At 69.6% G+C, this 55,484-nt stretch carries 53 protein-coding genes and 1 tRNA gene (1 of these 54 running past the window's edge); 12 read left to right on the top strand and 42 right to left on the bottom strand.

Going from position 1 to position 55,484, the window contains the following annotated elements:
- Positions 1-509: 509 nt before the first annotated feature.
- The 8 genes from MRBLMX7_RS15050 to MRBLMX7_RS15015 all read right to left on the bottom strand — a co-directional run bounded on the left by MRBLMX7_RS15050 (position 510) and on the right by MRBLMX7_RS15015 (position 9,462).
- Entirely contained in the window at positions 510-1,109 is a 600-nt protein-coding gene (locus MRBLMX7_RS15050) for a GNAT family N-acetyltransferase (protein ID WP_363369692.1), read from the bottom strand.
- Positions 1,110-1,137: 28 nt separating this feature from the next.
- Positions 1,138-1,785, bottom strand: coding sequence for a phosphatase PAP2 family protein (locus MRBLMX7_RS15045; RefSeq protein ID WP_363369690.1), 648 nt, complete (start codon positions 1,783-1,785; stop codon positions 1,138-1,140).
- Between the two features lie 30 nt (positions 1,786-1,815).
- Positions 1,816-3,195: a multidrug effflux MFS transporter gene (locus MRBLMX7_RS15040; protein ID WP_363369688.1), complete on the bottom strand. Its 1,380-nt coding sequence runs from the start codon at positions 3,193-3,195 to the stop codon at positions 1,816-1,818.
- A 78-nt stretch (positions 3,196-3,273) separates the two neighbouring features.
- Entirely contained in the window at positions 3,274-4,428 is a 1,155-nt protein-coding gene (locus tag MRBLMX7_RS15035; protein ID WP_363369686.1) for a cystathionine gamma-synthase, read from the bottom strand.
- 53 nt (positions 4,429-4,481) lie between these two features.
- Positions 4,482-5,858 carry a cystathionine beta-synthase gene (locus tag MRBLMX7_RS15030; RefSeq protein ID WP_363369684.1) on the bottom strand — a complete coding sequence of 459 codons (1,377 nt, stop codon included), beginning with the start codon at positions 5,856-5,858 and terminating at the stop codon, positions 4,482-4,484.
- Between the two features lie 81 nt (positions 5,859-5,939).
- Positions 5,940-6,902 (bottom strand): carbohydrate ABC transporter permease, encoded by a 963-nt coding sequence (locus MRBLMX7_RS15025; protein ID WP_050722571.1) that lies wholly within the window; start codon positions 6,900-6,902, stop codon positions 5,940-5,942.
- Complete coding sequence (locus MRBLMX7_RS15020) at positions 6,902-8,041, bottom strand: carbohydrate ABC transporter permease (RefSeq protein ID WP_363369682.1); 1,140 nt, start codon at positions 8,039-8,041, stop codon at positions 6,902-6,904. Before MRBLMX7_RS15020 ends, MRBLMX7_RS15025 begins: the two co-directional genes overlap by 1 nt.
- Positions 8,042-8,145: 104 nt before the next feature.
- Positions 8,146-9,462 (bottom strand): ABC transporter substrate-binding protein, encoded by a 1,317-nt coding sequence (locus tag MRBLMX7_RS15015; protein ID WP_050722569.1) that lies wholly within the window; start codon positions 9,460-9,462, stop codon positions 8,146-8,148.
- A gap of 276 nt (positions 9,463-9,738) precedes the next feature.
- On the opposite strand from MRBLMX7_RS15015, the gene MRBLMX7_RS15010 reads away from it, so the two are divergent.
- Positions 9,739-10,743 carry a LacI family DNA-binding transcriptional regulator gene (locus MRBLMX7_RS15010; RefSeq protein ID WP_363369680.1) on the top strand — a complete coding sequence of 335 codons (1,005 nt, stop codon included), beginning with the start codon at positions 9,739-9,741 and terminating at the stop codon, positions 10,741-10,743.
- 174 nt (positions 10,744-10,917) lie between these two features.
- Here MRBLMX7_RS15010 and rplL read toward each other — a convergent pair whose 3' ends face one another.
- The 3 genes from rplL to MRBLMX7_RS14995 all read right to left on the bottom strand — a co-directional run bounded on the left by rplL (position 10,918) and on the right by MRBLMX7_RS14995 (position 13,144).
- Complete coding sequence (rplL, locus tag MRBLMX7_RS15005) at positions 10,918-11,298, bottom strand: 50S ribosomal protein L7/L12 (protein ID WP_050722567.1); 381 nt, start codon at positions 11,296-11,298, stop codon at positions 10,918-10,920.
- Between the two features lie 48 nt (positions 11,299-11,346).
- Positions 11,347-11,835, bottom strand: a complete 489-nt coding sequence (gene rplJ / locus MRBLMX7_RS15000; RefSeq protein ID WP_050722566.1) for a 50S ribosomal protein L10 — start codon at positions 11,833-11,835, stop codon at positions 11,347-11,349.
- A gap of 325 nt (positions 11,836-12,160) precedes the next feature.
- Entirely contained in the window at positions 12,161-13,144 is a 984-nt protein-coding gene (locus tag MRBLMX7_RS14995; RefSeq protein ID WP_363369677.1) for a hypothetical protein, read from the bottom strand.
- A gap of 316 nt (positions 13,145-13,460) precedes the next feature.
- Between MRBLMX7_RS14995 and MRBLMX7_RS14990 the strand changes: the two genes are divergently transcribed.
- Positions 13,461-14,141, top strand: a complete 681-nt coding sequence (locus MRBLMX7_RS14990) for a YqaJ viral recombinase family protein (protein ID WP_363369675.1) — start codon at positions 13,461-13,463, stop codon at positions 14,139-14,141.
- Between the two features lie 49 nt (positions 14,142-14,190).
- Here the strand turns inward: MRBLMX7_RS14990 and MRBLMX7_RS14985 are convergent, their stop codons facing one another.
- From MRBLMX7_RS14985 to MRBLMX7_RS14965, 5 genes are read right to left on the bottom strand one after another with little or no spacing between them, the layout of a single operon-like run.
- Positions 14,191-14,721 carry a hypothetical protein gene (locus MRBLMX7_RS14985; RefSeq protein ID WP_363369674.1) on the bottom strand — a complete coding sequence of 177 codons (531 nt, stop codon included), beginning with the start codon at positions 14,719-14,721 and terminating at the stop codon, positions 14,191-14,193.
- Positions 14,718-15,404 (bottom strand): LPXTG cell wall anchor domain-containing protein, encoded by a 687-nt coding sequence (locus tag MRBLMX7_RS14980; protein WP_363369672.1) that lies wholly within the window; start codon positions 15,402-15,404, stop codon positions 14,718-14,720. The genes MRBLMX7_RS14985 and MRBLMX7_RS14980 overlap by 4 nt, the downstream gene beginning before the upstream one ends.
- Complete coding sequence (locus tag MRBLMX7_RS14975) at positions 15,401-16,000, bottom strand: signal peptidase I (protein WP_363369670.1); 600 nt, start codon at positions 15,998-16,000, stop codon at positions 15,401-15,403. Before MRBLMX7_RS14975 ends, MRBLMX7_RS14980 begins: the two co-directional genes overlap by 4 nt.
- A gap of 29 nt (positions 16,001-16,029) precedes the next feature.
- Entirely contained in the window at positions 16,030-16,686 is a 657-nt protein-coding gene (locus MRBLMX7_RS14970; RefSeq protein ID WP_363369668.1) for a SipW-dependent-type signal peptide-containing protein, read from the bottom strand.
- 7 nt (positions 16,687-16,693) lie between these two features.
- Positions 16,694-17,329: a SipW-dependent-type signal peptide-containing protein gene (locus tag MRBLMX7_RS14965; RefSeq protein WP_363369666.1), complete on the bottom strand. Its 636-nt coding sequence runs from the start codon at positions 17,327-17,329 to the stop codon at positions 16,694-16,696.
- Between the two features lie 296 nt (positions 17,330-17,625).
- Here MRBLMX7_RS14965 and MRBLMX7_RS14960 point away from each other — a divergent pair, with 296 nt between their 5' ends.
- Both MRBLMX7_RS14960 and MRBLMX7_RS14955 read left to right on the top strand, forming a co-directional pair.
- Positions 17,626-19,323: an MDR family MFS transporter gene (locus tag MRBLMX7_RS14960; RefSeq protein ID WP_363369664.1), complete on the top strand. Its 1,698-nt coding sequence runs from the start codon at positions 17,626-17,628 to the stop codon at positions 19,321-19,323.
- Positions 19,313-19,789, top strand: a complete 477-nt coding sequence (locus tag MRBLMX7_RS14955) for a MarR family winged helix-turn-helix transcriptional regulator (RefSeq protein ID WP_363369662.1) — start codon at positions 19,313-19,315, stop codon at positions 19,787-19,789. The genes MRBLMX7_RS14960 and MRBLMX7_RS14955 overlap by 11 nt, the downstream gene beginning before the upstream one ends.
- Here MRBLMX7_RS14955 and MRBLMX7_RS14950 read toward each other — a convergent pair.
- Positions 19,786-20,658 carry a LysR family transcriptional regulator ArgP gene (locus MRBLMX7_RS14950; RefSeq protein WP_363369660.1) on the bottom strand — a complete coding sequence of 291 codons (873 nt, stop codon included), beginning with the start codon at positions 20,656-20,658 and terminating at the stop codon, positions 19,786-19,788. The genes MRBLMX7_RS14955 and MRBLMX7_RS14950 overlap by 4 nt on opposite strands.
- Before the next feature lie 70 nt (positions 20,659-20,728).
- Here MRBLMX7_RS14950 and lysE point away from each other — a divergent pair, with 70 nt between their 5' ends.
- Positions 20,729-21,388, top strand: a complete 660-nt coding sequence (gene lysE / locus MRBLMX7_RS14945; protein ID WP_363369658.1) for an L-lysine exporter — start codon at positions 20,729-20,731, stop codon at positions 21,386-21,388.
- Positions 21,389-21,401: 13 nt separating this feature from the next.
- Here the strand turns inward: lysE and MRBLMX7_RS14940 are convergent, their stop codons facing one another.
- The 8 genes from MRBLMX7_RS14940 to MRBLMX7_RS14905 all read right to left on the bottom strand — a co-directional run bounded on the left by MRBLMX7_RS14940 (position 21,402) and on the right by MRBLMX7_RS14905 (position 26,724).
- A complete protein-coding gene (locus MRBLMX7_RS14940) occupies positions 21,402-22,211 on the bottom strand; it encodes an amino acid ABC transporter ATP-binding protein (protein WP_363369656.1) in 810 nt (269 codons plus the stop codon).
- The gene (locus tag MRBLMX7_RS14935) at positions 22,198-22,863 is read right to left on the bottom strand and encodes an amino acid ABC transporter permease (RefSeq protein WP_363369654.1); all 666 of its coding nucleotides are present in this window, start codon (positions 22,861-22,863) and stop codon (positions 22,198-22,200) included. The genes MRBLMX7_RS14940 and MRBLMX7_RS14935 overlap by 14 nt, the downstream gene beginning before the upstream one ends.
- A gap of 19 nt (positions 22,864-22,882) precedes the next feature.
- Positions 22,883-23,698 carry an amino acid ABC transporter substrate-binding protein gene (locus MRBLMX7_RS14930; protein ID WP_363369652.1) on the bottom strand — a complete coding sequence of 272 codons (816 nt, stop codon included), beginning with the start codon at positions 23,696-23,698 and terminating at the stop codon, positions 22,883-22,885.
- A 175-nt stretch (positions 23,699-23,873) separates the two neighbouring features.
- Positions 23,874-24,563 (bottom strand): 50S ribosomal protein L1, encoded by a 690-nt coding sequence (rplA, locus tag MRBLMX7_RS14925; protein WP_050722551.1) that lies wholly within the window; start codon positions 24,561-24,563, stop codon positions 23,874-23,876.
- Between the two features lie 11 nt (positions 24,564-24,574).
- Positions 24,575-25,006, bottom strand: coding sequence for a 50S ribosomal protein L11 (gene rplK, locus MRBLMX7_RS14920; protein WP_050722550.1), 432 nt, complete (start codon positions 25,004-25,006; stop codon positions 24,575-24,577).
- Positions 25,007-25,251: 245 nt separating this feature from the next.
- Positions 25,252-26,295 (bottom strand): transcription termination/antitermination protein NusG, encoded by a 1,044-nt coding sequence (gene nusG / locus MRBLMX7_RS14915; RefSeq protein WP_050722549.1) that lies wholly within the window; start codon positions 26,293-26,295, stop codon positions 25,252-25,254.
- A 40-nt stretch (positions 26,296-26,335) separates the two neighbouring features.
- Positions 26,336-26,611 carry a preprotein translocase subunit SecE gene (gene secE / locus MRBLMX7_RS14910; RefSeq protein ID WP_050722548.1) on the bottom strand — a complete coding sequence of 92 codons (276 nt, stop codon included), beginning with the start codon at positions 26,609-26,611 and terminating at the stop codon, positions 26,336-26,338.
- A gap of 40 nt (positions 26,612-26,651) precedes the next feature.
- Positions 26,652-26,724: transfer RNA gene (locus MRBLMX7_RS14905), tRNA-Trp, on the bottom strand.
- A 184-nt stretch (positions 26,725-26,908) separates the two neighbouring features.
- Between MRBLMX7_RS14905 and MRBLMX7_RS14900 the strand changes: the two genes are divergently transcribed.
- Together MRBLMX7_RS14900 and MRBLMX7_RS14895 are read left to right on the top strand one after the other, a co-directional pair.
- Positions 26,909-28,738, top strand: a complete 1,830-nt coding sequence (locus tag MRBLMX7_RS14900; protein ID WP_363369648.1) for an HSP90 family protein — start codon at positions 26,909-26,911, stop codon at positions 28,736-28,738.
- A 25-nt stretch (positions 28,739-28,763) separates the two neighbouring features.
- A complete protein-coding gene (locus MRBLMX7_RS14895; RefSeq protein ID WP_363369646.1) occupies positions 28,764-31,562 on the top strand; it encodes a tetratricopeptide repeat protein in 2,799 nt (932 codons plus the stop codon).
- A 104-nt stretch (positions 31,563-31,666) separates the two neighbouring features.
- On the opposite strand, the gene MRBLMX7_RS14890 is transcribed toward MRBLMX7_RS14895, so the two are convergent.
- A complete protein-coding gene (locus MRBLMX7_RS14890) occupies positions 31,667-31,825 on the bottom strand; it encodes a hypothetical protein (protein WP_363369644.1) in 159 nt (52 codons plus the stop codon).
- 567 nt (positions 31,826-32,392) lie between these two features.
- Positions 32,393-34,117: a ubiquinone-dependent pyruvate dehydrogenase gene (gene poxB, locus MRBLMX7_RS14885; RefSeq protein WP_363369642.1), complete on the bottom strand. Its 1,725-nt coding sequence runs from the start codon at positions 34,115-34,117 to the stop codon at positions 32,393-32,395.
- Positions 34,118-34,243: 126 nt separating this feature from the next.
- On the opposite strand from poxB, the gene MRBLMX7_RS14880 reads away from it, so the two are divergent.
- The 3 genes from MRBLMX7_RS14880 to MRBLMX7_RS14870 are packed head-to-tail and all read left to right on the top strand — an operon-like array spanning position 34,244 to position 36,673.
- Entirely contained in the window at positions 34,244-34,882 is a 639-nt protein-coding gene (locus MRBLMX7_RS14880; RefSeq protein WP_363369640.1) for a DedA family protein, read from the top strand.
- A 16-nt stretch (positions 34,883-34,898) separates the two neighbouring features.
- Positions 34,899-36,029 (top strand): sensor histidine kinase, encoded by a 1,131-nt coding sequence (locus MRBLMX7_RS14875; RefSeq protein WP_363369638.1) that lies wholly within the window; start codon positions 34,899-34,901, stop codon positions 36,027-36,029.
- Positions 36,020-36,673, top strand: a complete 654-nt coding sequence (locus MRBLMX7_RS14870; protein WP_363369636.1) for a response regulator transcription factor — start codon at positions 36,020-36,022, stop codon at positions 36,671-36,673. The genes MRBLMX7_RS14875 and MRBLMX7_RS14870 overlap by 10 nt, the downstream gene beginning before the upstream one ends.
- Positions 36,674-36,779: 106 nt before the next feature.
- Here MRBLMX7_RS14870 and MRBLMX7_RS14865 read toward each other — a convergent pair whose 3' ends face one another.
- The 6 genes from MRBLMX7_RS14865 to gabT all read right to left on the bottom strand — a co-directional run bounded on the left by MRBLMX7_RS14865 (position 36,780) and on the right by gabT (position 44,950).
- Complete coding sequence (locus MRBLMX7_RS14865) at positions 36,780-38,144, bottom strand: NAD-dependent succinate-semialdehyde dehydrogenase (RefSeq protein ID WP_363369634.1); 1,365 nt, start codon at positions 38,142-38,144, stop codon at positions 36,780-36,782.
- A 23-nt stretch (positions 38,145-38,167) separates the two neighbouring features.
- Entirely contained in the window at positions 38,168-39,634 is a 1,467-nt protein-coding gene (locus MRBLMX7_RS14860) for an NAD-dependent succinate-semialdehyde dehydrogenase (protein ID WP_363369632.1), read from the bottom strand.
- 43 nt (positions 39,635-39,677) lie between these two features.
- A complete protein-coding gene (locus tag MRBLMX7_RS14855) occupies positions 39,678-41,222 on the bottom strand; it encodes an APC family permease (protein WP_363369630.1) in 1,545 nt (514 codons plus the stop codon).
- On the bottom strand, positions 41,222-42,106 hold the full coding sequence (locus MRBLMX7_RS14850) for a universal stress protein (RefSeq protein WP_363369628.1): 885 nt from the start codon (positions 42,104-42,106) through the stop codon (positions 41,222-41,224). The genes MRBLMX7_RS14855 and MRBLMX7_RS14850 overlap by 1 nt, the downstream gene beginning before the upstream one ends.
- Positions 42,106-43,488 carry a flavin monoamine oxidase family protein gene (locus MRBLMX7_RS14845; RefSeq protein ID WP_363369626.1) on the bottom strand — a complete coding sequence of 461 codons (1,383 nt, stop codon included), beginning with the start codon at positions 43,486-43,488 and terminating at the stop codon, positions 42,106-42,108. The genes MRBLMX7_RS14850 and MRBLMX7_RS14845 overlap by 1 nt, the downstream gene beginning before the upstream one ends.
- A gap of 100 nt (positions 43,489-43,588) precedes the next feature.
- Positions 43,589-44,950: a 4-aminobutyrate--2-oxoglutarate transaminase gene (gabT, locus tag MRBLMX7_RS14840; protein WP_363369624.1), complete on the bottom strand. Its 1,362-nt coding sequence runs from the start codon at positions 44,948-44,950 to the stop codon at positions 43,589-43,591.
- Between the two features lie 93 nt (positions 44,951-45,043).
- Between gabT and MRBLMX7_RS14835 the strand changes: the two genes are divergently transcribed.
- Positions 45,044-46,552 carry a PucR family transcriptional regulator gene (locus tag MRBLMX7_RS14835; RefSeq protein WP_363369622.1) on the top strand — a complete coding sequence of 503 codons (1,509 nt, stop codon included), beginning with the start codon at positions 45,044-45,046 and terminating at the stop codon, positions 46,550-46,552.
- Positions 46,553-46,570: 18 nt separating this feature from the next.
- Here the strand turns inward: MRBLMX7_RS14835 and MRBLMX7_RS14830 are convergent, their stop codons facing one another.
- Together MRBLMX7_RS14830 and MRBLMX7_RS14825 are read right to left on the bottom strand one after the other, a co-directional pair.
- Positions 46,571-46,966 (bottom strand): riboflavin kinase, encoded by a 396-nt coding sequence (locus tag MRBLMX7_RS14830; protein WP_363369620.1) that lies wholly within the window; start codon positions 46,964-46,966, stop codon positions 46,571-46,573.
- Positions 46,963-47,472, bottom strand: coding sequence for a flavin reductase family protein (locus tag MRBLMX7_RS14825; protein WP_363369618.1), 510 nt, complete (start codon positions 47,470-47,472; stop codon positions 46,963-46,965). Before MRBLMX7_RS14825 ends, MRBLMX7_RS14830 begins: the two co-directional genes overlap by 4 nt.
- Before the next feature lie 102 nt (positions 47,473-47,574).
- On the opposite strand from MRBLMX7_RS14825, the gene MRBLMX7_RS14820 reads away from it, so the two are divergent.
- Entirely contained in the window at positions 47,575-48,177 is a 603-nt protein-coding gene (locus MRBLMX7_RS14820; RefSeq protein ID WP_363369616.1) for a PadR family transcriptional regulator, read from the top strand.
- A 33-nt stretch (positions 48,178-48,210) separates the two neighbouring features.
- Here MRBLMX7_RS14820 and MRBLMX7_RS14815 read toward each other — a convergent pair whose 3' ends face one another.
- The 7 genes from MRBLMX7_RS14815 to MRBLMX7_RS14785 form a co-directional block, all read right to left on the bottom strand.
- The gene (locus tag MRBLMX7_RS14815; RefSeq protein ID WP_363369614.1) at positions 48,211-49,095 is read right to left on the bottom strand and encodes a PfkB family carbohydrate kinase; all 885 of its coding nucleotides are present in this window, start codon (positions 49,093-49,095) and stop codon (positions 48,211-48,213) included.
- Positions 49,088-50,467 carry an NtaA/DmoA family FMN-dependent monooxygenase gene (locus tag MRBLMX7_RS14810; protein ID WP_363369612.1) on the bottom strand — a complete coding sequence of 460 codons (1,380 nt, stop codon included), beginning with the start codon at positions 50,465-50,467 and terminating at the stop codon, positions 49,088-49,090. The genes MRBLMX7_RS14815 and MRBLMX7_RS14810 overlap by 8 nt, the downstream gene beginning before the upstream one ends.
- A gap of 118 nt (positions 50,468-50,585) precedes the next feature.
- Positions 50,586-51,434, bottom strand: coding sequence for an ABC transporter permease (locus tag MRBLMX7_RS14805; RefSeq protein WP_363369610.1), 849 nt, complete (start codon positions 51,432-51,434; stop codon positions 50,586-50,588).
- Positions 51,427-52,227: an ABC transporter ATP-binding protein gene (locus tag MRBLMX7_RS14800; RefSeq protein ID WP_363369608.1), complete on the bottom strand. Its 801-nt coding sequence runs from the start codon at positions 52,225-52,227 to the stop codon at positions 51,427-51,429. The genes MRBLMX7_RS14805 and MRBLMX7_RS14800 overlap by 8 nt, the downstream gene beginning before the upstream one ends.
- On the bottom strand, positions 52,224-53,327 hold the full coding sequence (locus MRBLMX7_RS14795; RefSeq protein ID WP_363369606.1) for an ABC transporter substrate-binding protein: 1,104 nt from the start codon (positions 53,325-53,327) through the stop codon (positions 52,224-52,226). Before MRBLMX7_RS14795 ends, MRBLMX7_RS14800 begins: the two co-directional genes overlap by 4 nt.
- Positions 53,328-53,466: 139 nt before the next feature.
- Positions 53,467-54,093 carry a TetR/AcrR family transcriptional regulator gene (locus MRBLMX7_RS14790; RefSeq protein WP_363369605.1) on the bottom strand — a complete coding sequence of 209 codons (627 nt, stop codon included), beginning with the start codon at positions 54,091-54,093 and terminating at the stop codon, positions 53,467-53,469.
- 37 nt (positions 54,094-54,130) lie between these two features.
- Positions 54,131-55,484 carry the 3' portion of a glucoamylase family protein gene (locus MRBLMX7_RS14785; RefSeq protein ID WP_363369603.1) on the bottom strand. The gene runs 230 nt beyond the window's last position, so the window shows 1,354 of its 1,584 coding nt (coding positions 231-1,584); the start codon falls outside the window, past its right edge; the stop codon is at positions 54,131-54,133.

Raw genomic sequence — 55,484 nt, 5'->3', positions numbered from 1 at the left:
CCGTCACCGCCACACGCCTGAAGGCCTCACGAAGCGGGGGCTGTGTGACGTTTACCTGATGCTGTGCTCGTGCCGGAGTACTGTTTCCTGGAGCACCTCGTCCGGTATCCAGTACGTCACTGGCGGTGGCACGGGAGCGTATGTATCGGGTGGTTGGCGATAGTAGCGACACATGTGCACGCGTAGGCCCGCTTAGCGTCGCTAAACGGGCCGACGCGCGCTTACCGTCGAAGGAGAATCTCATGAATCCACTTGTTCCGACTTCATTAGACGGCATATTCATGTCCGTTCTTGCCCTTGGCTTCGTGCTTGCAATCGTGGCGTTCGTGTCGCTCATGATGACAGCGTCGGTCGATAGAACCCCGGTCGTTGAGCGACACTTCGACTCGCTCCGCTCGCTCAGTGCAGGTCTCCGCGAGACCTGACGCGTTTCGTCTCGTCGCTGCGCTCCTCGCTCAACGACCGAGGAGGAACCCTGCGCTCCTCGCTCAACGACCGGGGGTCACGCTTCAGCCGAAGGTCACGCCGTAGCTCTGCCCGCCGGGCTCGGCGGGGAGTCGTGTCATTCCGAGGCGCTCGTAGAACGCGGCAGCTCCCGTGTTCTTGGGGTCCATGCCGAGATGCAGGCCCTTCACGCCGCGGCGCTCGAGCTCGGCGAACAGCGTTTCGATGAGACGGCGTCCGAGTCCCTGGCCCTGCGTCTCGGGCAGCAGATCGATGTGCAGGTGGGCGGGGTACTCCCCCGCGTTCGCGTTCTTCCCGGGCGCCTGGGCGTAGCCGTACTCGACCATCTTCTCCTCGCGGGTCGACGGCTCCGCCGCGCGCGGGTACTTGGCGCTCAGGGCCGGCCACCACTCGTCACGGAACCAGGTCGAGAACGCCTCGGTGTCGTCCGTCGCGACGATGTAGCCGATCACGCGCTCGTCGTCAGTCTCGACCACCCAGGCGAGGTCGGGATGCCGCTCGACGTACGGCACCGCGAACAGGTCGCCCCACAGCTCGTCGTCCGTGAAGATGCCCGTCGCGTCGCCCCCGGCATCCGCGGTGCGCACGCACACCTCGTACAGGGCGGCGCGGTCGGACGGACGGTACGGGCGGATGCGCGACACGGAGACTCCTCGATGAGTGGGGATGCCGTCAGCCTATCGGCGCGGCCGGGGTCCGCGATCGTGGGATGCGCTCCGACATCGTGCGCGCCCACGGCAGCACGAACCCCGCGAGCACGAACACGACGCCCGCACCGACGAGGGCTCCGCCCAGGGTGTCGGTCGTCCAGTGCACCGACAGCAGGGTGCGCGAGAGCGCCATCGCGACGATCCACGCCGCCCCCACGATCGCGACCCAGACCCGCGGGAACAGCAGGTACAGCACGAGCGCGATCGTCGCGGCGTTCGCGGTGTGACCCGACGGGAACGACCCGAAGTCGCTCGCGACGATCATGTCCTCGGGGCGCGCCCTGCCGAACAGGTGCTTGAGCAGCTGCACCATCCCCGCGCTCGCGAGAAAAGCCATCGCCGCGAACAGCGCGCCCCGCCATCGACGTGCGAGCAGCAAGGCGAGGATCACGAGCAGCGGCACACCGAGGATCGCGACCCAGCCTCCGCCGATGTGATCGAGCACGAGGGCGAACGTCAGCATCCAGTCCGCGCGGTTCTCGACGATCTCGCTGTTCCACCAGCGGTCGAACCCGGGCGGCTCGGTGTACCCGAACACGATCACGGCTCCGAGCACTGCGGCCGCGGCCAGCATCCCGAATCCCCACCACAGCATCGTCCGCGATCTCATCCGACCATTCTGCCGGGTGGATGCTGGGAATCAGGGAGCGAGCATCGCGACCGTGCGCGGACGCACGATCAGCCACAGCGAGAGGATCGCGATCACGGCGCAGCCGACCATGACCGAGGCCATCGTCGTGGCGGTGATGCCCGCGCCTTTCGAGATCCAGCCCACGATCGGCGAGATGAGTCCGGCGACGCCGAAGTTCGTCGCGCCGATCGCGGAGGCCGCGGTCCCGGCCGCTTTGCCGTGACGATCGAGCGCGAGCACCTGCACGTTCGGGAACGTGAACCCGCACGCCGTCATGAAGAAGAACAGCGGGACGACCGTGCCCCACAGCCCGAGGCCGAGCTGGTCGGTCACGATGATCGCCGTGCCCGCGAGCAGGAGCACCGCCGTCGAGTACGCCATGACCCACTGCGGCCCGAAGCGCGCGGCCAGGCGTGAGGCGGTCTGCACGCCGAGCACGACGCCGAGCGAGTTCACGGCGAACAGCATGCCGTACTGCTGCGCGTCGAGCCCGTGGGTCTGCTGGAACAGGAACGGCGAGGCCGACAGGTACGAGAACAGGCCCGAGAACGTCATGCCGCCGATGATGAGGACGCCGATGAACACGCGGTCCGAGAAGACCGAACGGTAGCGCTGCAGCACGGTGGCACCGCCGCGCTCCTGCCGCCGCGCCACCGGCAGCGTCTCGGGGATGAAGAACAGTGTCGACACGAGCATGACCACCCCGTACAGGGCGAGGACGATGAAGATCCCCTGCCACGGCATGAGCGTGAGCAGCCAGGAGCCGATCAGCGGGGCCACCACCGGCGCGACGCCCGACACGAGAGCGAGGCGCGACAGCATCACGACCAGTCGACGTCCGCCGAACAGATCGCGCACGATCGCCATCGCGACCACGCCTCCCGCAGCCGCCCCTACGCCCATCAGCACGCGCGCCCCGCCGAGCAGCGGCAGCGTCGGGGCGAAGGCGGCTGCCGCGCTCGCGAGCACGTGCAGCGCGGTGACGGCGATGAGCGGGATGCGACGTCCGATCTTGTCGCTGAGCGGTCCGACGATCAGCTGGCCGAGCGCGAAGCCGATCATGGTGCCCGTGAGCGTGAGCTGCACGGCGGCAGCGGTGGTCTGGAAGTCCTCCTCGAGCACGGGGAACGCGGGAAGGTACAGGTCGATCGTGAACGGCCCGAGCGCGGTCAGCGCCCCGAGCAGCACGATGTACAGCGCACGACGTCCGTTCGAGATCGAGTCGCCGGGGTGCAGCATGATCGGCGCGGTCGCGGGGTTGGACCCGAGCGTGCGGATCGCACCGGTCGACGAGGGCACGCGGATGCTGCCGGTCGCGGTGCGCTCGGGAGCGGGAGTGGTGGGCACGGAGTCGGTGGGCACCGAATCGGTGCGGGGCGCGTCAGACACAGGTTCTTCCGGATCGAGGGGAGCCTGCTCGAAACGATTCGAGCGAAGCATCCATGCTACTCCCCCGGATGCCGGGACTCAGCGTGCGATGCGGGCGAGCCCCTGCTCGAGGTCGGCGATCAGGTCGGCCGCATCCTCGATGCCGACCGAGAGGCGCACGACGTTCTCGGGCACGGCGAGCTCGGTGCCGCGCACCGAGGCGTGGGTCATGTCCGGCGGATACCCGATCAGCGACTCGACCCCGCCCAGCGACTCCGCGAGCTGGAACAGCTCTGTCGACTCGGCGAAGGCCTTGGCCGCGTCTGCGCCGGCCGCGAGGCCGAGCGACAGCATCCCGCCGAAGCCGCTCATCTGACGTGCGGCGATGTCGTGACCCGCATGCGAGGCGAGACCCGGGTAGAACACCTGCGCGAACTCGGGGCGCTCCGCCGCCCACTCGGCCACGGCCTGCGCGTTCTCAGAGTGCTGACGCACCCGCACGGCGAGCGTCTTGATGCCGCGGGTCGTGAGCCAGGCGTCGAGCGGCGCCGACACGGCGCCGACCGCGAACTGCTGGAACTTCACGTCCTCGACGAAGCGGTCGTCGCCGAACACCACGGCGCCGCCGAGCACGTCGGAGTGACCGCCCAGGTACTTGGTCGTGGAGTGCACGACCACATCGGCGCCGAGCGACAGCGGCTGCTGCAGCGCGGGCGACGCGAACGTGTTGTCGACCACGGCGATCGCGCCGGCCGCGTGCGCGATCTCGGTGATCAGCGCGATGTCGACGATCTTGAGCAGCGGGTTGCTGGGCGTCTCGATCCAGACGATCTTCGTCTCGGGGCGCAGGGCCGAACGCACGGCATCCGTGTCGGAGAGCTCGACGACCGTCGAGAGGATGCCCCATTTGGCGAGCACCTTCGCGAACAGCCGGTAGGTGCCGCCGTAGACGTCGTTGCCGAGCACGACGTGGTCGCCGGGTGCGAGGATGCCGCGCAGCAGCGCGTCCTCGGCGGCGAGACCCGAGGCGAACGACAGGGCACGGACTCCCCCTTCGAGCGCCGCGAGCTGCGTCTCGAGCGAGGAACGCGTCGGGTTGCCCGCCCGGTTGTACTCGTAGCCCTCGCGGAACCCGCCGATGCCGTCCTGCACGTGCGTGGAGGCCTGGTAGATCGGCGGGATGATCGCGCCGGTCGTCGGGTCGGGATCCTGACCCGCGTGGATGGCTCGGGTGGCGAAGGAGTGCTCGGACATTCCCTCAGCCTACGTCCGCGTCCCCACCGGAAGCCCCCGCGTTACGCCCGGGGTCAGCGCGACAGGTAGGCGAGCAGATCCTGCCGCGTGAGCACGGTGTGCGGCTTGCCGCCGTCGGTCACCAGCAGCGCGTCCGCGTCCGCCAGCGCCGCCCGGGCCTGCGCGAGCGGAGCATGGATGCCGACGAGCGGCAGCCGCTCCCCCACGTGCGCCCCCACGGCATCCGTCGGCTTCGCCTCTCCCCGGAACAGCAGGTCGAGCAGGCCCTTCTCGTCGACCGTGCCGACGACCTCGCCCATCATGACGGGCGGCTCGGCGCTGAGCACGACGAGCTGCGAGACCTCGTACTCGGTCATGAGGCCGATCGCCTCGAGCACGGTGTCCGTGGGGTGCGCGTGCACGAGGTCGGGGATGCCCTCCCCCTGCCGTGGCGCACGGGCGGCGAGCACGTCGGCGACGGTTTCGCCCTCCTCGACGTCGCTGAAGCCGTAGGAGCGCATCCATCCGTCGTTGAAGATCTTCGCCAGGTAGCCGCGCCCTCCGTCCGGCAGCAGCACGACCATCACGGCCTCGGCCGGCAGCTCCCGTGCGACGCGCAGCGCACCGACGACGGCCATGCCGCTCGATCCGCCGACGAGGATGCCCTCCTCTCGGGCCAGCCGACGGGTCATCGCGAAGGCCTCGGCGTCGTCGACCGCGACGATCTCGTGCGGAACGGTCGGGTCGTAGGCGCCGGGCCAGATGTCCTCGCCGACGCCCTCCACGAGGTACGGGCGGCCGGTGCCACCGCTGTACACGCTGCCCTCGGGGTCGACGCCGACGATGCGCACCCGGCCGTCCGACACCTCGCGCAGGTAGCGCCCGGTGCCGGTGATCGTGCCGCCGGTGCCGACGCCGGCCACGAAGTGCGTGATGCCGCCGTCGGTGTCGCGCCAGATCTCCGGCCCGGTGGTCTCGTAGTGACTCCGCGGTCCGTTGGGGTTCTCGTACTGGTTCGGCTTGAACGCCCCGGGGATCTCCCGCGCCAGCCTGTCGCTCACGCTGTAGTAGGACTCGGGGCTGTCCGCCGCGACCGAGGTCGGGGTCACGACGACCTCGGCGCCGTAGGCGCGCAGCACGTCGATCTTGTCGTCGCCGACCTTGTCGGGCACGACGAAGACGCACGAGTAGCCGCGCTGCTGCGCGACGAGCGCCAGACCCACTCCGGTGTTCCCGCTGGTCGGCTCCACGATCGTCCCGCCCGGCTTCAGCTCGCCCGATGCCTCGGCGGCGTCGATGATGCGGGACGCGATGCGGTCCTTCGCGGACCCGCCCGGGTTCAGGTACTCGAGCTTCACGAGCACGGTGCACGCGATGCCCTCCGTGACGCGCTGGAGCTTCACGAGGGGCGTGTCGCCGACGAGGTCGACGATCGAGTGCGCATACTTCATGACTTCAGGGTAGACGTGCGGATGCCGCGGCCGGGGTTGTGTTGCACCCGGCCGCGGCATCCTGTCCCCGCGTGCTGTCGGTCAGCCCTTCGTCGACCCCGCCAGCAGCCCTCGCACGAAGTAGCGCTGCAGGGCGAAGAACACGATCAACGGGATGATGATCGACACGAAGGCACCCGCCGTGAGCAGGTACCAGTCGTTGCCTCGGGTTCCCGTGATCTCGGCCAGAAGCTTCGTGATCGGCGCCGCGGCCCCGTCGGCGAAGACGAGGGCTACGAGCAGGTCGTTCCACACCCACAGGAACTGGAAGATCGCGACCGAGGCGATCGCCGGCATCGTCAGCGGCAGCACCACGCGGAAGAAGATCTGTCCGCGCGAGGCTCCGTCGACGCGCGCGGCCTCGATGATCTCGCCGGGGATCTCCGACATGAAGTTGTGCAGCAGGTAGATCGCGAGCGGCAGCGCGAACATCGTGTGGGCGATCCACACCTGCGCGTACCCGGACGAGGCACCCAGCGGCTCGGTCACCTGCACACCGAAGAGGTTGATCCCCCGCGAGAACGAGCTGAGCAGCGGCACGAGGGCCATCTGGATCGGCACGATCTGCAGCGCGAACACGAAGATGAACAGTGCGTTGCGCCCCTTGAAGTCGATCCACGCGAACGCGTACGCGGCCATCGCCGCGATCATCAGCGGAATGATGGTCGCGGGGATCGTGATCGCGATCGAGTTCACGAAGGATTCGAGGATCGTCAGCTGCGTGGTGCCCGACTGCAGCACCTGCACGTAGTTGTCGAACGTCACCTGCGGGTTCGCGAAGAACTCCCACCAACCGCTGGACTGGATGTCATCCCGCGGGCGGAACGACGAGATGAACAGCCCCAGCGTCGGGATCGTCCACAGCACGGCGATGACGATGGACCCGACGGACGCCCACGGACGGGACAGCTTCTTGCGGGCGCGTCCCGCCGCGGCATCCAGCCCTCCGCCCGTGGTGATCGCGCGGGTGGAGGCCGGGGTCTCGGTCTTCAGCGTGTCGCTCATCAGCGCACCTCCCGCTGCTTCTTGATCTGTCGGGCGTTGTAGATGACGATCGGCAGCACGAGGATGAACAGGATGACCGACAGCGCGGCGCTGCGTCCGGCCTCGAACTTCGAGAACTGCGTGTACATCTCGTTCGCCAGCACCGAGGTGCCGTAGTTGCCGGCGGTCATGGTGCGCACGATGTCGAACACCTTCAGGGAGGCGATCGAGATCGTCGTGAGGACCACGATGAGCGCGGGGCGGATCGACGGCACCGTGACGGACCGGAAGCGCTGCCAGGCGTTCGCGCCGTCGAGCTCGGCGGCTTCGAGGAGCTCGGCCGGCACGCCCTTGATGGATGCCGAGAGGACCACCATCGCGAAACCGGTCTGCACCCAGATGAGCACGACGATGAGGAACAGGTTGTTCCACGGCTCGTTGAGCAGCCACTGCTGCGGCGTCCCGCCGAACCACACGAGGATCTGGTTGAGCAGACCGATCTGCTTGAAGTCGCCGCCGCGGTACTCGTACATGAACCGCCAGATGATGCTGGCGCCGACGAACGAGATCGCCATCGGCATGAAGACGAGCACCTTGTAGATCTTCTCGCCACGGGTGCGGTCGATGAAGACGGCGTAGGCGAGGCCGACGATCGTCGACACGGTCGGCACGAGCAGCACCCAGATGATCGAGTTGACCACCGAGGTGACGCCGTCGGACTGCGTGAAGATCCACACGTAGTTCGCGAACCCGACGAAGTCGCTGTTCGAGGAGTTGCGGAACGACGAGTACATGGTCTGGATCGACGGGAGGATGAGCCCGACGAGCAGCAGGAGCAGAGCCGGGGCCATGAAGGCCACGAGCTGGATCAGGTACCCGACGCCGTCTCGGGACCGGTAGTCCAGGAGGAAGAACACGGCGCCGACGACGACGGCGACGCCCATGGCCCAGTACCAGGAGTTGAAGAACAGCATCACGGCGAGCGGGATGAGCAGGCACATCCCCAGCCGGATGAAGGTGTAGAGGGTGCCCTTGCGCGGAGCGATGTCCACGAGGAGCAGGATGACGGCGACGACCGCCACGAAGGCGACCACCACCACGAGGGCTTGGAGGACCGGCGGCAGCATGCCGACCCACTGGAAGAACAGAGTCGCGTTCACGGATTCCCCTTCATGACGCGGGTGGATCATCGGGCGGCGCGTCGTTGCGCCGACCGTTCTGGACAAGAGGGCCGCCCCGGAAAGGGGCGGCCCTCCTCATCCGATCAGCTGGACGGCCAGCCGGTCTCGATCTGCGTCAGGACCTCGTCGGTCGAGGTGCCGTTGACCCAGGCGACGATGCCCTTCCAGAAGGTTCCGGCGCCGACGGCACCGGGCATCAGGTCGGATGCGTCGAAGCGGAACGTGGTGTCCGGGTCCTGCAGGATCTTGATGGTCTCCTGGAGGATCGGGTCCTTCGCGTTCGCCGGGTCGAGCCCGTTGTTAGCCGACGTGACGCCGCCGAGGCTCACGCGGCTGTTCGCCCACTCGGGGCTGGACAGGTACGCGAGCACCTTCTGCGTGGCCTCGGAGTCGCTGAACGCTCCGACGATCTCGCCGGCACCGGTGACGGCCTTGTCGTCTGCGCTCTCGCCCGGGAGCATGAACGCCCACACGTCGCCGTCCTCGGCGATGTTGGTGCCCTCGGGGAAGAAGCCCGACAGGAACGACGCCTGGTGGGTCAGCGCGCAGGTGCCGCCGGCGAGAGCCGGGGCGACGTCGCCGAACGCGGTCGAGTTGATCGAGCGCACGTCGCCGAAGCCCGCGTTCACGTTGGCCGGGTTGAGCAGGATCTCGCCGACGGAGTCGAACGCGGTCTTGATCTGCGGGTCGGTGAACGGGATCTCGTTGGTCACCCACTGGTCGTAGACATCAGGACCGGCCTGGCGCAGGACGTAGTCCTCGACCCAGTCCGTTCCCGGCCAGCCGGTCGCGGTGCCGGACTCGAAGCCGGCGCACCAGGCGGGACCGCCGGTCTTGGCCTGGATCGTGTCGGTCAGCGCCTGCATCTCGTCGAGCGTGGTCGGGACCTCGACGCCCCACTCGGCGAACTTCGCCGGGGAGTACCAGATCCAGCCCTTGACGTTGGCCATGAGCGGAGCGCCGTAGAAGGTGTCGTCGACCGTTCCGTAGTTGACCCAGTCCTCGGTCCAGTACTCGTTGGCGTTCTTCTCGACCTCTTCGGGCGCGGGCTTCAGGAAGTCGCGCTTCGCGAAGTCGGCGAACAGACCCGGCTGCGGGAAGATCGCGATGTCCGGCGGGTTGCCACCCTGTGCGCGGGTGCCGAGCTGCGTCTCGAAGTCCTGGCTGCCCTCGTACTTGATGGTGATGTCGTTCTCCTCGGCCCAGTCCTTCCAGGACTCCTGGAGGAGCTCCGCCTCGGAGTCGACGATGGTGCCGTAGATCGTGACGGTGTTGTCCCCGCCTCCGCCGCCGCTGCCGCCGCCGGGGGCGCCCGGAGCACCGCAGCCCGCGAGCGCGATGCCCGCGACACCCAGGAGGGCGATCGGCGCGTAACGCCGAGAACGCTGTGACAGACCCATGTGAATTCTCCTCTTCGAGTTTCACGACTCCCTGCTGATCGCGCCGCCCCTCGGCGCGGATCGGGAACCGATTCCAGGACAACCTACCGGCGCGTGGCACCCCGGCACAACAAGCGAGTATCACAAGCGTGCAACCATTCATCCCGGCTCGACATGTGCTATGGGAGCGATCCCACAGCAATCGTGTGGAACCGGTTCCCTTCCTCCATCCGAACGGCTACGATGACTTCGGCGTGCACAGGGTCGAGCACGCGAGCGCCTGGTCGAGGAGGACCGATGAGCACGATCGCGGACGTCGCGGCACGTGCCGGCGTGTCCAAGGCGACCGCGAGCCGCGCCCTCACCGGACGCGGCTACGTCTCGGAGGACACTCGGCGGCGGGTCGCGGATGCCGCGGACGAGCTCGCCTACGTCGCCCACTCCTCCGCCACGAGCCTCGCGACCGGACGCACCGGGACGGTCGGCGTCATCATGCCGCCGGTGGACCGCTGGTTCTTCTCCGAGTTGCTCGCCGGCATCCAGGAGTCGCTCTTCGACCTCGACTACGAGCTCGCGCTCTACGGCATCCGCGAGGGCACCGAGACCCGCGAGCGGCTGTTCGACGTCGTCCTCCCGGGACGACGCTTCGACGGCATCATCGCCGTCGGCATCCAACCCAGCGCGCAGGAGCTCGAGCGCCTGCACCGCTCCGAACGGCCGCTCGTCAGCGTCGGGCCCTACAGCGAGGGATCGAGCGCGGTGTCGATCGACGACGTCGCTGCCGCCCGCCTCGCGACCGAGCACCTGATCGAGCTGGGGCACCGCGACATCGCCTTCGTCGGCGGATCGAACGACGCCGCGTCCCTGAGCTTCGGCGACGCGCGCCGCATCGACGGGTACCGCGAGGCGCTGACCGCGGCCGGACTCGCCGACCGCGCTCGCATCGCGGACTCGCCGCCCACCATGCCCGGCGGCTACGCCGCAGCGGTCGAGCTGCTCGGCGACCGACGGGGACGACCCAGCGCGGTGGTCGGGGTCTGCGACGAGGCCGCGATCGGGGCCATGATCGCCGCGCGCCGGCTCGGCATCGCGGTGCCGACCGAACTCAGCATCGTCGGAGTCGACGACCACCAGCACGCCGAGATGTTCGCCCTCACGACCATCAAGCAGTCGCCGCGCGACCAGGGGCACGAGGCCGTGCGGCTGCTGCAGCAGCGGATGGACGAACCGGATGCTCCGCTCGAACGCATCGTGACGGCATCCGTGCTCGTCGTGCGCAGCTCCACCGCGGCGCCGCGCTGATCCCGCGGGTCATCCTGGGGCGGCATCCGCACCCGCACCCGCACCCGCGCCCGCACCCGCATCCGGATCCGGAGGTGCGCCCGCATCCGGATCCGGACGCACGAAAGCCCCGGACCGGAGCCCGGGGCTTTCGCAGACGTTCAGGCAGCGGCGTGTGCCGCGACCCGGACGGGATTACTTGAGGGTGACCGTCGCGCCGGCCTCTTCGAGAGCGGCCTTCGCCTTGTCGGCGGTCTCCTTGTTCGCGCCCTCGAGGACGGCCTTCGGAGCGCCGTCGACGACAGCCTTGGCCTCGCCGAGGCCGAGCGAGGTGAGCTCGCGGACGGCCTTGATGACCTGGATCTTCTTGTCGCCAGCAGCCTCGAGGATGACGTCGAAGGAGTCCTTCTCCTCAACCTCTTCAGCAGCACCAGCGCCACCGGCGCCGGCGACGGCGACGGGTGCAGCAGCGGTGACCTCGAACTTCTCCTCGAACGCCTTCACGAAGTCGTTGAGCTCGACGAGGGTCAGGCCAGCGAACTGCTCGAGCAGCTCCTCGGTGGAAAGCTTCGCCATGATGTATCTCCTAGATAGATGGGGTTGTTGTACGAGAACGTCGGACGCTTACGCGGCCTCGGCGGTCTCGAGCTTTTCGCGAAGCGCGTCGATGGTGGCGGCAGCCTTGCCCATCGTCGCCTTCATCATGCCCGCAGCCTTCGCCAGCAGAACCTCACGGCTCTCGAGCGAGGCGTACTTGTTGACCTCGTCGGCGGTGAGGGCGTTGCCCTCGAAGATGCCGGCCTTGATCACGAGAAGCGGGTTGGCCTTGGCGAAGTCACGAAGAGCCTTGGCAGTGGCGACGAAGTCACCGTGCACGAACGCGACAGCCGACGGACCCTTGAGGTCCGCGTCCAGCGCGGTGATGCCGGCCTTGTTGGCGGCGATCTTGGTCAGCGTGTTCTTCACCACGGCGTACTCAGCGTCCTGACGGATGCTGTTGCGCAGCTCCTTGAGCTGGGCAACCGTCAGACCGCGGTACTCGGTCAGCAGAACGGCAGTCGAGTCCTCGAATGACTTCGTGAGCTCGGCGACCGATGCATCCTTCTGCGCCATGGTCACTCCTTGGTGTGTACGAGGCGCCTCACGGCGGTGAGGCGCCGACCTGGACCGCACGCAACAGAAAAGCTCCGGCGCAAGCGCACGGAGCTTCGGGAAGTTCGTGTCCTGCGCGGGCCCCTGCTGAGCAGAGCTTCGATCCTGCGTGTTCGCACACGCACGATGACCAGCGGTCTTCGGTTGCGACAACTCTACCTCACGCTCAGTCATCCCCCAAATCCGCGCCCCTCCCCGCCGACGCCCCATCTGGGCGCCGACGCCCCATCTGGTTGACGCGAATGAGCGGGGGCGTCGGAGCCGAACAGGGGCGTCGGCGAAGGACTCACCCCGGCGGGCGGATGCCGAACGCGGCGAGCGTCGCCCCGAAGGCATCCGTCGACAGGATGTGCGACGAACCCCAGCGCACCGTTCTCCACCCGGTGACACCGCGCACGGCATCCTCGCGCCTCTTCTCGGCCATCACAACCTCCTCGGCCGTTCGTTCGCCACGCACCTCGTCGTCGAGGTACTTCCCTGCGCCGTCGAACTCGCCGAAGCACTGCGCCCGAGGGAATCCGAAATCCAGCCAGTAGTCCTCCCCCGACGGCCCCACGACATTCACCTGGAGTTGCGGCCTGGCGAATCCGAGTCGGGCGAGCTGCAGACGGCTCACGCTCTCTCCGGGGAGTTGGGCCCTTCCGTCGGCGAACTCGATGATCCTGCGAGCCTGCCTGACTCCGCGACCGTGCGAACGCTCGGCTCGTGCCGACATCCGGCCGGCCCATGCCGCGGCAGCGTCGGCATCCTGCACGTGCCCCGACACCGCCTCGCTCCGCAGTGCCGCATCCGCGGCGGAGACGGCGACACCTGCTGCCGTGGCGCGGCCGAGGTCGAGCCCGGTGCGGTCGAGCGAGGTACACCGGATGCCATCGATCTCCACGATGTCCGATGAGACGACCTCGACGTTGTGCCACACGACGCCGGCGCACGTGCGCCCGTGGCGCGCGTCGATGATCGCGGTGTGGACCTGCTTCGGCGCGAGCCGGTACAGCGGCAGACCGTGCAGCACCGCCGCCGACGGCCCCCAGAACACCGGGCCCGGTGCATCCGAGTTGAGGTGGGTGGCGACGACCTCGACGAGGTGGCGCCCCTCGTTCCAGAGCCCGTTCCACTCGTCGGCCGATAGGTGGCGCCCGTTGCGCACACGCCTGACCACTCGGTCCCGCACCAGCCGTTCGATGTCGCGCTCGGTGCATCCGCTGCGTCGAAGGTCGTCCCGCGTCTGCAGCAATGCGCGGGCGGTGGCGGCGTCGATGTTCCTCGGCATCCGCCGATCGTCCCGCGACGTACGACCGCACAGCGCTTCTTCACAGCCGAGCCGACCGGATGCGGCCCCTCGAGCAGTTGTGCAGGAGAGATCGCCCGATGCCGAAGCCCCTGCTCAGCTCCGACGCCCCTGCTCAGTCACGTAGTTCATCAGGGGCGTCGTAGGTGGGCAGGGGCGTCGGCGAAAGAGGGAAGGATGCGGGACGGGGCGAGGCGAGGCGTGTCGGCGGGGCCGGGCGGAACCGGGCGGGGATGCGGGGCGGGGCACGGCGGCGTGGGAGGGCGGGAGCGTCGGCGGGCGGGGTTAGGGTCGAAGGGTGACCCCGGAACTCCAAGCGCGCATCGTGGCGGACTCCCGCGACCGCGTGGCGTGGATGCGGGCGAGGTCGCGTGGCATCACGGCGACCGATGTCGCAGGGCTCACGAGCGAGAAGTCGATCGCCCGCGCGGCGGACTCCAAGCTCGGCGGCGGGCCCCGCTTCGGTGGCAACGCCTACACGGATCACGGTCGACGCCGCGAGCCCGAGATCGCCGCCTGGGTGGCCGCCACGCACGGCATCATGCCCTCGTCGGCGCTGTTCCGGGCCGAGGTCGAGCACCGGCACCTCGCGACCCCCGACGGCATCGCGGTCGACGCGGGCGGACGCGTGCAGCTCGCCGAGATCAAGACCACGAACAAGGCGTTCCGCGGTATCCCCCGCACCTACCTGCGTCAGGTGTGGTGGCAGCAGCATGTGCTCGGCGCCGAGCGCACCCTGTTCGTGTGGGAGGAGCACGTCAACTTCGCCCCCGTGCACGACGAGCCGCGCTGCGTGTGGATCGACCGCGACGAGCGCGAGATCGCGAAGCTCGTCGGCCTCGCCACCGACCTGATCGACGAGCTGTACCGGCGTACGACCGGTCAGCAGATCCCCGCCCGGATGCCGTCGGCGGTGACGAGCCGTCGCGAGCACCTCCGCGAGCGCGACGCCTTCCGGGCGCTGGCTCTCGCGGACTGACCCCCGCGCGCACCATCCACGCGCGCGATCCGCACGCACCCCGCCGTCCTCAGGTGCAGGACCCTCCGATGCCGAGCGCTCCGACGGCGAGCTGCCTCGTCGCTCCCGTCGAGGTCCACGACGTGCCCGACAGCAGGTTGTTCACCGTCATGGTCGTGGTGCTGCCGAGCAGATTCGCGATCAGGCTCGCGAGCAGACCCTGCGAGAGCACGGCGGTGTGCGTGTAGAGGCCGCCCGTCGGGCCCGTCGTCGTGATGTTCGCGGCCGGGACCACCGCGGTCGTCGTGCCCTGCGTGAGCGTGAGGCGGACGCCGTTAGCGGGATACGGCGAGGTCCACACGAGCGTGACGCTCTGGAAGATGCCCAACCCGTTGAGCGCGACCGTGCATGCCGTGATCGTCGGCACCGGCACCGTGAACGCCGTGAACGTGCCGGACGCCGTGAACTCGACGTCGGTGAAGCGCGCCTCGGTCACCCTCGCGGCGCCGAGCAGCCCGACCCCGGCGAACAGCGACAGACCGAGGATGCCGACGAGCAGCCTCCTGCCCATCGGAACCGCCGGGGCCCGAGAGGCGCTCACGGCCGGCCCCTCGCCCGCGACGTGCCCTGCGTGTCAGTCGCGCTCGCCCGCGCACCACCACGCGAGCGCAGGGCGAACAGACCGGCGCCGATCGCGGCGAGCGCGGCTCCGGCTCCGATCGCCCACGGCGTCGCGGAGCCACCCGTCGCGGGGAGCAGCCCGTCGGACCCGGCGACCACGCTCTCCCCCGCGCCGCGTGCGTGGACGCGGATGTCCGTGATCGTGCCGTCGTCGCTCGCGCCCGCCGGATCCAGTGCGACCCACAGTCGCAGGTACGCGGTCTCCTCCGAGGCGAACTCCGCCAGCGCGATCTCGGAACCGTCGCGCGGGATGTCCCATGCCGACTCGAGCGCGGTGGCCCCGCCCGGACATCCGCTCCCCTCCCATGGCCGCATGCACAGCTCGGCGTCGACGAGCACGGGCGCATTCCCGCTCGCACTCACCGCGAGCGCGACCCGGCCGGGATCGGGAGCGTCCGCACTGACCGCGACGTCCCACCGCACGCGCTCCCCGGGGAGGAGGCTCGAGGCGGCATCCCAGTCGGCGACCGACACCAGCCGCAGGATCTGCCCCTGGACGACCTCTGTCGTCGGCGCCGCCCAGGCCGGAGGGGCACCGACCGAGACGGCGACGAGCCCGACAGCGAGGGCGGCGGCACAGACGAGCAGTCGGGGGACCTTCATATGACTTCGGCCTCCCCTCGTCCGGTCGAGCGCGGCCAGAACGCCCACACGACGAGCACGGTCGCCGCAGCGGTCAGACCGCCGAGCACGAGAGGGTTCCCCATCCCGGCGATCACGGTCGCGATGCCCGGGACCGAGAACAGCACGATCCGCACCGAGGTCACCGAGTACGGGAACGGGTCGTCCGCGGCGTTCGCGTCACCCCGCATCGTGATCACGCGCTCGGCCGACGACTCGCCGCCGGTGATCGACGTGACGCGGTGCGTGATGGGCAGCTCGCCCGGACGATCGACCGTGACCACGTCCCCGACCTTGACCTCGGCAGCCGGCACGCGCTGCACCACCGCGACGGACCCCGCGGGGATCGTGGGCGACATCGAGCCCGTGGAGAACATGATGAGGGTGATGTGCGCCGTGAACGCGAGGATCACGAGCACGATGCACACGACCCCGCCGAGCGCCGCGATCCACAGCAGGACGTCGCCGAGCATCCGCCCGATGCGCCGCTGTCGCACCGACGGGGCGGATGCCGTGGCCGGCGCGGCGTCGGCATCCATGCGCTCCCTGAGGCTGCGTCGCGTCGTCGGCGTGCTCATCTCGTGCTCCTCCCCGGTTCCCGCCGCCGCTACGACGACGTCCCCTGGATCTGCCACGTCTGCGTCATGGTGAGCCCCTGCGCACCGTTGGCCGCGGTCGTGGGGAGTGTGACGGCGACGCAGTAGTTGAGCTGGGTTCCGCCGTTCGCCGTGACCGCCTGCGGGACGGTCGTGGTGGGCGCGCCGCTCACCGTGAGTGCCGAGCCGTCGGCGACGACGATGCTGGTGGATGCCGACGCGGCGGCGTAGGTCACGGCAGTGCACGACTGACTCGGCGTCGCGGCGGTAGGGACGAGCCGCACACCGTAGGTCAGGTACGGAGCGAGTCCGGTGCCCCCGGGCGTCCCCGCCGTCAACTGCAGAGCGCCGGCGGCGGACGGGTTCGCGGTCTTCACGCTGAACAGCGCGTACGTCGTCGTGCCGGGCACCATCGCGGTGGGCGCGGCCGTGAAGCTGAGCGCTGCGGCGGCACCGGCCGAGGCGTGGCTCGAGAACGTCGCGCCGTCGGTGGCTCCGACGATGTCGAAGCGCCCGGCGGTGAACGTCGCCGTCCCGTACTCGGAGTCGTTCCATGCGGCCAGGGTCATCGCGGCCCCCACGCCGAGCACGAGTCCTCCCGCGAGGAGGGCTCGGATCCGGCGGGAGCGGAGCTGCTTCGCCTCCCGCATGGCTCTGCGGGTCTGCATGTCGGACTCAGGTCGTCGACGTCGCCGTGAACTTCCAGGTCGCGGTCGTGGCGAGGCCCTGCTTGAGCGCTGTGCCGGCCGTCACCTTGAAGCACAGCTGCACCGCGGTGCCGGCGGTCGTGGCGTTCGCGCCCTTCGTCAGGGTCATCGGCGTCACGCCCGTCTGTACGTCGAGGGTGGCGCCGCTCGCGACGGGGGTGCCGGTCGCGGATGCCGCGTTGCATGTGGCGCCCGGCGCCAGTTGGTACACCTGGTACGAGAGGTTGCCGGTGTTGGAGCTTGCTGCGGGGTCGGCCGTCGTGCCGTTGGCCGAGAGGCTCGCACCGGTGGTCGTGCCGGCTGCGAGGCGCACCCAGAAGCCGGCGTAGACCGCATCGCCCGGCGACATGTTGCCGACAAGCCCGGTGGGCAGAGTGAAGGCGAGCGTGGCGGCCGTGCCGCCGGTGTCGACGTTGTGGTCGCTGTAGCTGGCGTCCACGTCGCCGGCCACCGAGCCCTGCAGGTTGAACGAGCCGGACGTGAACGTGCCCTGCGCGAACTCCGAGTCGTTCCAGGCAGCGAGAGTGACCGCGACGCCCACTCCGAGGACCAGTCCGCCGGCGAGAACCGCCAGAGTCTTCCGCTTCCGATCTTTCGTAACCATGCTGCAACCCCCTCAGGATGCGTTGTCGGTCGCACGGGCGCATCAGGTCTGCGACCCCTGTGGGTGCGCTCCCATGCGTTCCGGCAATCCTTGCGGAAGCGCTCCCACGCCACAAGAGGTGCGAGCATAACGATTGAACGCCCCTTCAGCCTCTTCACGTTCTTCTCGCTCCACGACCGAGCACCAGAACTAGTTGACGAAAATCAACCACAGGCGTATGGTTGACGAAGTTCAACTACTTCGCATGCGCCAGAGCTGTCGCAGCATCCCTTCCTGCGCATCACGAAAGGCTCCGCATGACCACGGACTCCCCCGCCCGGATGACGCACCGCCAGGTGCTGGAGGCCCTGACCGGCCTCCTGCTCGGCATGTTCGTCTCCATGATCGCGACGACAGTCGTCTCGACGTCGATGCCCGTCATCGTGCACGACCTCGGCGGCGACCAGGCAGCATACACCTGGGTCATCACCTCCACCCTGCTGACGACAGCCATCTCCACGCCGATCTGGGGCAAGCTCGCCGACCTCTTCAACCGCAAGCTGCTCATCCAGCTCGCGATCATCATCTTCGTGGGGGCGACGGCCGCGGCCGGCTTCGCCCAGGACACCAACATGCTCATCCTGTTCCGCGCGATCCAGGGCCTCGGCGGCGGCGGGCTCGCAGCCCTCAGCCAGGTCATCATGGCCGACATCATCAGCCCGCGCGAGCGCGGCCGTTACATGGGACTGTTCGGCGCCGTCATGGCCGTCGCGACGGTCGGCGGCCCGCTGCTCGGCGGCTGGGTCACCGACACGATCAACTGGCGCTGGAACTTCTTCGTCGCGTTGCCGTTCGCGGTCGCGGCGCTGATCATCCTGCAGAAGACCCTGCACATCAGCACCGAGCGCACCCGCAAGGCATCCATCGACTACCTCGGCATCGTGCTGCTGTCGTCCGCAGTGTCCCTGCTGCTGATCTGGGTCACGAACGCCGGGTCGAGCTTCGACTGGTGGAGCACCGAGACCGCCCTCATGGTCGGCGGCGCGATCCTCGCGACCATCGCTTTCATCGTCGTCGAGCTCAAGGTGCGCGAGCCGCTCATCCCGCTCTCGCTCTTCCGCGGCCGCACCTTCACCCTGTCGGTCGTCGCGTCGATCTCGATCGGCGTCGCGATGTTCGGCACCTCGGTGTACCTCGCGCAGTACATGCAGCTGTCCCGCGGCGCTTCGCCGACCGAGGCCGGCCTGATGACGCTGCCGATGATGGCCGGACTCCTCATCTCGTCGATGGTCGTCGGCCAGCTCGTCACGCGCTTCGGCAAGTGGAAGGGCTACCTCATCCTCGGATCCGTGCTGCTGATCGCCGGCTCGACCCTTCTGTCGACGCTGCACTACGACACGGACTTCGTGCTCGTGTCGATCTACATGTTCCTCACCGGCGCGGGCGTCGGCATGACCATGCAGAACCTCGTGCTCATCGTGCAGAACGTCGCGAAGCCCGCCGAGATGGGCGTCGCGAGCGCCGGCGTCACGTTCTTCCGCAGCCTGGGCGGCACCGTCGGCGTCTCCGTCATGGGCGCGGTCCTCGCGAACTCCCTGACGAACCTCTTCGCCGACGGCAAGGAGAAGCTCGGCGCCGCGATCGCCCAGCTCGGCGACAAGGGCGCCGAGGTCGCGGCGCAGCTCTCCAGCGGAACGCTGCCCGAGGTGCGCCTGCTCCCCGAGCCCGTGCGCTCGATCATCGAGGACTTCTACGCCCAGGCCATCTCGCACGCGTTCCTCATCGGCATCCCGCTCGCGATCATCAGCCTGATCGCGATCCTGTTCCTGCCGAACAAGCCGCTCACGCGCATGACGACGAGCGAGCGCGCGACGGCGGATGCCGCGAAGGATCGAGGCTCTGTGGAGGATGCCGCTGACGTGGCGCTCTCCGACGCCGAAGCACTGTCGGGCGCCCCGCGCACCGGCTCCGTGACGGTGGTCCGCCGCGCGGCGGACGATTCCGATGGCCGCTGACGTCGAAGCGTCCGAGGGGGCGCGGACCGCTGCGGTCCGCGCCCTCGAGGCGGAGTTCAGCGAGCTCATCACCCACTTCCGCCGCCTCATCATGGACAACGCGAACCGCGTGAGCCCCGGCATGCTCCCCGGCGCCTATAAGACGTTCACGGCGATCGCGCGCTGCGGCAGCGTCACGTCGTCTGCGTTGGCGGAGCGGATGCTCGTCGACAAGGGCCAACTGAGCCGCACCGTGCGCGACCTCGAGGAGCTCGACCTCATCCGCCGCTCCGCCGATCCGAGCGACGGCCGCTCCTCGCTTCTGAGCCTCACTCCGCACGGCGAGGCGAAGCTGCTCGAAGCCCGGGGACCGCAGGAGGGGATGCTGATGCGCAACCTCGCGGACTGGAGCGTCGCCGACATCGACAGCCTCACCCGACTGCTGCACGCGCTGAGCTCGGGGGCGACGCCGGGCGACGAGGACTAGCCGGACAGCACTCGGCGTGCCTCTTCGGCGACCTCGGCCGCGATCGCGTCGAGGAGCTCCGAGCGCAGGTTCCACTGCTGCCAGAACAGGGCGACGCGCAGTGGCGGGCCGCCGAGGTCGACGAGGTCGCCGTCGTCCTGCAGCCGGGGCACCATCCCCCAGCCGAGGCCGAGCCGCACCGCGAGAGCGTAATCGTGGGATGCCGGGACGTAGTGCCGCGGGATCCCCTGCGCCGCGACGCCCCGCGTCGCGAGCCACTCGTGCTGCAGCGTGTCCCGGCGGTCGAAGTCCACGAACGGCGCGAGCGCGAGCGCCTCCGGCGTCACGCCGTCCGCGAACCAGCGCTCGGCGTAACCGGTCTCGGCCATCGCACGGTACTCGAGCACGCCGAGCGGCGACACGGAGCATCCGGCGACCGGCGTCGCCTCGCTCGTCACCGCCGCCATGACCGTGCCCGATTCGAGCAGCCGTGCCGTGAAGTTCTGGTCGTCGCGGTGCAGGTCGACGTCGATGCCGTGCGCGGCGGACAGCCGGGCGAGCGGCGCGAGGAACCAGGTGGCCATCGAGTCGGCGTTCACGGCCAGCGGGATGCGGGGCCGCGGCGTCTCTCCGTCGAGCCCGAGCCCGCCCAGCGCATCGTGCTCGAGGAGGGCGACCTGACGTGCGAGCCGCACCACGGCCTCGCCCGCCTCGGTGAGCCGTGCCGGCTTGCTGCGGACGACGAGCACACGCCCGAGCTGCTGCTCGAGCGCCTTGAGTCGCTGACTCACGGCCGAGGGCGTGATGCGGAGCACGCGGGAGGCCGCGTCGAGCGTGCCCTCGTCGGCGACGGCGGCGACCGTGGCCGCGAGTTCCGGATCGATCTTCACATGAGCGATGCTAATGGTTCATCAGGAATCCTCGCTGTTGCTGATGATCGACACGAATTAGCGTGAACGCATGCTCTCGGTTCTCTCGGGTCTCGGACTCGGCCTCTCCCTCATCGTCGCGATCGGCGCGCAGAACGTTTTCGTGCTGCGCCAGGGGATCCGCCGCGAGCACGTGCTGCCCGTCGTGATCGTCTGCGCGGTGTCCGACGCCGTGCTGATCGTCGCAGGCGTCGCGGGACTCGGCTTCGTGATCTCGGCCGCGCCCTGGCTCGTGCTCGTCGCCCGGTGGGCGGGTGCGCTGTTCCTGGCGACCTACGGCGTGCTGGCGGCCCGCAGGGCCTGGCGCGGCGGCGAGGAGCTGCGTGTCGAGGCCGCCGATGAAGAGCCTGCCGACAGGCTCGGCGGAGGGATCGCCACAGCGACGCGCACGAGCAGCCGCCTGACCCCCGTGCTCCTCACCGTGCTCGCGCTGACCTGGCTCAACCCGCACGTGTACCTCGACACCGTGCTGATGCTCGGATCGATCGCCGCGACGCACGGCGAGGAGCGCTGGCTGTTCGCGGCGGGAGCGGTCTCGGCCAGCATCCTGTGGTTCACGGCCCTCGGCTTCGGGGCGCGCTTCCTCGGACGCTGGCTGCGCACCGAGCGCTCCTGGCGCATGCTCGACGGCATCATCGCGGTCGTCATGATCGCGCTCGCGATCAGCCTCGTGCTGCCGGTCCTGGCCTGACGCCGGGCCGCCCTCAGTCGCCTTCGAGCGGGCGCAGGATGCGGGTGAGGAAGCGCTGCGTGCGCTCGTGACGCGGTGCGCCGAAGATCTCCGCGGGCGGACCCTCCTCGACGACCACACCGCCGTCGAGGAACATCACCCGGTCGGCGGCCTCGCGCGCGAAGCTCAGCTCATGGGTGACGACGACCATGCTCCACCCCTCGTCGGCGAGCTCCTTGATCACGAGCAGCACCTCTCCCACGAGCTCGGGGTCGAGCGCGCTGGTCGGCTCGTCGAACAGGAGCAGGTCGGGGCGCAACGCGAGTGCGCGCACGATGCCGACGCGCTGCTGCTGTCCGCCCGAGAGCTCGTGCGGGCGGGCGCCCTCCTTGTCGGCGAGACCGACGCGGGCCAGCAGAGTCCGCGCCTCGGCGACGACCTCGGCCTTCGGCCGCTTCTGCACGCGCCACGGCCCCTCGATCACGTTCTCGAGCACGGTCAGGTGCGGGAAGAGGTTGTTCTGCTGGAACACCATCGCGGAGCGGTCGCGCAGCGCGTAGCGCCGTTGCTTCTGCTCGCGTGCGCTCCCGCGCCCCGACGACGCGAAGTCGATCGCAGGCCCACCGGATACCTCCAGCGTCCCGGCATCCGGCGTCTCGAGTCCGTTGAGCGAGCGCAGCACCGTGGTCTTGCCCGAACCGCTGGGCCCGATCAGCACCACCACCTCGCCGCGGTGCAGGGTCACGTCGATGCCGCGGAGCACTTCGTTGTCGCCGAAGCTCTTGTGCAGGCCGCGGGCGGCGAGCAGCGCCTCACCTGCGGGTCGGGGGTCAGTGGGCGACATGGCGATCCAACCTCCTCTCCAAGGCGCTCTGCCCGAACGACAGCACGAGACAGAACACCCAGTACACGAGCGCGGCCGCGAGGTAGATCGTCATGAACTGCAGGGTCGTCGCCGCGATCTGCTGCGCCACCTTGAAAAGCTCGGTCACAAGGATGAGGGAGGCGAGCGACGTGTCCTTCACCAGCGAGATGAACGTGTTCGACAGCGGCGGCACCGACACGCGCGCAGCCTGCGGCAGGATGATGCGCGTCAGCGTGTGCGTACGGTTCATGCCCACGGTGTAGGCAGCCTCCCACTGACCCTTCGGCACCGAGAGGATCGCGGCGCGCACGACCTCCGCCGCATAGCCGCCGACGTTGAGCGACAGCGCGATGATGGCGCTCGGCCAGGGGTCGAGCTTGAGTCCGATCGACGGCAGCCCGTAGAAGATCACGAACAGCTGCACGAGCATCGGCGTGCCGCGGATCACCGAAATGTAGAACCGGGCGACGTTCGACAGGATCGGGTTGACCGAGATGCGCATCAGAGCGACCACGATCGCGATCACGAGCCCGAGCGCGAACGACACGAACGCGAGCGGCACGGTCGCCGTCAGCCCCGCCAGGGCGATCGGCCCGAGGGAGTCGAGGAACAGCAGCCAGGGAGTGTCCATGGGTCGCGGCGTCGCCCGGTTACTGGGTGACGTCCTCGCCGAAGTACTTGTCGCTGATCTTCGCGAGAGTGCCGTCGGCGCGCAGCTCCTCGAGGGCCTTGTCGACGGCCTCGACGAGCGCGGTCTTGTCCTTCGTGAACACGAACGCCTGCTCGCCGGCCTCATCCGTCTCGGCGGCGATCTTGAGTCCCGAATCCTTGTTGGTCGTCTCGTAGTCGAGGAAAGTGAGCTTGTCGTTGACGGTCGCGTCGACACGGCCCTGACGCAGCAGCTCGACGGCCTGCGCCCACCCTTCGACGCCCTCGACCTTCGCACCGGACTCGGTCGCGAGGTCGTACCAATTGCTCGTGAGCGACTGCGCGGTCGTCTTGCCGGCGAGGTCCGCGAAGGACGAGATCGAGTCGTCGTCCTCGTTCACGACGATGACGCCGGGCGAGACCGTGTACGGCGTGCTGAACAGGTACTTCTCCTCACGCTCGTCGTTGATGCTGACCTGGTTCGCGATCACGTCGAAGCGGCCGGCATCCAGTCCCGCGAAGATGGCGTCCCACTGCGTCTCCTGGAACTCGACCTTCAGGTCCAGCTTGTCGGCGACGGCCTGGATGATCTCGACGTCGAAACCGGTGAGCGGGCCGGTGCCGTTGTCGTCGTGGAAGCTGAAGGGGCGGTAGGTGCCCTCGGTGGCGACCGTGAGCGTGCCGCCCGTCACGAGCCCGTAGTCGTCCCCGGCCTCCTGCGAGGATTCGGACTCTGCCGGGGCCGTGCTGCCGCTGCACGCGGTGAGGGCGGCGGCGCCGAGGACGAGAGCGGTGACGGCGATGAGGCGACGGGACATGGGGTTACCCTCCTGGGGTGCGGTGGCGCGGATGCTGTGACGCGCGGGACTCCCTCACCCTACGCGCGTTGTGCACCGGCATCCCAGTCGAGATGACGTCGCATGTCGCGGCGAGCGGGCCATGAAACGAGAAAGGCCCCCGCGCGATGCGCGGGGGCCTTTCCACGGGTCATGCTCAGATGGCGTTGACGTCCAGCGGGATGCCGGGGCCGAACGTGGTCGACACGGCGCCCTTCTGGATGTAACGGCCCTTCGAGCTCGACGGCTTCAGGCGGACGATCTCCTCGAGAGCGGCCTTGATGTTCTCGTCGAGCTGCTCGGCCGAGAACGACGCCTTGCCGACGACGAAGTGCACGTTGGCGTGCTTGTCGACGCGGAACTCGATCTTTCCGCCCTTGATGTCCTCGACGGCCTTGGCCGTGTTCGGGGTCACCGTGCCGGTCTTCGGGTTCGGCATCAGACCACGCGGGCCGAGCACCTTGCCGAGACGACCGACCTGGCCCATGAGCTCCGGGGTGGAGACGGCCGCGTCGAACGCGGTCCAGCCGCCGGCGACCTTCTCGATGAGCTCGGCGCCGCCGACCTCATCTGCACCTGCGGCGATCGCAGCCTCGGCCGCGGGGCCGGTGGCGAACACGATGACGCGGGCGGTCTTGCCGGTGCCGTGCGGGAGGATTACGGTGCCGCGCACCATCTGGTCCGCCTTGCGCGGGTCGACGGAGAGCTTGAGCGCGACCTCGACGGTGGCGTCGAACTTCGACGAGCCGGTCTCCTTCGCGAGGGTCACAGCCTCGGTCGGGGTGTAGAAACGGTCTGCCTCGATCTTCTCGGCGGCAGCCTTGTAAGCCTTGGACTTGGTAGCCATGATTATTCTCCTCAGCCCTCGACCGTGATGCCCATGGAACGGGCGGTGCCGGCGATGATCTTCGAGGCGGCCTCGATGTCGTTCGCGTTCAGGTCGGCCTGCTTCTGCTCGGCGATCTGACGGACCTGGTCCTTGGTGATCTTCGCGACCTTGACGGTGTGCGGGGTCGACGAGCCCTTGGGCACGCCGGCGGCCTTCTTGATGAGCTCCGCAGCCGGCGGGGTCTTCAGGATGAACGTGAAGCTGCGGTCCTCGTAGACGGTGATCTCCACGGGGATGACGTTGCCGCGCTGCGACTCGGTCGCGGCGTTGTACGCCTTGCAGAACTCCATGATGTTGACGCCATGCTGACCGAGCGCGGGGCCGATCGGCGGCGCCGGGTTGGCTGCACCGGCGTTGATCTGAAGCTTGATCAGGCCGGTCACCTTCTTCTTCGGTGCCATTCTCTTTCCTTTCGTCGAATCGGATGCCGGAGCATCCGTTTCTCCCACGGGTCCGGCATCTCCGGACCGTGGTCGTCTGCGCGCACGCGAAAGCGGCGCACAAACCACAACAGTCTACCCGACGCGACGATGGATGGAAAACGCTCGGGAACGGATGCTTTCCGCGACGTTCTCCATCTTTCGTGCGTCCGGGGGAACGCGAAGAGGCCGCCCAGCGGGACGGCCTCTTCGTGCGACGCGGAGCGTCAGATCATCTTGGTGACCTGGTCGAACGACAGCTCGACGGGGGTCTCGCGCTCGAACAGGGAGACGAGCACCGTGAGCTTGCCGCTCTCGGGCTTGATCTCGCTGATCGAACCGGGAAGACCCGCGAACGAACCCTCCTTGATCGTGATGGTCTCGCCGATCTCGAAGTCGACCTCGGCGGGCAGCGGACGGGCGACGGCGACGCCGCCCTTGGCCGCGATGTTCTTGGCGGTCGGGACGTCCTTGACCTCGACGAGCGACTTCAGCATGTTGAAGGCCTCTTCGAAGCGCAGCGGCGTCGGGTTGTGGGCGTTGCCCACGAAGCCGGTGACGCCGGGCGTGTGGCGGACGACCGACCAGGTGTCCTCGGTGAGCTCCATGCGCACCAGCACGTAGCCGGGGATGCGCACGCGCGTGACCATCTTGCGCTGGCCGTTCTTGATCTCGACGACGTCCTCCATCGGGACCTCGATCTGGTAGATCTCGTCCTCGACCTCGAGCGTCGACTTGCGCTGCTCGATGTTCGCCTTGACCTTGCGCTCGAAGCCCGCGTACGAGTGGATGACGTACCACTTGCCCGGCAGCATCCGCAGGTCCATGCGGAACGCCTCGTACGGGTCCTCCTCGGACTCGTCGGCGTCCTCGTCGGACTCGGCGGCGGGACGGTCGTCCTCGCCGTTCACGTCCGGGCCGTCGTACGGGGTGACCTCGTCGGCCGCCTCGGCTGCCTGCTCCGCGGTGTCTTCCGCCACGGCGTCGTTGAGGACCTCTGCGGCAGCCTCGGACTCCGCTGCTTCGTCCAGATTGAGGGCGTCGTTCACGATCGCGTCAGCCTCCGGGTCGTCGATCTCGATGTCGGTGTCGTCGTCTGCGCCGGCGTCGTCGCTGCCGTCCTCGTCCTCCACGTGGAGGGCGACGTGCTCGGCGGACGTCACGGAGCGCTCTTCAGCGGCGAGGACGTTGCCCTCCTGGGCCTCGTCCTCCTCGCTGGACTGCTCTGCGGCGGTCGCCCAGTCGGCGTCGTCGGAATATCGTTCAGACACGTTGTCTCTTTCCAATCACTGCAGCCAGGGCCGCAGGGCATCACGCGTCGGGGACCCCGAACACGATGTGCGTCACCCATGCGAACAGAGTGTCGAGTCCGTAGACGATGCCCATGACGATGATGACGAAGACGAGCACCACCGCGGTGAACTTGACCAGCTCCTTGCGAGTCGGCGTGACGACCTTGCGAAGCTCTGCGATGACCTGGCGGAAGAACAGGGCGATGCCCCCGAAGAACCGGGAGAAGGCGTTGCCGCTCTTCTCGCGGGTGGCGCCGGCCGCGACGACCTCGCCGCGCGGTTCGTCCTGATCCATCCTGAATGTACCTTTCGTGTGCCAGCGTTGCACTGACGCGCAGGGCGGACAGGAATCGAACCTGCAACCTGCGGTTTTGGAGACCGCTGCTCTGCCAATTGAGCTACCGCCCTAGAGACCTGGAGGCCTCGGGGTGTCGTCCCATCCTGCCACCGTTCCGAGTCCTGAGATCCGGGGCACGGCGAAAGAATGCAGACAACAACTGCTGGTCCAGCATACGGCATCCGTCGCGCCCTGCCGAACCGGCGGCGGCATCGGCGCAGTTGCTAGGCTCGGCGGGCGGAGCAACAGGAGGGGATGCCGGTGAGCGCTGACGTGCAGCAGTTCCAGGTGGATCTGCGCGGAGTCGTCGATCTGCTCAGCCGGCACATCTACTCCAGCCCTCGCGTCTACCTCCGCGAACTCCTGCAGAACGCGCGGGACGCGATCACGGCGCGGCGCGAACTCGACGGGCAGGGCGGTCGCATCCGCATCACGCCCCTCTCCGAGGCCACGGGTGAGTTCGTGCTCCGCGACGACGGCGTCGGCCTCACCGCGTCCGAGGTCGCCGACCTGCTCGCGACCGTCGGACGCAGCTCCAAGCGCGACATCTTCGACCTGCCTCGCAGCGACTACCTCGGCCAATTCGGCATCGGACTGCTCAGCTGCTTCATGGTGGCGGACACGATCGTCATCCGCTCCCGCAGCGCCCGCGGCGGCCCGGCCGTCGAGTGGACGGGGAGCGCGGACGGCACGTTCCGCGTGACCGAGATCGACGACGACCTGCCGATCGGCACGAGCGTGCACCTGGTGCCGCGCTTCGACGCCGACGAGCTGCTCCGCGCGGCGGTGGTGCGCGAGCTCGCCACGACCTTCGCGGAGTTCCTGCCGGTGCGGGTCACGCTGGACGCCCCGGGCGGCGACGTCGACCTCACGCGGACCGCGCCCTTCCTCGACCCCGGCGACGACCCGGATGCCGCCGTGCAGTACGGGCGCGACCTGCTCGGCGCCTCCCCGCTCGATGTGATCGAGCTGAGCGAGCCGGCGACCGGCACGCGCGGCCTCGCCTACGTGCTCCCCTTCGCTCCCCCACCCGGCGCGCGGCAGGCCACCCGGATGTACCTCGGACGGATGCTGCTGGGCGAGCGCGTCGACGACGTGCTCCCCGACTGGGCGTTCTTCGTGCGCGCCGTGATCGACTCGACAGGCCTCTCCCCCACCGCGAGCCGCGAGTCGCTCGTCGAGGACGCCTCGCTCGAACGGGTGCGCGAGCAGCTCGGCGCCGGCATCCGCCGCTGGGTTCTCGAGCTCGGGCTGCGCGAACCGCACCGACTCGCGCAGTTCGTCGCGATCCACGAGGTCGGGCTGAAGTCCCTGGTGCGCCACGACGAGGAGCTCGCGCGGTTCATCACGCGATGGCTCACGCTCGAGACCACGCACGGCACGATGCGGATCGGCGACCTCGTCGAGCGCTACCCCCACGTGCGGTTCGCGCAGACCGTGGACGAGTTCCGCCAGGTGGCCGGCATCTCCCCGGCATCCGAGGTGCTGGTGAACGGCGGCTACCTGTACGACTCCGACCTCGTGCGGATGCTGCCAGAGCTCTACCCGCAGGTCACGGTCGAGGCGGTCGACGTGACCGGAGAGCTCGACCGGCTCGACCCGCCGCCTCTCGACGACCGCGACGCCGCGGTGGCTCTCGAGTCGCGGGCGGGCGCGGTGCTCGCGGCATCCGGGTGCGCCGTCACCGTGCGCTCGATCGACCAGCCCGAGCTCGCCGCCCTGTACGTCGCGGACCCCGAGGTGCTGCGCCGCATCGACCGCGGGCGCACCAAGGGCATCACGGGGTCGCTGTGGGGCGGCGTGCTCGACCGCATCGACGCGACGGTCTCCGCCTCGCGCGACGACGACCTCAGCGCGCGCCTGTGCCTCAACTGGGCGAACCGCGTCGTCCGGGCGCTCGTGCGGGTGCAGGACGACGCGGTGTTCTCCCGCACCGTGCAGCTGCTCTACATCCAGGCGCTGCTGGCAGGACACCATCCGCTCACCGATGCCGACCGTGCGCTCATGACCTCGGCACTCACCGACCTCGTCTCGCTCTCGGCCGGCATCGAGGGGGACGCGATCCCCTTCGGCGACGCCGTCTGACCCGCATCCTCCGAAGGGACCACGTATGGCACGTCCGAAGAAGCGCTTCGCGCAGCTGATCGAGGAGATCGACCGCACGCCGTGGGGCCCCGCGGAGCAGGCTCTGGTGGCGGATGCCGTGGCGTTGGCGGTCGAGCTCGGCGACGAGCGCCTCGAGTACGAGGCGCGCATGCGGCAGACCGCGTCCGCGAACATGAGCGGCGCGACCGACGTGATGCTGAACTCCTTCGCGTGGTGCCTCGCCCGGCACGATGCCGATCCGCAGCGCTTCCCCGCCGACCTCGAGTACGGCGGCGCCGACCTCATGTGGCAGTTCAAGTGGATGGCCTCGGCGCTGCGCTCCTCGCCGGCGTTCTCGGTCGAGCAGATCGCTGCCGTGCTCGACGACATGGAGTCGCACTACCGCGCGGCGGGCCTCGGGCAGAGCGGCGTCCTGACGGCGCGTTTCGAGGACGCCTGGGATGCCGGACGCCTGGACGACGCCGAGGCGCTGCGCGTGCAGCTGGAGGCGACGCCCCGCGACGAGCACAGCCACTGCGACGCGTGCGGACGCAGCCAGTTCGCCGGATTCTTCGCGGAGACCGACAGGGACGCCGACGCGATCCGCCTCGTGGAGGAGATGCTCGAGGGCGGCTTCTCCTGCGGCGAGGAGCCCGAGCACGCCCTGTCGCGCGCGCTCCTCCCCTACCTGCGCGCCGGCCGGCTGGACGAGGCGAAGAGCGCGCATCTGCGCAGCTACCGGCTCGCGAAGGACAACGCCGACAACCTGCGCATCGTCGCGAACAACATCGCGTTCGCAGCCGTCACCGGCAACGAAGCGCGCGCCCTTGCGATGGTCGAGCGTCACATCGCCTGGCTCGCACATGACGGGCTGAACGTCGACGCGCACTTCGCCGCCCTCGGGGCGATCGCCGTCGCGCTCGACCGGGTCACCGCTGTCGGGCACGGCGACACGCCCGTGCGGGGCGCGGACGCCCCGGCTCTCGTCGCGTTCTTCGGCGCGCACGAGGGCGCGTGGGACGCGGCCTCGCTCGCGGCGGCGGCGTGGGCGTCGGCCGAGCGCATCGGCGCCGAATTCGACCGCCGCGACGGCACAGACGGCCATGCCCGCAGCCTCGCACGGCTCCGTGCGCTGGAGGACGCGAGCTACGACGTGCCGATCCGCTCGGACGCGTTCGTCGCGACGACCGACGCGACGTCGCCGACCGATGCCGACGGCTGGTTCGAGCGGGCCATGAACCTCGCGCAGTTCGGCGCCGAGCACGAGACGCTCGAGGCTCTGCCGAAGGCGCTCGAGGTCGAAGACCCCGCCAAGCTTTCGCAGCTGCTGTCGATGCGCATCGGCATCCTCATCGCGCTGGATCGGGCCGACGAGGCCCGCGAGATCCTCCCCGCCCGCATCGAGGCGCTCCGCGCCGCTGGGAAGCCCGAGCAGGCCGACCTCGAGCAGCGCCTGGGGCTCGCGACTTTCGGCCTGCGCACCCCCGAGACGGCCGCGGCGCTCGAAGACGAACTCGCCGCCGCGGCATCCCTCCCCGCGTGGTCGCGCGGCGACCTGGCGATCAGCCGTGCGTCGATGCACATGCACGCCGAAGAGCCGGATGCCGCGCTGGACATGGCCGAGATCGCGGCCCGCGCCTTCGCCGAGGCCGAGGATGCGCGCCTGTCGAACACCACCACGCTGATCGCGATCACCGCCGTACTGCAGAAGGGCGACATCGAGGCGGCGTCGGCACTGCTCGACCGCTTCCTCGCGCAGGACGACCTCAGCGAGGGACATCGCGCGCAGGCGCTGCAGACGCGCGCGCGGGTGCGCGGCGGGGGCGAGGACTTCGTGGGCGGCGCCACGGATGCCGACGAGGCCTGCCGACTGCTCGCCGGCCTCGGCGCGACGCAGGCTCTCGGCGCGGCGCACCTGCTCGCCGGCGCGCTGTGGGAGGACGCGGGCGATGCGGAGAAGGCCGTGTCGCGCTACCGCGTGACCTCGCGATTCGTCGCGCAGGAGGGCGGCGACCGGGCCGGAGCGGACTTCCGTCTCGCGCGCGCCATGCTCGCGCAGGGCGACGCCGAGGAAGCGGCCGAGCTGTTCGGCACGGTGCTGCAGCGCGAGGAGGAGGACGAGGTGCCTGCGGCATCGCGTGCGATGACCGCGTCGATGCTCGCACGCGCTCTCGCGGCATCCGGGGAGTTCGGGCAGGCGGTCGGCGCGTTCGGCTATGCGGCGGAGCTGTTCGGCGAGGGCGGAGAGCCCGCAGACCAGGCCGTGGTACTCACGGAGCGGGCCAAGATCCTGGCGCGCTTCGAGGAGCACGACGAGGCGATCGCGACGCTGGAGGCGGCCTCCGAGATCGTCCGCACCGCACCGGATGCCGTCGGAGCTCGCGCCGACGTGCTGCACAACCTCGCGCAGGCCTATGGCGCGCGCCAGGACGAGAGGGCTTTCGCGCTGCTCGACGAGGTCGCCCAGCTGGCGCAGGAGCACGAGGCCGGGTGGCTGGCCGCGGACGTGCAGGACTCTCGGGGGCGCGCACTCGCGTCGTTCGGGCGGATCGACGAGGCCGTCGCGGCGGCCCTCACCGCCGCGGACGCGTTCGCCGGGATCGGGGATGCAGGCTCGGCCGGAGGCTCGGAGCTGTTCTCGGCCCGCCTGCTCGCGGCGCACGAGCGTCCGTCGGATGCCGTGCCGGTCTACCGCAGCGCGATCGAGCACGCCGCCGAGCATCCGCCCCTGCGGCAGGTCGCGGCTCTGGAGCTCGGCGATGTGCTCGAGGCCCTCGGCCGCCACGGCGACGCCGCGGAGGTGCGGGCGCTGCTCGACAGCTGAGGCCCGGCTCGCGCCGGTTCCCTTCCTCGACATTTCTCGACTCCCTCGGCTCTTTCCATGACATCCCACCGAGGGAATCGCACTCCCGAGGAAGAGCGCGGACCTCAACGATAGGCAAGCCCGTCGCACGTCACGAGGTCGCGCAGATCCCCGTCGTCGACCTGCCCCGCCACCTCCGGGTAGGTCCCCGAGGGGATGACGGCGACCTCCACGGCGTCGGCATCGCGCAGGTTCTCAGCGTCCGCGCAGATCGCAACGACCATCCAACCCTCGGGATCCGAAGTCCCGAGGGAGTATGACGCCGCACGTCCGACGCGAGGAGACGAGTCCTGTATCAGGAACCCTGCATCGTCGGGGGCGAGCGTGGTGACGTTCCCAAGAGTTCGACCCACGGCTTCACCGACAGGAGCCGGCGGCTCTCCGGAGCATCCGACCATAGTCAGGGCGAGGGCGCCGCACGCGAGAACGGCGGCGGTCAGAGTCCGCACGCGATGGAGGTGCTCGACGGGTTGAATGCCGAGAGCCTTCCGCTCGTCTCGACCGTGCTCCATGTGACCGTGCCACCTATCCGCGGCGTCGAGCCTTTCTGCTTCTTGAGCGTGTAGGCATACCTGGTACCGACCGCACGAGCCTTCCAGGTTTGGCCGGCGTTGAGTGCAGCGAGCGCCGGGCGCCCGTATTTGATGAGGTAAGTGTTTTCATACGAGGACATAAGCACTCCATACATCGACTGATGCGTCCAGCCTGGTGCCTGAAGTGGGAGTTCGTGCGATATCCCGGAACACGATCGACGCCGTGCACGCATACGCGAACGATGCGGATGTGGGGCCTCAGAGCAGCTGGCGCCAGTTCGCGCGAGCGAGGTCGAGCAGCTCGTCGCCGCGACCCGACATGACCGTGCGGATCGCGTACAGCGCGAAGCCCTTGACCTGCGCCGCCTCGACTGCGGGCGGCATCGACAGCTCCTGACGCTCGGTGACGATATCGAGCAGGGCGGGTCCGTCGTGTGCGAGCACCTCGGCGAGTGCGGCCGGCAGATCCTCGCTGTTCTCCACCCGCCGGGCGAAGATGCCCATCGCCTCGGCGATCGCCGCGAAGCTCGGGTTGTCGAGACCGGTGCCGAAGTTCACGAAACCCGCGGCCTTCATCTCCAGCTCGACGAAGTTCAGTGAGGAGTTGTTCACGACGATCGTCTTCACAGGCAGTCGGTTCTGGGTGAGCGTGAGCAGCTCGCCCAGCATCATCGCGAGGCCGCCGTCTCCGGCGAGCGCGACGACCTGACGGTCGGGGTGCGAGACCTGCGCGCCGATGCCGTGCAGCAGCGCGTTCGCCATGGAGCCGTGCGTGAACGACCCGATGAGCCTGCGTCCCTCCGTCATCGACAGGTAGCGCGCCGCCCAGACGGTGGGCGATCCGACGTCGGCCGTGAAGATCGCGTCATCCGCCGCCTGCTCGTCGAGGAGTCGCGCGAGGTACTGCGGATGGATCGGCCTCCCCTTCTTCGTCGGGGTCGCGAGGTCGTCGAGCTTCGCGCGGGTCTTGCGGTAGTGCGCGGTCGCGTCGTCGAGGTGCCCACGGTCGGACGTCTCGGCGAGCCGCGGCAGCAGCGCATCGACGGTGGCCCGCACATCGCCCACGAGACCGAGATCGAGCGGATGCCGCTTGCCCAGCTGCGAGCCGCGGATGTCGACCTGGATCGTCGTCGCGTGCTCGGGATAGAACTGCTCGTACGGGAAGTCGCTGCCGAGCACGAGCAGCGTGTCCGCCGCCTCCATCGCCCGGTACCCGGACGCGAAGCCGAGCAGCCCCGTCATCCCCACGTCGAAGGGGTTGTCGTACTCGATGAACTCCTTGCCGCGCAGGGCGTGCACGATCGGGGCACCCAGACGATCGGCGAAGGCGACCACCTCGTCGTGCGCGCCCTCGACGCCCGCACCGGCGAGGATCGTCGTCTTGCGGGATGCGTTCAGCAGAGTCGCCGCACGCTCGAGCTCGTCACCGCTCGGCACCACCACGGGCCGGGTGCGCTCGATCACCACGGCGCGGTCGTCCGCGATGTCGGCGAGCGCGACGTCGCCGGGGATCACGAGCACCGCGACGCCGCGCTGCTCGATCGCCGCGCGCATCGCGATCTCCAGCAGCCGGGGCATCTGCCGCGGGTCGGCGACGTACTCGACGTATACGCTGCACTCCCGGAACAGCTCCTGCGGATGCGTCTCCTGGAAGTACCCGGTGCCGATCTCGTTCGTCGGGATGTGCGCGGCGATCGCGAGCACGGGCACGCGCGAGCGGTTGGCGTCGTAGAGGCCGTTGATGAGGTGCAGGTTGCCCGGCCCGCAGGAGCCTGCGACGACAGCGAGGTCGCCCGTGAGCGCAGCATCCGCCGCCGCGGCGAACGCCGCCGACTCCTCGTGCCGCACGTGCACCCAGCGGATGCTCCCGTCCTTGCGCAGCGCGTCGGTGAAACCGTTGAGCGAGTCGCCCGGAAGTCCGTAGACCCGCTCGATCCCGTTGGCGCCCAGTGTCCCTACGATGTTCTCTGCAACCGTGGCCATGCTTCGACCCTACGCCCGCGTCACAGCCCCGAGGCGAACGGGCCGCCCCGCTCTTCCGGTTTTCCGCACCTCGGTCGAGGGGCAGCCGCAGTGACGGCATCCGCCCCCGTGCGTAGCGTCGAGAGCATGGACACTTCTGAGGGTTTGGGCCTGTTCGCGGACTGGGCGATCGCCCTCATGGAGACGCTCGGCAGCATAGGGGCGGGCGTCGCGGTGGCGATCGAGAACCTGTTCCCGCCGATCCCCAGCGAGGTCATCCTGCCGCTCGCCGGCTTCACCGCCAGCCAGGGCTCGATCGTGCTGTGGGAGGTGCTCCTCTGGACCACGGTCGGCTCGGTCGTCGGAGCGCTCGCCCTGTACGGTCTCGGCGCCTGGCTCGGACCTGCGCGCCTGCGGCGGATCGTCGACCGGATGCCGCTCATGAAGGTCAGCGACGTCGATCGCGCCGAGGCGTGGTTCGCGAAGCACGGGTCGAAGGCCGTGTTCTTCGGGCGGATGATCCCCATCTTCCGCAGCCTGATCTCGATCCCGGCGGGCATCCAGCGCATGCCGCTGCTCCGCTTCACGCTGCTCACCACCGCGGGCAGCGCGATCTGGAACACGGTCTTCGTGATGGCCGGCTACCTCCTCGGCGATCAGTGGCACCGCATCGAGCAGTACGCCGACGGCCTGCAGCTCGTGGTGGTGGCGGCCGTGATCGCCGCCGTGTCGGTGTTCGTCGTGATGCGGGTACGGGCGCGCGTGCAGGGCACTCCCACGGCCTGACCGGCAGAATGGCAGTATGACGTCCGCTGACGCCGCACCCCACCCCCGCCCCATCGTGCGGGACGTGCTGCGGATGCTGGGCGGAACCGCCTCCGGGATCCTGATGCTGCCCGCCGCTCTCGTCGCGGTGGCCACGACCCCGCGCCCGCCGGCCCCTCGCGTGCTCGACGCCCTCGCCGCACGACTGACGCGGATCGACGGCATCCCCCGCCGCACGCCTCCGCGAGCGCGACGCACCCGCGGACTGCTCGCGGTGTCGGCCCTGCTGCAGCTGGTCGTTCTCTGCATCCTGCTGCTGATCGGCGTCGGCGTCGTGGTGGGCGTGCAGATGCTCGTCGCGGCGGCCACGGGCGGACCCGTCGATCTGTTCAGCGCCCGGCCGGGGCGTGTGACCTGGGCGACCGTCGGCCTGTTCGTCGTGCCGGGTCTCGTGCTGCTGTTCCTCGCACTCTCGGGCCTCGGCGGCATCGCCTGGCTCGAACGCCGGATGTGGGACGCGTTCCAGCGCCCAGGAGCCGGCGAGCTCTCGCAGGAGGTCGTGCGCCTGCACGCCACACTCGACGAGGTCGTGGATGCCGTCGACGCCGAGCGACGCCGCATCGAGCGCGACATCCACGACGGGGTGCAGCAGCGGGTCGTCGCGCTCTCGATCCTGCTCGCCCGCGTCGAGCGCTCCGGCGCGGCCGACGGCGCTCCCCTGCTGCGTACCGCGCGCGAGGAGACCCAGCACATCCTCGACGACCTGCGCGACGTCGCGTGGCGGACGTATCCCGAGATGCTGCAGCGCGACGGGCTGGCCGCCGCTCTCCAGGCGCTGCGCGACCGGGTCGCGATGCCCGTGCATCTCGAGGTCGACCCGGCGCCGATCACCGACCGTGCCGCCGAGACCGCCGCCTACTTCGTGGCGAGCGAGGCCGTGACCAATGCCATCAAGCACGCGCACGCCTCCGCGATCACGATCCGGGTGCGCGCCGGGGACGGGATGCTCGCCGTGACGATCGAGGACGACGGCGTCGGCGGGGCGGATGCCGCGGGCACGGGCCTGTCGGGCATCGCCTCGCGAGTCGCGGCGCGGGACGGGCGACTCGACGTGCGGAGTCCGCTCGGCGGCCCGACCGTGGTGGAGGCGGTGATCCCGTGCGGATAGCGATCGCCGAGGACTCGACGCTGCTCCGCGAGGGCATCGTGCAGCTGCTCGCCGCCGAGGGGCACGAGGTGGTCGCCTCCGTGGCCGACGCCGAGTCCCTGATGGCCGCGCTCGCGAGCGACGAGCCCGACCTCGTGATCGTCGACGTGCGGATGCCGCCCGACTTCGTCGACGAGGGCATCCGCGCCGCGCTGCGCATCAGGCGGGAGCATCCGTCGGTGGCGGTGCTCGTGCTGTCCCAGCACGTCGAGCGGCGTTACGCGAGCGAGCTGCTGCTCGACGGCCGCGGCGGGGTCGGGTATCTACTCAAGGACCGTGTCTCTGACATCGCGGGCTTCCTCGACGCGATCGTGCGGGTCGCGGAGGGCGGGGTGGCCTTCGACCCGGAGGTGATCCGGCGTCTGATCGCCGACCGGTCCGGCCCCGATCAGGGCGTGGACGATCTCAGCGAGCGCGAGGCCGCCGTCCTCGAGCTCATGGCCGAGGGGCACAGCAACGCGAGCATCGCCGAGCGCCTGTTCGTGAGCCAGAGCGGCGTCGAGAAGCACATCAATACGATCTTCACGAAGCTCGGCCTCGCCGCGGGTTCCGGCGTCAACCGTCGGGTGCTGGCCGTGCTCGCCCACCTCGACCAGGCCGACTGAGGACATCCCTCCTTCGCCGTGTCCGCTGGGGCACGCGGCAGACGCGCGCCCGGGAACGCGAGAGGGGCGGATGCCGCAGCATCCGCCCCTCTCGTACTGCGCCCGCTCAGCCGATGCGGATGAGCTTCTTGTTGACGAACTCGTCGGCCGCGAGGTGTCCGAGCTCGCGGGCCGTGCCGCTGCGCTTGATGCCGCCGAACGGCAGCTCCGGGCTGTCGGCCAGCACGAGGTTCACGTAGACCATGCCGGCCTCGATGCGGTCGGCGACGCGCTCGGCCTGCTCGGCGTCGGTCGTGAAGACGTACGACCCGAGACCGAAGGTCGTGTCGTTGGCGAGGTCGACCGCCGCGTCCTCGTCGGCCACGCGGTAGACGACGGCCGCCGGGCCGAACAGCTCCTCACGGTAGACGTCCATCTCGGGCGTGACGTCGGTCAGCACGGTCGGCGCGAAGAACGCCCCGTCGCGGGTTCCGCCGGTCAGCAGCGTCGCCCCTTGCGCGACGGCCGTGTCGATCTGCTTCTGCAGGTTCTCGGCCGCGGTCTCGGAGGAGACGGGGCCGAGCACGGTGTCGTCGAGCATCGGGTCGGTCGCCTCGACCGCGGCCATCGCGGCCGTGAACTTCTCGACGAACGCGTCGTACAGACCGTCGACCACGATGAAGCGCTTGGCGCCGTTGCACGCCTGTCCGTTGTTGTCGAGGCGGGCGTCTACACCGGCCTGCACGGTCGCGTCGAGATCGTCGGTCGAGAGCACGATGAACGGGTCGGAGCCGCCCAGCTCGAGCGCGACCTTCTTGAGGTTGCGTCCGGCGATCTCGGCGACGGCCGCGCCAGCGCGCTCCGAGCCCGTGAGCGACACGCCCTGCACGCGCGGGTCGGCGATCATCGTCGCGATCTGATCGTTCGTCGCGAGCACGTTCTGGTACGCGCCCTCCGGGAACCCGGCGTCGCGGTAGATCGCGGCGATCGCCGACGAGGACTCCGGGCACTGGGGCGCGGGCTTCAGCAGGATCGTGTTGCCGACGATGAGGTTCGGGGCGGCGAAGCGCACGATCTGGTAGGCCGGGAAGTTCCAGGGCATGATGCCCACGAGCGGCCCGAGCGACGAGCGGCGGATGATCGCCGAGCCGTCGCCCAGGATCGCGATCGGCTGGTCGGCCATGATCGCCTCGGCCTGGTCGGCGTAGTACTCGGCGATGTCGGCGGCGAAGTCGACCTCGCCCAGAGCGGCTTCGCGCGGCTTGCCCATCTCGCGGACGAACACGTCGGCGAGCTCCTCCCGGCGCTCGCGGTGCAGCTCGGCCATGCGACGCACGAGCGCGGCACGCTCGGCGACGGTCGACGAGCGCGACCACTCGCGGTGCGCGGTGTCGGCCGCGGCGACCGCATCCTCGATCTGCGCATCCGTGAACGTGTCGAAGGACTTCAGCGTCTCTCCGGTGGCGGGGTTGATGACGGCGTAGTCGGTCATGTTCTCTCCTCCTCTGGCTCCGGTCAGGAGACCGGGATCAGCGTGTACTTGGTGGACAGGTACTCGTGGATGCCCTCGAAGCCGCCCTCGCGTCCGACGCCGGACTGCTTGACGCCGCCGAAGGGGGCTGCCGCGTTCGACACCACGCCCACGTTGAGACCCATCATGCCCGTCTCGAGGCCGTCGATCATCCGCTGGCCGCGCTGCAGGTTCTCGGTGAAGACGTACGACACCAGTCCGTACTCGGTGTCGTTCGCGAGACGGACGGCCTCCTCCTCGGTCTCGAAGGTCGCGATCGCGAGCACCGGACCGAAGATCTCCTCGCGGAGGATCGCGGACCCGGCGACCACGTCGGTCAGCACGGTCGGCTCGTAGAACGTGCCGGTGCCCTCGAGCGCCTTGCCGCCCGCGAGCAGCGTCGCGCCGCGCTCGACGGCGTCGCCCACGAGCTCCTCGGCCTTGGCCACGGCATCCGTATCGATGAGCGGTCCGATCGTGACGCCCTCCTCGGTACCGCGACCGATCTTCATGGCCTCGACGCGCTCGGTGACGCGCTTGGCGAACTCGCCCGCGACGTCCTTGTGCACGATGAACCGGTTGGCGGCCGTGCACGCCTGGCCGATGTTGCGGAACTTCGCGGCCAGTGCGCCGTCGACCGCCTTGTCGAGGTCGGCGTCGTCGAACACGACGAACGGTGCGTTGCCGCCGAGCTCCATCGAGACGCGCAGCACGCCCTCGGCGGCCTGCGCGATGAGCTTGCGACCGACCTCGGTCGAGCCCGTGAACGACAGCTTGCGCAGTCGCGGGTCGGCGATGATCGGGGCCGACAGGGCCGACGACTTCGACGTCTGTACGACGTTGACGACGCCCTTGGGCAGCCCGGCCTTCTCGAGCAGCGAGGTGAAGAAGATCGTGGTGAGCGGTGTGAGTGCCGGGGGCTTGATCACGACCGTGCAGCCGGCGGCGAGGGCGGGCGCGATCTTGCGCGTCGCCATCGCGAACGGGAAGTTCCACGGCGTCACGAAGAACGACGGCCCGACCGGGCGCTGCGAGACGACCATGTGGCCCGTGCCCTCGGGGTTGATGCCGTAGCGGCCGCTGATGCGCACGGCCTCCTCGCTGAACCAGCGCAGGAACTCGCCGCCGTAGCCGACCTCGCCGCGCGCCTCGGCGAGCGGCTTGCCCATCTCGAGCGTCATGAGCAGCGCGAGGTCCTCCTTGTGCTCCTGCACGAGGTCGAACGCCTTCCGGAGGATCTCGCTGCGCGTGCGCGGTGCCGTGGCGGCCCAGGCATCCTGCGCGGCGACCGCGGCATCGAGGGCGCGGATACCGTCAGCCGGCGTCGCGTCGGCGATCGTCTTGATCACGGCGCCCGTCGCAGGGTCCGTGACGTCGAAGGTCGCGCCGGTCTCACCGTCGATCCACTCGCCGCCGATGAAGAGGCCGGTGGGGATGCTGTCGAGCAGCGCCTGCTCTGTCTGAGTGCTCATGGATTCGCTTTCTGTGGGGACGGGGACGGAAGAGTGCGGGGGCTCAGCGGCGACGGAGGCTCGGCGGGGCATCGGCCCCGAGCGTCTCGCCGCGGAAGAACGCGGGGCGTTTGATGGACTGCCAGATCATCACGGCGATGCCGACCACGATGATCCCGACGCCGAGCACGAACACGAGGCCGACTCCGCCGATGCTGGATCCGCTGCCGTAGGCGGGGTCCATCGAGTCGATCAGGGTCGTGACGAACAGCACGGCGAGGATGGCGCCGCCGACGAGCGGGAACAGGAACGTGAAGAAGAAGCTTCGCGTCGAGTCGAACCACTGCTTGCGGAAGTACCAGACACAGGCGAACGCGGTGAGGCCGTAGTAGAAGCAGATCATCATGCCGAGCGACAGGATCGTGTCGGTGAGGACGTTCTCGCTGACGAGGCGCATCACGGCGTAGAACACCGAGGCGACGACCGCCGACACGATGGTCGAGTACCCGGGCGTGAAGAACCGCGGGCTGACCTTCGCGAACTGCTTGGGCAGCGCGCCGTAGTGGCCCATCGCGAGCAGGGTGCGCGCAGGCCCGACCGCGGTGGACTGCAGCGATGCGGCCGAGCTCGACAGCACCGCGAGCGACACGAGGAAGGCGAGCGGTCCGAGGATCGGGTCGGACAGCGCGAAGAACACGTTCGCCGAGATGTCCTCGTTAGCGAGGCCCAGCTCGCCGTCGCCCACGCCCGCGAACATGATGAGCCCGATCGCGAGCAGCAGGTACAGGCTCACGACCACGAACACCGTGACCATGGCGGCGCGACCCGGGGTCTTCGCCGGATCCTTGGTCTCCTCGTTCATGGTGAGCACGACGTCCCAGCCCCAGAAGATGAAGATGGACAGCGAGAGCCCGGCCGCGAAGGCGCTGAACGTCGGCACCTCGAACGGGTTGAACCACGACCACGAGAACGGCGTCGGGTCGGGGGCGTCTCCGGTCACGGCCTTGACGATCGCGACCGTCGCGAACGCCACGAGCACGAGCACCTGGAAGCCCACGAGGATGTACTGGAACTTCTGCGTGGTCTGCATGTCGCGGTAGGACACGAGGGTTGCCCCGAGCATGAACAGCAGACACACGACCACGTTGGTGAACGGGTTGAAGGCGAGGTCCGCGATGTCGGGATTGCCCGACAGCTGCGCGATCAGCAGGAACAGGAACTCGACCGCGATGCCGGCGAGGTTCGACAGCACGATGACGGTCGCGGCGATGAGACCCCACCCCGTCATCCAACCGATCCACGGTCCGAAGGCCCGCACACCCCACGTGAACGAGGTTCCGGAGTCGGGCATCTCCCGGTTGAGCTCGCGGTAGCCGAACGCCGTGAGCAGCATCGGGATGAAGCCGACGAGGATGATCGCAGGCACCTGCGTGCCGACCACCGCGACCGTCGGTCCGAGGGATGCCGTGAGCGTGTAGGCGGGGGCGATCGTCGAGACGCCGATCACGACGGCGCCGATCACGCCCACCGTGCCGACGCTCAGGCCCTTCTGGGAGATGCCGGTCGTCACGCCGGATGCGGGCTCCGTCGCCCGGTTCGAGCTGCTCATCAGCGGACTCCTGCTTCGGCGCGCGTGCGCGGGACGACGATCATGGGGACGGGCAGCTCGTGCAGCATCTTCGCCGCGGTCGACCCGAGGAACAGCCGGCGGGGCTGCGCGAGGCGGCTGGATCCCACGAGCACGATCTCGCCGGGCAGCCAGTCGAGGTGCGCGACCGCGTCCTCGACGGTGTCGCCGTGCGCCTCCTGGACCGAAGCGTCGACCGTCTCGGGCAGGAGCCCCTGCGCGACCGCGAGGACCTCACGGGAGTGCTCGTCGCCCACGAGGCGGATCGACCCCGTGTCGAGACCGGGCGGCACGTCGAACGGCACGAGCGAGACGAGACGCAGCGCGACGTGCGCGTCGCCCGCGACAGCCGCCGCCTCGTCGAGCAGGTTCTCCGCACCGGGACGTGTGCCCACGGCGACGGTCACGCGCGGCAGCACGTGGTCGTCCTGCGTGGAGGTGCCGGCGGGAGCGAGCGCCACCGGGATGGTCGAGGAGTGCAGCAGCTCGGAGGCCACACTGCCCAGGCGGTGACGCCCGAACAGCGAACCGCCGGCCGCGCCGACGACGATCAGCCGGGCGCCGAACTCCTCCCCCGCGGCGATGAGACCTTCGGCGAAGGACTCTCCGAAGCGCACGTGCCCGGTGCGCACGAGCTCCTGCGGGAGACCGGTGACGGCCTCCTCGAGCCATTGCGTGGCCTGGCGACGCAGATGGTCCTCATAGGCGCGCTCCGGGGCGACCGCGGCATTCCGCGTGCCCTCGGAGGGCAGCACGATCACGAGACGCAGCACCGCGCCGAGGCTGCGGGCCAGCCGCGCGCCGAGCGCCGCGGCATCCGCTCCGGCATCCGTCGCGGTGTAGCCGACGACGATCGACCCCGGCATCAGACGGCCTCGGCCGTGTCGCCCGCATCCCTCGTCGACTCGACGATGTTGGCGGCCGCGAGGTGGCCCATCCGGATCGCGCCGTCGACGTGCTGGTACCCGGCTCCCGCCATGTCGCTGCACGCGAAGTGGATCGGGCCGACCGCGGCACGCAGGTCGGCGCCGTAGCGGTGCAGACCGCCCATGTCGAAGCTCGCGGCGTAGGCACCGCGGGTCCACTCCTCGGTGCCCCAGTCGCTCTCGTAGTACACGACCGGGTTCTTGGCCTCGGGGCCGTAGTAGTGCGACAGAGACTCCAGGATGCGCTCCTTGCGCTCCTCGGCCGACAGCGCGAACAGGTCGTCGGCGTTCTGGTCGCTCACGAAGCCCACGAGCGTGCCCCGCTCGTCGCCGTGGTTGGTGTTGTCGTAGGCCTCGTGCGAGAGCTCGTAGGGGCTGAACGCGGTGCCGCTGAGTCCCTGCTCGCGCCAGAACGGGGTCTCGTAGACCGCGTGCACCTTGATCACGAAGCCCATCGAGAGGTGCTGGTGCAGCTGGTGCTGACGGCGGGGCAGCGGCGGCACGAAGGAGATCCGGTCGTACAGCACCGGGGCGTGCGCGAGGATCGCGAAGCGCGCGCGCACCGTGAGCTCGTCGGTCGTGGCGGTGACGCCGTCGGCACCCCACTCGAGGGTGCGGACCGGCTGGTTCAGGAGGACGTCGTCGCCGAGGCGCTCGGCGAGCAGGATCGGCACCTGCTGGAGACCGCCGACGACCCGCTTGTCGAGGATGAAGTCGGCGTCGACGAGGTTCGAGTACGACCCGGCGGATGCCGCCATGAGCAGCGACTGCAGCAACGAGAACGTATGCGTGGGCTTGGTGAGCATCGCGGAGCCGGTCGCGAACGCGAGGTTGCGCACGGCTTCGTCATCGTCGGTCTGCGCGCGCAGCCACGCGTCCCAGGTGACGGAGTCCCATTCCTTCGCCTGCGGGTGCTCCCACGGGCGGTCGGGGTCGATCTGGGCGACCATCGCATCCAGACGCTCGGTGATCTCGGCGATGACCTTCTCGGTCTCGGCCGACACGGGGAACATCTCGCCCGTGAAGCGGTGCACCTGGCCGTCGGGGCCGATGTAGACGCTGTCGCCCTCGCGGTAGCGGCTGTAGGTCTCGAGGCCGAGCTCGGCGATCGTGTCCTTGAGCGCATCCTGGTCGGGCGACACCCACTGGCCGCCGAGCTCGAGCATCGCACCCTCGATCACGTCGGTCCACAGACGGCCGCCCACGCGGTCGCGCGCCTCGAGCACGGCGACCGACAGGCCGGCCTTGCGCAGGTCGTTCGCCGCCGTGAGGCCCGCGGCCCCGGCTCCGACGATCAGCACGTCACGGGTGATCTCAGCCATCTGCTTCTCCTTCGTTGGAAAGAATGTGCCGGTCGCGACTCGAAATCCCCCGATACGAGTCGCGACCGGACGTGTGTGCCGGCCGCCGTGCGGCCGGAGGTCAGGCGGACGCGAGCGCCTCCGCGACGACGTCGAGCCCTTCGTTCAGGAGGTCGTCGCCGATCGAGAGCGGCGGGAGGAAGCGGATGACGTTGCCGTACGTCCCGCAGGTGAGGACGATGACGCCCTTCGCGATCGCAGCCTTCGCGACCGCCGCGGTGAGCGCGGCGTCCGGAGCCTTGGTCTCGGGGTCGACGAACTCGGCCGCGATCATCGCGCCGTGGCCGCGGATGTCGCCGATGCGGGCGTCCTTCGCCTGGATCTCGGCGAGACGGCTGAGAAGGATCGTCCCGATCTCCTGCGCCCGCTCGATGACGCCGTCGTTCTCGAACACGTCGATCGCGGCGAGCGCGGCGGCGCAGGCGATCGGGTTGCCGCCGTAGGTGCCGCCGAGGCCGCCGGTGTGCGAGGCGTCCATGATCTCGGCGCGGCCCGTGACCGCCGCGAGCGGCAGGCCGCCCGCGATGCCCTTGGCGGTCGTGATGAGGTCGGGCTCGATGCCGAAGATCTCGCTCGCGAACATGTGGCCGGTGCGGGCGAAGCCCGTCTGCACCTCGTCGGCGATGAAGACCACGCCGTTCGCGCGGCACCAGTCGAGGATCGCCGGGAGGAAGCCCTCGGCCGGGACGATGAACCCGCCCTCGCCCTGGATGGGCTCGATGATGACGGCGGCGAGGTTGTCGGCGCCGACCTGCTTCTCGAGCTGCAGGATGACGCGGGCCGCGGCCTCGGGCCCGGTCAGGCCGTCGCGGAACGGGTACGACATCGGGGCGCGGTAGACCTCGGGCGCGAAGGGTCCGAAGCCGCTCTTGTACGGCATCGACTTGGCGGTCAGCGCCATCGTCAGGTTCGTGCGTCCGTGGTAGCCGTGGTCGAAGGCGACGACGGCCTGGCGCCCCGTGTGCTTGCGGGCGATCTTGATCGCGTTCTCGACGGCCTCCGCGCCGGAGTTGAACAGTGCGCTCTTCTTGGCGAAGTCGCCCGGCGTGAGGCGGTTGAGGGCTTCTGCGACCTCGATGTACGACTGGTACGGCGAGATCATGAAGCAGGTGTGCGTGAACTGCGCGGCCTGGGCTGCGACGGCCGCTGCGACCTTCGGGTGCGCGTTGCCGACCGTGGTCACGGCGATGCCGGAGCCGAGGTCGATCAGCGAGTTGCCGTCCGCGTCGACCACGACACCGCCACCGGCGGCGACGGCCGCGACGGGCACGGTGTGGCCGACACCGGCGGGCACGGCCTCGGCCTTGCGGGCGAGGATCTCGGCCGAGCGAGGCCCGGGGAGCTCTGTGACCAGACGACGCTCCTGCGGGAGGTCGGGTCCGCCGAGGGGAACGGTCGCGGTGTCGGTGTCGAGGAGTGCCATGTCGTGAGCGTACGGCTGCGCTCGGGCACACTGCATTCGCCTGGTTGTACAATCCGAAGAGCACTATTCGCCGATGAGTATAAGGGTCATGTGATGGAGATCGTGGATCAGCCCACGCTGCGCTCCCTGTTCCGGCGCCGCGACCTCGGGCTCCGGCTCGTCTCGACCGAGGCCGAACTGCCCGAGGGTGCACTCGACCGCCCGCTGCGCTGGGTGCACAGCTCCGACCTCGCCGACCCCACGCCCTTCCTCGCCGAGGACCTCGTGCTGCTCACGACGGGAACGCAGTTCGACGACGAGACCGACATCGACGTCTACGTGGGGCGGCTGTCCGACCGCGGCGTGCAGGGCCTCGGCTTCGGCACGGAAGTGCATCGCACCGGCATCCCCGAGGAGCTGATCGCCGAGTGCGCCCTGCGCGGGATGCCGCTGTTCGAGGTGCCGTACCGCACCCCGTTCATCGCCGTGGCGCGGGCTCACTCCGAGGCGATCGCCGCGCAGGCCTACTCCCGCCGGTCCTGGGCCCTCGACACGCAGCGCGCGCTCGCCCTCGCAGCCCTCCGCCCCCGCGGACTCGACGCCACGCTGGCGGAGCTCGGTCGCCGACTGGGCGTCTGGGTGGGCATGTACGACGCCGCCGGCGCCCTGCAGGTCTCGCACCCTCGCGCAGAGCTCGCGCCCCAGCAGCAGACCGAGCTCGTCGCGCACGTCGCCGAAGTGCTGACGCGCGGACTCGAGGCCGGGCAGTCGCTGACGATCGACGAGCAGACGTTCATGCTGTTCACGATCGGCCGCGGAGGACGGCTGCGCGGGGTCATCGCGCTCGGGATCGACGGGCTCGACGCCGAGGCGCGCACGGTCGTCACCTCGGTCATCGCGATGGCGGGCCTCGCACTCGAACAGAGCGAGCAGCTCTCCCGCAGCCGCCGACGCCTGCACTCTCAGCTTCTCGTGTCGCTGCAGGATGACGACCCGGGGCTCGCGCGTCGCGTGCTCGGCGGGCTGCCTCCCGCGCCCGTGGTCGTGGCCGTCGCCTCCGATGCTCCAGCCGGTCCCCTGATCGACTGGTGGGAGAGGCGACGCGCCGACGACGGCGTCGCCTCCTTCCTCGCGGAGTCCGACGAGGGCGTGACGCTGTGCGTCGCGGCGAGCGACGAGGCGCTGCTCGACGATGCGGCCGCCAGGTTCGGCCTCCGCATGGGAGCGTCGGGACCCGAGTCGTACGACGCGTTCTCCCGTGCGCACGCGCAGGCCGTGACCGCTTTGCGGCAGCAGCCGGATGCCGGGGTGTTCCGCTATGCGGACGCGGTGAGCACCAGCATCCTCGGCGCCCTCGCGACCGACGAAGCCCGCCTGCTCGCCGACACGCGCCTCGCTCCCCTGCGCGAAAGCGACGTCCGTTCGGGGAACGACCTGGAGGGAACGCTGCGCTCCTGGCTCGAGAACGATGCGAAGGCCGAGCCGACGGCCGCCTCGCTCGGCATCCACCGCCACACCCTGCGCACGCGCATCGGGCAGGCCGGCACTCTGTTGGGCGCCGATCTGTCGTCGTTCCCGGCCCGCGCCGAGCTCTGGGCGCTGCTGCAGACCGCGCGCGACTGACTGCGCGCGACCGGGACGTCAGCGGTCCGTCCGCGCAAGCAGCGCACGGCATCGCGCGACGTCTTCGGCGCTCTGCGCGACCAACGATGCCGCATCCGGGAACCGCAGCGTGCCGCGCAGCCAGGCGACGAGCTCGACGCGCAGCCGCCGCCCGTAGAGGTCGAGAGCCGCGTCGTGCAGGTGCACCTCGACGCGGCGCGCGCGATCTCCCGCGAACGTCGGATTCGCGCCGACGCTGACGCTCGCCTCCCAGGGGTGCGCGTCGTCGTCGACCCGCACCCACGCCGCGTAGATACCGTCGCGGGGAAGGATGCCGTCGTCGAGGTCGAGGTTGGCGGTGGGAAAACCGAGGTCGCGGCCCCGCCCGTCGCCCGACACCACGACGCCGGTCAGCATGACCGGCGGCGAGGTCATGCGCCGTCGGCGGGTGAGATCGCGCGATAGCGACTCTGGTGGAACACGAGCGGCTCGACGCCGTCGAAGAGCGTGACGTCCTGGATCTCGTAGAGCGCGATCTCATGGTCGCCGCCGTCGAACGTGCCGTGCAGCCGGCAGGTCAGCCAGAGCGCGGCATCCGAGATCAGCACGGCCCCGCCCTCGGTGCGGCGCCACTCGTGGCCGCCGAAGCGGTCCCCCTCTCGAGCAGAGAGCGATCGACTGAGCGGCTCGTGGTGGGCGGCGAGCACGCTCATCCCCAGTTCGGGCACGGCACGGAGCACGGGCCACGTCTTCGAGGTGCGGGCGGCGCTGACCGCCACGAGCGCGGGGTCGAGCGAGATCGAGGTGAAGGAGTTGACGGCCATGCCCACCGCGCGGTCGTCGACGTGCGCGGCGAGGGCCACGACGCCAGTCGGGTACACGGAGAACGCACGTCGGAGGGCGAGATCCCGCGGGAGAGGCTCGGTCGCGACAGTCGTCATGTCGAAGTCCTTTCGTTAGTCAACTTTGACTAATTTGATAGTAGTCAATTTTGACTGCTCAAACAACCGAATTCTGCGTTCCGAGCGATTAGCATGATGGTCATGTCGACCACCCGCCTCGTCGTCCTCGGCGCCGTGAAGCAGTTCCAGCCCGTGCACGGGTACTTCCTCCGCCGCGAGCTCATGACCTGGCACGTCGACGAATGGGCGCACATCCAACCCGGATCGATCTACAACGCGCTGCGGGCCCTCGAAGTCGACGGCTACATCGCCGAAAGCGGCACCGAGACCGAGGGCAAGCGGCCTGCCCGCACCACTTACCGCATCACCCCCGCGGGGGAGGTGGAGCTGCAGAGGATGCTGCGCGAGAACCTCTGGAACGTCGCGGCCTTCGACACCCAGGCCGTCATGACCGTGGCGTCGTTCATGTTCGTGCTCAGCCGCCAGGAGGTCATCGCCGGACTCGAGCACCGTCTCATCAAGAGCGACGCGATCATCACCCAGAACGGCTTCGACGTGCAGGACACGCTGCGCTCGGAGACCACCCCGAAGTACGTGCGCGAGATCTTCGACCTCTCCACCGCCCGCCTCACGGCCGAGAAGCAGTGGCTGCTCGACCTGCTCGAACGCCTGCGAGCCGGGGAGTACGCGTTCGCGGGCGAGCCCGTCGAGAACGCCGACCCCACCGAGACCGCACAGAGCTGAAAGCCGACGGATCGCCACGAGAACCGTCGCCGTTCAGAGAGAACCGACGAGGGCGGCGATCGCCCGCGGCGACAGCGCCGCGGTGGTCGCACCCCGCTGCGTGGCGGTGATCGCGCCGGCCGCGCTCGCCATGACCAGCGCATCCTCCAGGCGCTGGCCCGCCGCGAGCGCAGCGGCCAGCGCACCACAGAACGCGTCCCCCGCACCGGTCGTGTCGACGGGGTCGATGCGGAACGCCGCGACGTGCAGGTCAAGGCGCCCCGATCGATGCAGCGTGACGCCCTCAGCGCCGAGCGTGCGGACGACGGCCGCAGCCCCCGCTGCCAGCAGCCGCTCGACCCCACCGAGCTCGAGGCATTCCGTCTCGTTGACGACCAGCACGTCGACGTCGTCGAGCAACGACAGCGCCGCGGAATCGGCGGGCGCCGCGTTCAGCAGCGCGACCGAGCCCTGCATCCGCGCGAGACGCAGGGCCGCGCGCACGGTCGCCAGCGGCACCTCCAGCTGCGCCAGAACGACGGCCGCGCCGGTCGCAGCCGCCTCCGCATCCCCCGGTGCGAGCTCGGCGTTCGCGCCGGCAGCCACGACGATGCTGTTGTCGCCGCCGTCCAACGCGAGCACGTGCGCGACGCCGGTCGGCGCGGTCGCTGCAACCCGCAACTGCGCCTGCACCCCGGCATCCCGCAACGCGCCGCTCAGTAGGGCCGCCGCATCGTCGTCGCCGACTGCCCCACAGAAACGGGTCGACGCACCGGCTCGTGCCGAGGCGACCGCCTGATTCAGCCCCTTGCCGCCCGCGAACCTCCCGCCAGCGCGCCCCAAGAGGGTCTCACCCACCCGAGGCGGGCGCGCGACCGCGACCACGAGGTCGAGGTTCGCGCTGCCCACCACCGCGACGCCGGTGAGGGTGTCAGACATGCGACATCGCCCGCCGATACGACGACCCGACGTGCGAGTCCGCGAGCGCCGGACTCGCCGACCCCAGAAGCCGCTCGCGCAGCGACTGCGGCTCCGCTGACGGCTCGGCGATCGCACCGCGCTGCTTGAGGATCGGCAGCACGTGCTCGATGAAGTCGATGGTCGACGCCGGCGGGATGACGGGGGCGAACAGGAACCCGTCGAGATCCGCGCCGTCGGCGAGCTCGATCATCCGGTCCGCCACCTGCTCTGGGGTGCCCACGATCGGGCGGGCTCCGACGCCGTGCGCGTGCCAGTCGCCCAGCACGTCACCCACGGTCTTGTCGGCGAAGCGCGCGACCTGCGTCTGCGACAGCTCGGTGCTCAGCTCCGACATCGGAGTGCTCGGCGCGTACGCCGAGAGGTCCAGACCCGTGAACCACGCGTAGGACGCGACCGTGACGTCGGGGCTCTGCGCATCCGCGACCTCGGCGTACTTGCGACGTGCCTCCTCCTCGGTGCTGCCGACGACGGCCGCGAATGCCGACATGATCTTGACCTGGTCGGCCCCGCGGCCGTTCCCCACCGCCTCCTCGCGGATCGCGGTGGAGTGCGAGCGCAGCTGCTCGACGGAGCCACTGCCGACGAAGATCGCCTCGCCGTGCTTGCCGCCGAATTCACGCCCGGCCGGCGACGCTCCCGCCTGGAAGAGCACGGGCGTGCCCTGCGGCGAGCGCGACGTGTTGCCATAGCCGTGCGAGCGGAAGTACGGGCCGTCGTGTGCGATGCGGTGCACCTTGGCCGGATCCGCGAAACGCCCGGACTTGTCGCGTTCGAGCGCCCCTTCCTCCCACGCCTGCTCCCACAGCTTGTAGACGACCTGCATGAAGTCGTCCGCCATGAGGTAGCGCTCGTCGTGCCCGACCATGGGCACTCCGAAGCCCTGCACGGCGGTGTCGGCAGTACCCGTCGTCACGACGTTCCAGCCGATGCGCCCGCCCGAGAGGATGTCGAGCGTCGCCATCCTCCGCGCGAACGAGTAGGGCGGCTCGAGCAGAGTCGATCCGGTCGCGACCAATCCGAGGCGCGTGGTCTCGGGGATGAGGGCGGCGAGGATGATCGCCGGGTCGAGACGCGGCAGGTCGAGCCCCTCGACCGAGCAGATGTCAGGCCGCTGTCCCGCCACGTCCGCCCAGCCCCACGCGTCGGCGAGGAACAGGAAGTCGAACCCCGCGTCCTCGACCATGCGCGCGGTGTCGCGCCAGTAGTCGAGCCGGTCGAACAGGTAGCGGCCGTTGTCGGGATGACGCCACGTCGCGGTGCCGGAGTCGTTGGCCTGTGCGTTCTCGAAGAGTCCGAGGCGCAGCTGCTTCCGGGTGTGCTGGTCGGTCATGATCTTGCCTTCCTTGTGGGGTGGCTCGTCTCGAGCCGGATGTGTCGTCGATTCGGGGGCGGATGGGCACGCCGGAGGAACCCGGGAGCGAGGGCGTCTCCCGGGGCCCGGTCCGTCGTCAGCCCTTGGCGGTGACCTCGCCGTCGCTCCACCACAGGACGCGCTTGCGCACGACTGCGAGGAGCACGATCAGCAGTACGCCGAGCAGGCACAGCAGGGCGATGCTCGCCCAGGTCACCGGCAGGTTGGCCTGCGCGGCCGAGGTGGTCACGAGCGAGCCGAGGCCGGCCTGCTGTCCTGCGGCCACGAACTCGGCGACCGCCGCGCCGACCACGGCGAGAGGCAGGGCGATGCGCAGGCCGGCGAACACGTAGGGCATGCTGCCGGGGAACCGCAGTTCGCGGAAGATCTCCCATCGCGAGGCGTGCAGGGTCTTGAACACGTCGAGCGCGCGCTGGTCGACGTCGCGGAGTCCGGCGAGCGAGTTCACGAGCATCGGGAAGAACACCACGAGACCCGTGACGATGAACTTCGGCACCATGCCGAAGCCGAACGCCACGACGAGCGCGGGCGCGATCGCCACGATCGGCGTCACCATCACGATGATCACGAGCGGCATCACGGCCCGCTCGATGATCTGGAACTCGGCCATCACGACCGCCAGCAAGAAGCCCGCGAGGATGCCCGCGGAAGCGCCGACCACGACCTCGAGCAGCGTCACGAGGAAGTTCGACCAGTACATGCCGGCATCGTCGACCAGGCTCGCGCCGATCGTCTCGAGCGTCGGCAGCACGTAAGGGTTCGTCCAGGCGACGACCTGCCACAGCGTCGCGGCGATCACGAACGTGATCAGCGTGGGGAGCCAGGCTCCCCAGCGCAGCCAGGGCGGGATGCCGCCGCGCCGGCGCTCGGCGAGGCGAGCGGTCGCGAGGGTCGCGGTGGTGTCGCGGATGGTCATCTCAGACATGGGCCTTCTCCGTCTGCGCGCGCAGCGCACCGCGCACGACTGCCTCCAGTTCGCGGAACTCGTCCGTGGCGTACGCCTGCTCGGTGCGCGGCCGCGGCAGGTTCACGTCGATCACCTGGGCGATGCGCCCGGGATGCGCCGCCATGACCACTATGCGGTCGGACAGCATGATGGCCTCCGGCACCGAGTGGGTCACGAACATCACGGCCTTGCGGTTCGACTGCCAGAACTCCAGCAGGGCGATCCGCTGCAGGTCGCGGTTCATCTCATCGAGGGCCGAGAACGGCTCGTCCATGAGCATGATCGCGGGGTCGAACACGAACGCCCGCGCGATGGCCGCTCGCTGCTGCATCCCCCCGGAGAGCTGCCCCGGGTACTTCGTCAGGGCATGGCCGAGACCGAAGGTCGAGAGCAGCTCCGCGGGGTCGCGCAGCGCGCGGTCGCCGTTCGCCCCGCGGTTGAGCCGCACCGGCAGCTCGACGTTCTCGCGCACGGTCTTCCACGGCAGCAGCGCCGGAGACTGCGGCACGAGGCCGATCTTCTTGTCGCGGGAGGCAGCGGTGACGCTCTCGCCGTCGATCGTGACGGTGCCGGAGTCGGCGTCGAGCAGGCCGGCGACGACTTTGAGGAGGGTCGACTTGCCGCATCCGCTGGGGCCGATGACCGACACGAACTCGCCCATCCCGATCGTGAGGCTCACGTCGTCGAGCACCGTGACCCTGGCACCGTCGACGCCGAACGTCTTCGTGACGTTCCTGACCTCGACGCCGGCGCCGGACGCTGCGGCGGTCATTTCGCATTCCAGACGAGGGAGTCGCCGTCGTACAGGTCGGCCACGAGATCGGCATCCATCATGTCGGCGATGTCCGGCAGGTCCTTGATCCCGCCGTATTCCTGAACGAGCGCATACTCGGGCTCCCACATGGCCGCGGTCTGCACGCCGGGCTTGCCGCCGGCGCTCTCGCGCACCCAGGCGGACTCGACCTCCCAGGTGCGAGCGAGCTGGTCGCGCGGGAACGCGGCGCCCTGCCCGTTGTCCTCTGCGAGCTGGGCGAGCATGTCGATGCACTCGTCCGATTCGTCGAGGCAGAACTGCAGCGCCTTGAGGCTCGCGCGCATGAAGTCGGCCGCGACCTCGCGGTGCTCGGCGAGGAAGCGCGAGTTGACCTCCATGACGTTGTACGTACCCTCGACGCCGAGGTCGCCGGGGAGGAACTCGCTGAACGGGAGGTCCTGCGCCTTGAGGGTCTGCGGCTGATTGGAGGCGTAACCGACGATCGCGTCGACCTGGTCGCGCACGACGACGGTGGGGTCGTAGTTGGTCATCTTCACCATCTCGACCTTCGAGACGTCGACGCCGGCCTCGTCGAGCATGGCCGAGGCGATCGGGGTGAGGTTGATGAAGTAGCCCAGGGATCCGCCCTCGAGGTCCTTCAGGCTGTCGAGCTTCTCATTGCCGAAGATCGAGAACGGCGGTGTCGTTCCGTAGGTCGCGACGGCCGTGAGATTCTTGCTGTTCGCGGCGGCGAGCATGACGTCGGATGCCGAACCCAGCGCCGTGAACTGCGCCTGACCCGACGCCACGAGCTGCTGGCCGTTCGCGCCGGAGGCGTTGATCTCGACATCGAGGCACAGGTCGTCGAAGTAGCCGAGCTCCTGGGCGAGGAACACGTCGAGCTGACCGGCGCTGGCGGAATAGCCGTACCCGGAGATGTAGGTGATGGTGCCGGCGTCCTTGTTGCGCTGGCAGGAGTCGCTGCTGTCGGTGTCGCTGGGGGCGGAATCGTCGCCGGACGTCTGCGCGGAGCAAGCTCCGAGCGTCAGCGTGGCGGCGAGAACGCACGTCAGGGTGGCAGCGGTGCGGAATCGGGTCTCCGCGGAGGAAGTAGCCATGAGGGTCCCTTCTCGGCCGTTCGTCGTTGATGGCTCGATGAAAGTAACATAGTCAAGATTGACTAAGCAAGATCAAACTAGCAACCGACGAGAAGAGGCTCCCCTGCGCCGATGGCGCATGCGAGCCGTCGAGGGTCCGTCAGGACCGCGGCGAGGCGGGCGGCAGCAGGTACCGGTCCACGAACTCCTGGAACAGCACGCCCATGTCGACCGAGTCGTCGAGCAGCCACTGCAGCTGGATGCCGTCCATGACCGCGCTGATCAACCGCGCGGCGTGAGCGGGGTCGACATCCCGGCGCACTTCGCCCGCGGCCTGCCCGAGTCGCAGGATCTCCTCCGCCTCCGCCGCACGATCGCGGTAGCGGGCGGCGAACTCGGCGTGGGACGGATGCTCGGGATCGGTCGCCTCGGCCGACACGATCGCGTACAGCGAGGTCAGGCCTCGAGTCGTCTGGTTGTGCGCCACCACCCGCGACGCCTGCTCGAGCAGCGTGTGCTCGGCGGGATCCCCCGCTGCCGCACGCACCTTCTCGTCGCGTTGACGGAGCACCTCCGCGAACAGCTCCTCCTTGTCGGCGAAGTGGTGCAGGAGCCCGGCCGGGGTCACTCCGACGCGCTTCGCGATCTCCCGCAGGGATCCGCCACGGAACCCGGTGCGGGAGAACACCGCGAGCGCCTCGTCGACGATCGCCTGCCGCCGCGCCTGCCCGGACGCGTAGGGGCCGCGGGGCCCTCGCCCCGCGGCCCGCTGCTCGCTCGTTCCCACTGCCCGCTCCACTCCTCCGACGCGGGCCGGGCGGGACTCAGCCGCCGTGGCCGTGTCCCGCTCCCCACGACGAGCCGAATACCTGCTGCTTCATCGCGGGCCTCAGCGTCTGCTCCATCTCTGGGTCCACGAAGTAGTCCTTGAGTGTATCTTTCGTGAGTTCGTTGCCGATCGCCGCCATGATCATCGACTGGTCGAGCGAGAGGTAGCGCTTCGCGATGGTGCCGCTCTTCACGGCGACCGCGTCGTAGAACCCGCCCGGGCCGTAGGCTCCCAGCTCCTGCTCGATGCCCTCGAGGTTGCTCAGAGCTCCCCGGCGGTCGTACGGCAGCGCGAGGAACGCGGCGTGCGGGGTCACGACGCCGTCGCCGAACTCCGGGTCGGGGTTCGTGCCGGTGGAGCATCCGGGCCGATCGACGTCGACGTCGGTCTGCTCGGCATCCGAGGTGTAGCCGTCCGACCGCATGCCGGCGATGTCGACGCCGTACTCGGCGTAGCCGCCGAACGGGTTGCTCGCGGGCGAGAAGCCCCAGTAGCCGTAGCCGGCCTCGTCGAGCCCGTGCTGCTTCTGCACCGCGACCGTGACGGCGTGGTTGGTCTTCCACGACTTCGGACCCCACTCCGCCTCGGGAACGAGCAGGTCGGGCATCAGCGACTCGAACATGCTGCCGCCCCAGCTGGGGACGAAGGACATGCCGCCGTACTGGTAGGTGCCCTCCCAGACCTCGACGCCGTCGTAGGTGCGGTACTCGCCCTGCGGGAGCTGCTCCTGCCAGGCCCAATCGCAGCCGGGCGGCATGGTGCGATGCGTGCCGTACAGCGCGGTGGCCGGGATCTGCCCGTTGGCGATCCCCAGGTAGGTCGCGATGCGACTCTCGCTCACCGTCGTGTCGTAGTGGTGGCACGTGTAGAACGCGGTCTCGCCCGAGCCGTTGTACATGGGCGCCTCGACGCTGCAGTCCGGCGGGGCCGCGTCCCAGAATCCGCCGCGGTTCGTGCCGGCGGGGAGCCCCGCAGCACCGGCGGGGTCGAAGAACGCTCCGAAGTCCATCGAGTCGTAGAGGGCGTCCGCCTCGTCCGCGAGCTCGGGCTCCGCTTCACGGACGATGCGGAGGGATGCGGCGAGCCAGCCGTTGTCGACCGTGCTGAGGAACGGGTACACGGGATCGCCGGAGTCCGGCCAGGTGGTGAGCTTCTCCCCCGTCGTCGGGGAGTACCAGTTGTAGAACATCCCGCTCGCATCGTTGCGTTCGAGACCGGCGAGGGTGTCGAGCGTCGTGGTCATGCGGTCGCGGGCCTCATCGTCGCCGATGATGCCGAGGTCGCGCGCGGTGACGGTCGACCAGAGATAGCCCCCGATGTTCGTGGGAGACGTGTAGGCGCCCGCGGTC

Source organism: Microbacterium sp. LMX7-1.2, from assembly GCF_040675935.1.
GTDB lineage: Bacteria > Actinomycetota > Actinomycetes > Actinomycetales > Microbacteriaceae > Microbacterium.
This window is presented reverse-complemented; position numbering and strand designations above follow the sequence as displayed.

Coding starts and splice junctions, on each gene's coding strand:
- MRBLMX7_RS15045 (WP_363369690.1), bottom strand. CDS start 1,785: ATGAGATCGCGGACGATGCTGTGGTGGGGATTCGGGATGCTGGCCGCG.
- MRBLMX7_RS14800 (WP_363369608.1), bottom strand. CDS start 52,227: ATGACCGCCGCAGCGTCCGGCGCCGGCGTCGAGGTCAGGAACGTCACG.
- MRBLMX7_RS14890 (WP_363369644.1), bottom strand. CDS start 31,825: ATGGTCGTTGCGATCTGCGCGGACGCTGAGAACCTGCGCGATGCCGAC.
- secE (WP_050722548.1), bottom strand. CDS start 26,611: ATGGATCAGGACGAACCGCGCGGCGAGGTCGTCGCGGCCGGCGCCACC.
- MRBLMX7_RS15035 (WP_363369686.1), bottom strand. CDS start 4,428: ATGTCCGAGCACTCCTTCGCCACCCGAGCCATCCACGCGGGTCAGGAT.
- MRBLMX7_RS14980 (WP_363369672.1), bottom strand. CDS start 15,404: ATGAAGGTCCCCCGACTGCTCGTCTGTGCCGCCGCCCTCGCTGTCGGG.
- MRBLMX7_RS14875 (WP_363369638.1), top strand. CDS start 34,899: ATGACGTCCGCTGACGCCGCACCCCACCCCCGCCCCATCGTGCGGGAC.
- MRBLMX7_RS14835 (WP_363369622.1), top strand. CDS start 45,044: ATGGAGATCGTGGATCAGCCCACGCTGCGCTCCCTGTTCCGGCGCCGC.
- MRBLMX7_RS14805 (WP_363369610.1), bottom strand. CDS start 51,434: ATGTCTGAGATGACCATCCGCGACACCACCGCGACCCTCGCGACCGCT.
- MRBLMX7_RS14810 (WP_363369612.1), bottom strand. CDS start 50,467: ATGACCGACCAGCACACCCGGAAGCAGCTGCGCCTCGGACTCTTCGAG.
- MRBLMX7_RS14820 (WP_363369616.1), top strand. CDS start 47,575: ATGTCGACCACCCGCCTCGTCGTCCTCGGCGCCGTGAAGCAGTTCCAG.
- MRBLMX7_RS15025 (WP_050722571.1), bottom strand. CDS start 6,902: ATGAGCGACACGCTGAAGACCGAGACCCCGGCCTCCACCCGCGCGATC.
- MRBLMX7_RS14825 (WP_363369618.1), bottom strand. CDS start 47,472: ATGACGACTGTCGCGACCGAGCCTCTCCCGCGGGATCTCGCCCTCCGA.
- MRBLMX7_RS14930 (WP_363369652.1), bottom strand. CDS start 23,698: ATGTCCCGTCGCCTCATCGCCGTCACCGCTCTCGTCCTCGGCGCCGCC.
- MRBLMX7_RS15015 (WP_050722569.1), bottom strand. CDS start 9,462: ATGGGTCTGTCACAGCGTTCTCGGCGTTACGCGCCGATCGCCCTCCTG.
- MRBLMX7_RS14815 (WP_363369614.1), bottom strand. CDS start 49,095: ATGTCTGACACCCTCACCGGCGTCGCGGTGGTGGGCAGCGCGAACCTC.
- MRBLMX7_RS15010 (WP_363369680.1), top strand. CDS start 9,739: ATGAGCACGATCGCGGACGTCGCGGCACGTGCCGGCGTGTCCAAGGCG.
- poxB (WP_363369642.1), bottom strand. CDS start 34,117: ATGGCCACGGTTGCAGAGAACATCGTAGGGACACTGGGCGCCAACGGG.
- MRBLMX7_RS15030 (WP_363369684.1), bottom strand. CDS start 5,858: ATGAAGTATGCGCACTCGATCGTCGACCTCGTCGGCGACACGCCCCTC.
- MRBLMX7_RS14935 (WP_363369654.1), bottom strand. CDS start 22,863: ATGGACACTCCCTGGCTGCTGTTCCTCGACTCCCTCGGGCCGATCGCC.
- rplK (WP_050722550.1), bottom strand. CDS start 25,006: ATGGCACCGAAGAAGAAGGTGACCGGCCTGATCAAGCTTCAGATCAAC.
- MRBLMX7_RS14880 (WP_363369640.1), top strand. CDS start 34,244: ATGGACACTTCTGAGGGTTTGGGCCTGTTCGCGGACTGGGCGATCGCC.
- rplL (WP_050722567.1), bottom strand. CDS start 11,298: ATGGCGAAGCTTTCCACCGAGGAGCTGCTCGAGCAGTTCGCTGGCCTG.
- MRBLMX7_RS14975 (WP_363369670.1), bottom strand. CDS start 16,000: ATGAGCACGCCGACGACGCGACGCAGCCTCAGGGAGCGCATGGATGCC.
- MRBLMX7_RS14970 (WP_363369668.1), bottom strand. CDS start 16,686: ATGCAGACCCGCAGAGCCATGCGGGAGGCGAAGCAGCTCCGCTCCCGC.
- MRBLMX7_RS14965 (WP_363369666.1), bottom strand. CDS start 17,329: ATGGTTACGAAAGATCGGAAGCGGAAGACTCTGGCGGTTCTCGCCGGC.
- MRBLMX7_RS14865 (WP_363369634.1), bottom strand. CDS start 38,144: ATGACCGACTACGCCGTCATCAACCCCGCCACCGGAGAGACGCTGAAG.
- rplA (WP_050722551.1), bottom strand. CDS start 24,563: ATGGCTACCAAGTCCAAGGCTTACAAGGCTGCCGCCGAGAAGATCGAG.
- MRBLMX7_RS14900 (WP_363369648.1), top strand. CDS start 26,909: ATGCCGGTGAGCGCTGACGTGCAGCAGTTCCAGGTGGATCTGCGCGGA.
- MRBLMX7_RS14960 (WP_363369664.1), top strand. CDS start 17,626: ATGACCACGGACTCCCCCGCCCGGATGACGCACCGCCAGGTGCTGGAG.
- MRBLMX7_RS14955 (WP_363369662.1), top strand. CDS start 19,313: ATGGCCGCTGACGTCGAAGCGTCCGAGGGGGCGCGGACCGCTGCGGTC.
- MRBLMX7_RS14855 (WP_363369630.1), bottom strand. CDS start 41,222: ATGAGCAGCTCGAACCGGGCGACGGAGCCCGCATCCGGCGTGACGACC.
- rplJ (WP_050722566.1), bottom strand. CDS start 11,835: ATGGCGCAGAAGGATGCATCGGTCGCCGAGCTCACGAAGTCATTCGAG.
- MRBLMX7_RS14995 (WP_363369677.1), bottom strand. CDS start 13,144: ATGCCGAGGAACATCGACGCCGCCACCGCCCGCGCATTGCTGCAGACG.
- MRBLMX7_RS14895 (WP_363369646.1), top strand. CDS start 28,764: ATGGCACGTCCGAAGAAGCGCTTCGCGCAGCTGATCGAGGAGATCGAC.
- lysE (WP_363369658.1), top strand. CDS start 20,729: ATGCTCTCGGTTCTCTCGGGTCTCGGACTCGGCCTCTCCCTCATCGTC.
- gabT (WP_363369624.1), bottom strand. CDS start 44,950: ATGGCACTCCTCGACACCGACACCGCGACCGTTCCCCTCGGCGGACCC.
- MRBLMX7_RS14850 (WP_363369628.1), bottom strand. CDS start 42,106: ATGCCGGGGTCGATCGTCGTCGGCTACACCGCGACGGATGCCGGAGCG.
- MRBLMX7_RS14830 (WP_363369620.1), bottom strand. CDS start 46,966: ATGACCTCGCCGCCGGTCATGCTGACCGGCGTCGTGGTGTCGGGCGAC.
- MRBLMX7_RS14845 (WP_363369626.1), bottom strand. CDS start 43,488: ATGGCTGAGATCACCCGTGACGTGCTGATCGTCGGAGCCGGGGCCGCG.
- MRBLMX7_RS14795 (WP_363369606.1), bottom strand. CDS start 53,327: ATGGCTACTTCCTCCGCGGAGACCCGATTCCGCACCGCTGCCACCCTG.
- MRBLMX7_RS14940 (WP_363369656.1), bottom strand. CDS start 22,211: ATGTCGCCCACTGACCCCCGACCCGCAGGTGAGGCGCTGCTCGCCGCC.
- MRBLMX7_RS14860 (WP_363369632.1), bottom strand. CDS start 39,634: ATGAGCACTCAGACAGAGCAGGCGCTGCTCGACAGCATCCCCACCGGC.